This window comes from Thioclava sp. IC9 (assembly GCF_002213225.1).
GTDB lineage: Bacteria > Pseudomonadota > Alphaproteobacteria > Rhodobacterales > Rhodobacteraceae > Thioclava > Thioclava nitratireducens.
Map to the genome: position 1 here is coordinate 56,129 of NZ_NBNX01000004.1, position 54,788 is coordinate 110,916.

Genomic DNA, 54,788 nt, shown 5'->3' on the forward strand with positions numbered 1-54,788 from the left:
GTTATCCTCGATCAGCCCCGTCAGGTAAGAGCGGTCGCGCTGCGTCTGCTGTTCTGTCGCGGCCCCTGCCCCGTCCGCAGCTTGCGGCGAGTTGTCCTGCGCCGCAGCCATCAGAGGCGTCAGGCAGAAAGCGAGAAGGATGGCGAAACGTTTCATCAGAAGGCCTGCCCAATACCGATATAGAGTTGCGCCCCCGATCCGGTGCCGCCCGAGACCGGGAAGCCGACGTCGAGACGGATCGGGCCGATGCCCGTCTTGTAGCGCAGGCCGAGACCTGCGCCTGCCTGCGAGCCCGATTGCCCGCCGCCTGCGACATAGCCGTAGTCATAGAAGGCGACCGCGCCAATCTTGTCGGTGATGCCGATGCGCGCTTCACCCTGGAAACCCACGAATTCGGTGCCGCCGGTTTTCAGCGTACCGCCTTCGAGCACTTCAACGCCGAGCGACTGGTAGGGCTGGCCGCGCACGGTGCCGCCGCCGCCCGAGTAGAAAAGGTAGTCGCGCGGGGTGTTCTCGAGGTTCGAGCCGTAGACGCCGCCCAGTTGCACGCGGCCCGCCAACACGAAGCGATCGTTCTGCCCGAAGCCCTTATAGGCGCGCAGATCGCCCGTGACCTGTACCCCGGTGCCGGTATCGCCTCCGATCCCCACGAAAGGCGTCACCCCGGCCTGAATGTAATAGCCTTTGGTCGGGTCGAGCGCGTTGTCGCGATCGTCCCAGGTGAGTTTTGTCGGCAGATAGACCTGCCGGAAATAGGTCTCGCCGGAATCGTCGGTCACCTTGGACCAGCCGTAATTGATCGAGACGTCGCCAGTCAGCTTGTCGTTGAATATCCGTGTCAGACCGAATCCGATATCGAAGGCGTTCTCGGTGTAATCCTCTTCGTTCTTCTGGCTGATCTCGGTGGTGATGTAGGCGCTGGTTTCCGGGTTGAAGGTGGCCGGGCGGTCGATCCGCGCGCCGATCGAGTAATCCGTGCCGCCCGTCGCGCCGCCGATGCCCGAAATGCCCGCATCCACGCGAAAGCGCTCGCCGCCGCCGAAGAGGTTTCGATGCAGCCAGTAGCCGTTGAGGCCGAGCCCGTCGCTGGAGCTGAGTTCCGCGCCGAGGCCGATCTTGCGCTTCTTCTGCTCGACCACGGCGAGATTCACGTCGAGACTGTCATCGGGGTTGAGCGTCTTCGCCTCGGTAATCGCGACAGAGGAGAAAATCCCGGTGCGCTGCAGCCGCGACTGGACCTGATCGAGCTTCTTCGGATCATAGACCTCGCCCTTGGGGAAGCCCGCTATCTCGCGCAGGCGTTTCGTGCGCAGGCGCTTGTTGCCGGAGGTCTCGAGCCGGCCGAAGGTTACCAGCGGCCCCGGAGCCAGGCGCACATCGGAGGCCAACTGATTGGCACGGTGATCCGCGACGATGTTCTGATAGGAGACTTCGGCCTTCGCGTGACCCGCATCGCGCCAGCCGGTCGTGGCGGCGCTCGCGGCATCGACGATCACGCCCGATTTCGCGACCTTGCCGACCTTGTAGCCCTCGGGCAGATCGGTTTTCGGCGCGACCGGCGCGATATCGGCGCGCGAGAAGGTGAATTCGGGGCCGGGCGTCACGGTTACGACGACGTTGTTCACCGTCGAAGGCGCATCGAGCGGCGGGATCGAGGCCGCCTCGCGCCCGTCAAGCTTGATCGACACGGTGCCGGAATAGCGCCCCTCGCCGAACAGCGCCGAAACGATACGGTTGTAGTCGGCCCGCGCCTCGGCAAGCACGTCCTGCGCGTCCTTGCTCTTGTCGTCTGCGGATTGCGCCAGAAGCGACGCGCCCTGGATCGTGTTGCGCAGATCGTCGGATGCGCCGGGAGTATTGAACTTCAATGAATATGCGAGTGCCGGGGTCGCGAGGATCGCAAGCGCCGCCACGCTCAGATGAAATACTCGGATGGTCTTCGGTCCCATTACTCATGCCCCCGCCCAATCGGAAGCAGAGTTACAGGTAAGCGAAGTGAAAGCTAGGGCAAGCGCGGAATTCCGCGTAGCATCTGAAGGTGATCGGCAGAAATCCCCGCCGCTCAGCAGATCAGTGCGGGCAGAATGCGGGAGACATGTTCTTGCATGTAGAACCGCAGCCAGCGCGAGAACCGCTCGGGATAGCGTTTCACCTCCGCACCGAGATCGTAAAGGCTTAGCCAGCGAGTCTCCGAGACAAGCTCTGGATCGGGGGTCACGGTAAGGCCACGCTGCGCATAGGCGATGTAGATGTCGGTCACCTCGTGCTCGATCAGGCCGTCCCCGATATCCATGCGGTATTCGATACGATCTGCATGAGCGGGATAGAGCCCATCGATGCCCAATTCCTCGCGCAGCCGCCGCCGCGCGCAGGTTTCGGGGCGCTCCCCCCAATCGGGATGGCTGCAGCAGGTATTCGACCAGAGACCGGGGGCTTGCAGGCAATGCGTCGAGCGCTTCTGCAGAAGAAGCTTTTCGCCATCCATGACAAAAATGGAGACCGCCCGGTGGCGGAGCCCCTCGCGATGTGCGTCCATCGCGTCGACGGGGGCGAGCGCGCCCCCGATCCATGCCTGAATCTGGCCCATGAGTCCTCTTTTGCATCCGGTGATCCCGCCCGGCTTGCAGGCGGGTCACGCAGTGCAAAATGGAGCCGTGACCGGACAGAGTCACGGCGTCAGCTTGTCCCTGAGGCACGATGCCGCGCCCCAAGCCTGCTTGACGGATCAGGCCGTCGTTGGCGCCTCGGTCTGCTGACGGCGCGCCAGTTCGTTGCGATAAAGCGCGACGAAATCGACGATCTCGAGGTTGAAGGGCGGGAAGCCACCATCGCGCGTCACGTCCGAGACGATCCGGCGCACGAAGGGGAACAGCTGGCGCGGGCATTCGATCAGCAGGAAGGGATGCAACTGATCTTCCGGCACGCCCTCGACGTGGAAAATGCCGCCGTAATCAAGCTCGAGCAGGTAAAGCGTCGCCCCGTCGGATTTGTTGTTCGCCGTGATCTTGAACTTGGTGATCACCTCGTACTGGTTCTCGACGCTGCGCTTCTTGGCGTCGAGCGAAACCTGCACCTGCATCTCGGGCTGGATGTCGCTGGTTTGCACGCCCTTGGTGGCGACATTGTTCTCGAATGACAGGTCGCGCGTAAATTGCGCGAGGATGTTCATGCGGAGCCCTTGTTGCTCTTGCTGCGGATCCGCGGCGCCGTTGGTCTCGCCATTTGCTTCGTCAGTCATCGACCTCTCCCAAAATTAATTGTGCGAGGTTTAGCACCGGCTGGGAGAAGCCTCAATTCTCAATGACGCGTCCAGCCGGACGGCCCGTCGGAGGGCTTGCCGTTCGGGTGGTCGCGATGGGTCATTTCCTCGACCTCGTCAGCGTCGAGGATCTCCGGATCGCGCGGACGGCGCGGCGCATCTCGGCGGGGGTCGTACTGGTTTGACCGGTAGGCGCCGCCCATCTCGAAGCGCTGCACCTTCACCCGGCTGCCCACGGCCTTCATCAGCGCGTCGCGAATGCCAGGGATCAGCAGCAGGATACCGACCGTATCGGTGAAGAAGCCCGGCGTCAGCAGCAGCACCCCGGCAACGAGAATCATCGCACCATGCGCCAGCGGCCGCGAAGGATCGCGCAATTCATTGAGCGAGCTGCGCAGATCGTCGAGCGCCCGCGCGCCTTCCCGACGCACCAGCGACGTACCGACGATCGCGGTCAGCAACACGATCCCCAGCGTCGGCCAAAGGCCGATCAGCCCGCCCACTTGAATGAACAGACCGATCTCGATCAGCGGCACGGCCACAAAGGCCAGAAAGATCCACATGGCATCCTCTTTTATCGCGTCTTCCGGCAAGCTGCGCCGGTGGACTTGAACTGGTTGACGCCTTACATAAGTAGCGATTGACCTAGAAACAAACACGAAGCCAAACACAGGGGTCTCGATGTCCGGTGCCGTCATTCAGCTTATCGTCCTCGCGGCGATTGCGATCTTCCTGATTTTCAAGCTGAAAAGCGTGCTCGGGACCCGTGAAGGCTATGAAAAGCCGGTCGCGCCGGAAACGCCCGCGACGCCCGCACCGAAGCGTGACTTCGACGTGATCGAGGGCGGGCCGGATCACGACATCATCGATCATGTTCCCGAAGGCTCGACCTCCGCCGTGGCGCTGGCCGCGATGAAGCGCGTCGAGCCCAGCTTCTCGGTGTCGCAGTTCCTGCAAGGCGCACGTGGCGCCTATGAGATGATCCTGATGGCCTTCGAGACCGGCGATCTGGAAAAGGTGCGCCCCTTCCTGTCGCCCGAAGTCTACGAGGCCTTCGAAGGTGCCGTGGAAGCGCGCAAGGAGAAGGGCCTCGACGTTCAGGCGGAATTCCTCGGCCTGCGCGAACTGGTGCTGAGCAATGCCGATTTCGACCATTCCACGAACGAGGCAGAGGTGACCGTGCGCTTCGGCGCAGAAATCATTTCGGTGGCGCGCGATGCCTCGGGTGAGGTCGTCGAGGGCGATCCCAAGACGCCGCGCAAACAGCGCGACATCTGGACATTCGCACGCAAGATGGGTGCGAAAGACCCGAACTGGCAGCTCGTCGCCACGGGCGGCTGAGGCTAGTGCTGTCCTTCGAAGATATTCCCGGCTGGGCCCGGGACGATCACGCCGCCGCTTGGGCGGCGTTTTGCGTTACGGCCGATCTATACGGGATGGACACCGCCGGGCTGGACGACGCCCGAGCCGCTTTCGAGACCTATTTCGCCCCCTATGAAATAGCGCCAGAGGGCGCTGCCCATTTCACTGGGTATTACGAACCCGAACTGCCCGGCGCGCGCGAGAAATCCGCCCGCTTCGCCTGGCCGCTTTATGCGAAACCGGCTGAAATAGGGTCTAATTCGCCTTGGTACACCCGCGCCGAGATCGCCGCGGGCGATCTGCTGGCGGGGCGCGAGCTGGTCTGGCTCGAGAGCCCGATCGAGGCCTATCTCGCGCAGGTGCAAGGCTCGCTGCGGGTGCGGTTTGCGGATGGCGACAGCCTGCGGCTGGGCTTCGACGGCAAGAACGGGCATCCCTACCGCTCTATCGGCAAGGAGCTGATCGCGCGCGGCGCGGCCCCGGCCCAGGAGATGACGCCCGAGTTCATCCGACGCTGGGCCGCCGAGAACCCCGATCAGTTGCAGGAGCTGCTGAACCACAATCCGTCTTTCGTGTTCTTCCGGGTGCTGGATGTCCCGGGCGATACCGGCCCCCTGGGCGCGATGGGGCGTCCGGTGAGCGCAGGACGCAGCCTCGCCGTGGACCCCGAGGTCGTGCCGCTGGGCAGCCCGGTCTGGATCGACTGCCCCGGCTTCGGGCAGCGGTTGATGGTGGCGCAGGATGTGGGCTCTGCGATCAAGGGCGCGGGACGCGGTGATCTCTTCATCGGCACCGGCGCGGATGCCGGGCGCATCGCAGGCGCGATCAACACCAAGGGCCGGATGATCGGCTTGCGGAGGCGCGCATGAGCCGCAAACGCAAACTCAGCCCCGAGGAGCGCGCGCTTTGGGATCGCGTGGCGGCGACCACCGAGAATTACCGCCCCAAAAAGGCCGATCGAGCCGAATTAGAGTCTTTTCTTGCGCCCAAACCCAAGCCGAAACCGAAGGCCGAAGGTCTACGCAGCTTCGAGCTGGGTCAGCACGCAAAGCCTTCGTCCAGCCGTCACGATCTGGCCCCGGAGCCGGGCGAGCATCTTGCGCGCCAACCGGTCACGATGGACCGCAAGGCGCATAAGGCGATGACCCGCGGCAAGCTGAAACCCGAAGGGGTGCTCGACCTGCACGGGCTGACTCTGGCCGAAGCGCATCCCGAACTGATCCGCTTCATCCTGAATTCGCAAAGCCACGGCAAGCGGCTGGTGCTTGTGATCACGGGCAAGGGCAAGCGGGGCGACGATGACGGCCCGATCCCGCGGCGCGTCGGCGTTTTGCGCCATCAGGTGCCGCACTGGCTGCGGATGATGCCGCTCGCGCCCGCTGTCATGCAGATCAGCGAGGCGCATCTGAAACATGGCGGCGCGGGTGCCTATTACGTCTATCTGCGGCGAATGCGCTAACCGCCCGAAATCGGCGCGAGGATGATCTGCGTCGTGTTCTCGACCGTCAGCACCACCGCATCGCCCAGCCCCGTGCGCCCCAGCTGTTCCACCTCGAGCACCTGCGCCACCTGCTGCGCGCTGTCGAGCAGCCGGATCAGCGCGGGCGACGTGACGACGTTGAAATGGCCGTCCCCGGTATTGAAGGCCGAGACGTTGATCACCGTCACCCTGTAGCGTGCGATGCGGGAGACATCTTCTAGATTGCCAAGCCGGTCACGCTTACCCGTCAGCCGCGCCGACAGCTGCAGCGCTCTGTCCTTCGAGGAGGTGAAGATTATGAACGGCGTCGGCAACGTGCCGATCGCGTCGGCCTGCGTCTTGAACACATCCACCGCAATGTCGGGCGAGATCAGGACCACCCCGGAAATCGTCGAAAATCGACCCTGTTTATGCGCAATCGCCTCCTGACGCAGCACCTCCATCACCAATTCCGAGCCCAGAGAATGCGCCACGATCAGGATGCGTTTCGCCCCCGCCGCGTTCAGATCGTCGATCAATTCCTCCAGCCCGTCGCGCGCGAAGAGCACCGAGTCCCGGTCGTAGGCATAGCCCAGCACATTCGCCCGCGACGGCCAGGAGTAATGCACCATCACGCCGGGCAGATCGAAATCCGCGCCCATCTGCGCCATCCGGTACAGGCCTTCGGCGAAGGAGTTGTTGAAACCGTGGACGAACAGCACCGCCTGTCCGTCATGTTTGCGCAGCGCCGTGCGCAGCTCCGACTGGAAGGCGGATCGAGGCATGTCGATCTCGGATTGCGAGACGAGGAACTGCTTATGGGGATCGACCGGCGCAGTGTCGGTCAACGGATAAGAAATTTCGGCCACCTTGCGATCCGGCGGTGTGGCGACATCGAACCGCGCGAGCCGCAGATGCTGACTTCGCGCGGTGCCGAAGGGCTGGCCGGTCTGCGGGTCAGGCGCCCGTGTCGAGCCCACGAAAATAGACCGCGCATCGGCGACCGGGTGATCGAGATAGGCAAGCCGCCCGCGCGGTGCGCAGGCGGCCAAGCTCAGCATCAAGATTACGATCAGAAACCGCGCCATCGCCCGTGCCTTGCATCATCCCGCAGGAGGATACCAGAGCGCGCGCGGGGTGCCAGTGCCCTAGAGGACGTAGCGGCTCAGATCGGTGTCGCGGGTCAGATCGCCGAGCTCTTTCTCGACGAAACCCGCGTCGACGGTGACGCTTTGTCCGCCACGGTCGGGCGCGGTGAAGGACAGCTCCTCGAACACGCGTTCCATGACGGTATAGAGCCTTCTGGCGCCGATATTCTCGACCGAGCGATTGACCTCTGCCGCGATCCGGGCGAGCGCCGCGATACCGTCCTCCGTGAAGGCGACCTCGACCTCTTCGGTCTTCATCAGCGCCTGATACTGCCGGGTCAGCGCGTTGTCGGTCTCCGACAGGATGCGCGTGAAGTCCTGCTCGGTCAGCGCCTGCAACTCCACGCGGATCGGCAGACGACCCTGCAATTCAGGCAGCAGGTCGGACGGCTTTGCGATATGGAACGCGCCCGAGGCGATGAACAGGATATGGTCGGTCTTCACCGGGCCGAGCTTGGTCGAAACGGTCGTCCCTTCGATCAGCGGCAGCAGGTCGCGCTGCACGCCTTCGCGCGAGACGTCGGCCCCGCGCGCATCCGAGCGCGCCGTGACCTTGTCGATCTCGTCGATGAAGACCATGCCGGAATGCTGAACGGCTTCGAGTGCCGCGGTCTTCACCGTCTCGTCGTCCAGAAGCTTGTCGGCCTCTTCCGAGATCAGCACCTCGTAGCTTTCCGAGACGGTCATCTTGCGCCGCGTGGTGCGGTTGCCGCCGAAGGCTTTGAACAGGTCCTGAAGCCCCTGCATCTGCTGCTCCATGCCCGGCTGACCGCCCATCATCCCGAGCGGCATCCCGCCGGACTGATCGGCCACGTCCAGCTCGATGATCTTGTCGTCGAGCTCGCCGTCGCGCAGCTTCTTGCGGAACATCTCGCGGGTGCTCTCGCGCGCATCGGTGCCGGCAAGCGCGGCGATCACGCGATCCTCGGCGGCTTGATGCGCCTTCGCCTTCACCTCTTCGCGCATATATTCGCGGGTCTGCACCATCGCGACATCGGCCAGGTCGCGGATGATCTGCTCCACGTCACGGCCGACATAGCCCACTTCGGTGAACTTCGTCGCTTCGACCTTCAGGAACGGCGCGCGGGCCAGTTTCGCCAGACGGCGCGAGATCTCGGTCTTGCCGACACCGGTCGGGCCGATCATCAGGATGTTCTTCGGATAGACCTCTTCGCGCAGATCGTCGGGCAGTTGCTGACGGCGCCAACGGTTGCGCAGCGCAACGGCGACGGCGCGCTTGGCGTCTTTCTGGCCGATGATGAAACGGTCGAGTTCCGAGACGATTTCGCGGGGGGTCAGATCGGTCATGGATTACTCCGTGGCATAGGGCGGCAGGCGATGCTTGCCGGGGAAATTGGGAAGCGCGCGCATCAGGCGCGTGCGCAGCTCGGTCCAGAACGAGCCGAGCGCGGTGAGAAAGAGGCCGATCAGGATCAGCGTGATCCACCAGCTGCGCGGATCGGTGGCATTGCCGAAGGCATAGAAGCTGAGAAAGATCATGTAGCCGATCCCGGCCGTGAAGAAGGAGCGCCGGTCGATGATCAGCGCCAACGCGGCGAACACGACCAGCGTGGCGAGCAGCAGCACATAGCCCGTCCCCGGCCCCATCTTGTAGAAGGTCAGCGCGAGCGTGTTGACCAGCGCGGGGGCTGCCAGAACGTGCAGCCAGAAGCCCGAGGCCGATTGCCGACCCAGCCGATGCGGGTCGCGCATGTCGAACCAGATGCCACCTGCGAGCGCCAAGAGCCCGAAGACCAGCATCGCCAGCGACAGCGCCGAGCCGTTGGACAGATCGAACAGGTCGACCGTTTTTGAGATCGGCGCCTCGGGGTCGAAGCCCTTCGCGAAGGACAGCAGCAGGCCCAGCCCGCAAAGCCCCACAAGAAACATCGAGAACGGCACCCGGTAGCGTAGGAACCACGCGATCAGCGCCACGGCGGTCGCGACCAGTGCGAGATCGAAGTTCGGGTCTTGGGTGACAAAGCGCATCCCGAGGATTGGAATCCCGAGGAAGCTCGCCAGCACCGCCCCGCCCAGCGTGAGCGTCAGCAGGATCGAGGGCAGCACCATCCGGCGCTTGCGGGTGAAATATTCCCCCAGCAACGCAATCAACGGGATCAGCATCGCGTAACCCAGCTTGCCGCCCGCGAAGAGGAGGAAGCCGAACGACCCGAAGATCAGGATGCCGAGGCCGACGGTCACGAAGATTTCGGCAAAGCCTTTGAACAGCTCGAAGGGTTCGTCCTCTGCGGGAAGGGCCGCGCGACCGGCGAGGCGGTTGCTCGCCAGCGCCATCACCGAGGCGGCCTGCGCCTCGCTGATATGGCCAGCCGCGACCGCCGCACGCAGATCGTCGCGCGTCAGCTCAGCCACCGATGCTCTCCACCGTCAGGTTGCCATTGGTGTAGACGCAGATATCGGAGGCGATCTCCATCGCCTTGCGGGCCACCGCCTCGGCGTCGAGATCGGTTTCCATCAGCCCACGGGCCGCGGCGAGGGCGAAGTTGCCGCCCGAGCCGATCGCGGCGATGCCGTGTTCCGGCTCCAGCACATCACCCGCGCCGGTCAGGACGTAAAGATCCTTGCCATCGGTCACGATCAGCATCGCTTCGAGATTGCGCAGATATTTGTCCGTGCGCCAATCCTTCGCGAGTTCAACGCAGCCGCGCATCAGTTGACCGGGCGAAGCCTCGAGCTTCTTCTCGAGCCGCTCCAGCAGGGTGAACGCATCCGCGGTCGAGCCTGCGAAGCCCGCGACGATGTCGTGACCGCCGGGGCTCAGGCGGCGCACCTTGCGCGCCGAGCCCTTGATGACGGTCTGGCCAAGGCTGACCTGCCCGTCGCCCGCGACCACCACTTTACCACCCTTGCGGATGCCGATGATCGTCGTGCCGTGCCAGCCCGGGAATTTCTCTTCGGCCATAATAGTCCTCCGTTTGCGCCAAAGATATGTAACCCGCAGGCCGGGGCTGCAACCCCGCTTGCCGGTGCGGGAGCCTGCGGCTAGCGTCACCGCATGAGCGCGCAGCACCTTTCGATCTATCTCGATGACTGGATTCTGGAGCAGGTCCGGGCTGGCGAACACAATTTCTTCAAGCGGCTGATCGGGGCGGTGGAGGCGGCGGATTGGACCGTTAGCCTGCATCGGACCGGCCCCGAGGCGCGCGCGGCGGCCCCTGCCCGCGAAGGCTATGCGCTTTACCGGATGGAGCCGCCGACCGATGCGCGGGCGCTGACCTGCCGACGGACCTATGTGGGGGCGTTCTGGCATGTCGAGGCGGAGGCGGAGCGGTGGGATTGGCCGGTCGCTCAGGCGGCGTTCGATGCCGATGAGGTGGATGGAGACGCCGCCGCGCAATTCTTCTTTTCCACGCGAAACAGGCTCTATCCCGGCGTAAAACCGTCCGATGAGGAGGATCTGGCCTTCATTCCGCTGCAAGGGCGACTGCTGGACCACCGCTCGTTCCAGTCGGTGAGCCCGGTGCAGATGATCGAGGAGGTGCTGGCCCGTCATTCCGGCCCGGTCGTGGCCACGCTGCACCCGAACGAGGATTACACAGCGCGCGAAATCGAGGCGCTGGAGGCGATCGCGGCCCGTCACCCACGCTTTCGCTTCCAGTCCGGCGGTTCCCGCGAACTGCTCCGCCACTGCCGCTTCGTCGCCACACAAAACAGCGCGCTCGCGCTGGAGGGGTTCTTCCTGCGCAAACCGGCGATCCTGTTCGGCCTGTCGGATTTCCACCACATCGCCGGATCGGTGCCGCGCGACGGGATCGAGACCGCTTTCGAGAAACTGCGCGAGACGCCGCCGGTGGCGCGCTACCTCTACTGGTTCCTGCAACTCCAATCGCTCAACGCAGGCCGCCCCGAATTCGAGGACCGCCTCCGCGCAAGGCTGCGCCATTTCGGCTGGCCGATATGAAAAAAGGCGCCCGAGGGCGCCCTTTTCCGTCAAACCTGTCCGCAGATCAGATCGATTCGTTGATCCAGCTTTGCAGCGCCGCTTTCGGGGCTGCGCCGATCTTGTTCGAGACGACCTCGCCATCCTTGAACAGGAACAGGGCGGGGATGCCGCGAACACCCAGCGTCGCCGGGCTGTCGGGGTTCTCGTCGACGTTCACTTTCACGACCTTGATCTTGCCGGACATTTCCTCGGCAATCTCTTCGAGCGACGGGCCGATCATGCGGCAGGGGCCGCACCATTCAGCCCAGAAATCCACCACGACGGGAACGTCGGACTTACGCACTTCCTGATCGAAAGTGGCGTCGGTAACAGCAACGGTAGCCATGTCAGCCTCCTGAATATTGGGTCGGCAAGGAAGGTAAGTTCCGCCCCCGGCGGCGTCAAGATACAGTGGGCGTGCGCAAGCTCGAGTCTAGCTGTGCATCTGCGAGCGGCATGATCGTTCCGTCCTGTGTCCACAGGATCGCACAGGTGATCGTGCGTCCGGGGTGAATCTGGCGCAGTGCCGCGCGATAGGCGGCCATCTGTCGCACGATCCCTTCGGGCACCTGATCGGACGACGCGGGGACAACGCGGTTGGATTTGTAATCGAGAATGTGAACCCCTCCGGCATCAATCCGCAGACGGTCGATGAAGCCATGAATCCGCTGGCCGCCGAATTCCTCCAGCGCGGCGGTGATCTCGACCTCCGCCAGACAGTCCGGCCCCAGCCAGGCCGCCATGCCCGGCGCTTCGAGCACGCGAACAGCTTCGGCCAAAACAGGCTCTATTTCACCCGGAAGCAGCGCATCCTCGCCCTCGGACAGCAAGAGTTCGGCAAGATCTTCCCACTGGTCGCGCGGCCGTTCCGGCAGATGCTCGAGAAGCCGGTGCAGGTTGCGCCCGTGCCGCAGCGCCTCGTCTTCGTCCATCGTCTCGCCATCACCGAACAGAGCCTTGGCTCCGCCCAGATCGGAGGGCGAAAGCGGGCGCGGCGGGGGCTCGATGGCAGCTGCCGGCTTGAGGCTCCATGCGGGTAGATCCAGTCGCGTGACCTCCTCCGCGGCTGCTGGCGCCGCAGCGTTTTCGGGCCATGTGCCGGTCGCGTGGCGAGGGAACTCGCCCAGTTCTTGCAGCGGGTTGGAAAGGCCTGTGACGTCCTCGGTCCCGGCAGCTTCGAGGCCCGATTTCATCCGGCTATACCAGGTCTCGTCGCCCTCGCCGACCTCGCCCGCTGCGGCCACGATCAGCCATTTCTCCGCCCGCGTCATCGCGACGTAGAGAAGTCGCTGCGCCTCTTCCGCGCGGGCGGTCGTCTCTTTTCCCGCGGCGGAAAGCTGGGCCTCCGGCGCGTCCGGCGCTGGCTGCCGCAGCCCCGCGACACCATTGTCCAGACGCAGGATTTTAGGCGGATTAGGCTCCTTTTTCTTCGCCGTATCGGGCAATATCACGATTGGCGCCTCGAGCCCTTTCGAGCCGTGGACCGTCATCACCCGGATCGCGCGCCCTGCCCCGTCCAGCTGCCGCTTCACCTGCACGTCATCCGCATCGAGCCAGCCGAGGAAGCCGGTCAGGCTCGGCACTTCATTGCGCTCGAACGCCAGAGCCTGCGAGATCAGCTCGTCGATCCCGTCCTCCGCCTCGGGGCCAAGCCGCGCCAGAAGCCGCTCGCGCCCGCCATGCCGGGTCAGCAAGCGTTCGATCAGCTCGAATGGCCGCAGGAAATCCGAGTGATCGCGCAGATCTTTCAGCATCTCCTGCGTATCAGGGCGCATCTCGCCACGGCGGAGCGCCTCCCAGAGATAGCCCTTCCGAGGCTGCGCGAGTTGGTAAAGCTCCTGCTCGGACCAGTTCAGCAGCGGCGAGCGCAACGCCTCCGCCAGCGACAGATCGTCCTCCGGCGTCGCGAGGAAGCTCAGTAGCGAGCGGATGTCACGCACCGCAAGCTCCGCACCGAGCTTCAGGCGATCCGCCCCCGCGACCGCGAGCCCGATCGACTTGCAGGCGCGAATGATCTCGGAAAACAGTTCCGAGCGGCGCCGCACGAGGATCAGAAAATCGCCCTCATGCACCGGGCGGGCGCCGCCGGACGCCTCGTGATCCGGGATTTGCACACCTTGCGCGATCATCGCGGAAATCTCGGCGGCGATCATGCGCGACAGCTGCGAAATCGCAGATTCCGCGCTGGTCAGATCGACCGGACTCTCCCAATCGTCCTCGTCATCGGTCTTTACCGACTCGATCGCGGGCCACAGATCGACGCGGCCCGGAAGCGCCTCGTGGAAGGCGATATGCGAGGGCGCCCCGCCCAGGCCCTGCTCGGCCCCACGCGCGAATGCTAGGTCCACGGAACGCAGCACAGCGGCGGATGATCGGAAGGAATGCTCCAGCTCCAGCGGAGAGAGCGCGCGCCCGATATCCGCGAATTTTCGGGCGAAATGGGCGCGCATTTCCTCGAATTGCTGAAGGTCGGCGCCTTGGAAGGAATAGATCGACTGCTTGCGGTCGCCCACCACAAACAACGTGCGCTCGCCCTCATGCGCGCCTTCGCCGGAGGTGAATTCCTCGGCGATCCTCTCGATCACCCGCCACTGTCGGGGGCTGGTATCCTGCGCCTCGTCGACGAGGATATGGTCAATCCCGCCATCGAGGCGGAACAGCACCCATTGCGCCACCGACGGCTCATCCAGGAGCGCCGCCGCGCGGTCGATCAGATCGTCGAAATCGAGCCAGCCGCGCGCGGCCTTATAGGCGTCGAGCCGCGGCAGGAAAACCTGCGCGAACCGGTGCAACGCATGGGCGCGTTTCGCCGCGACGAAGGCGAGACGGCGGGGGCGGTTCTCGGAGACGCGCTCGGACAGATCGGACAGCGCCGCCATCGTGCCGTCGCCCAGCGCCTTGGCGAGCGCCTTGGTGGCGACCTTGTCGAGCTTGGGCTGATAGGGCGGGCCCTCCTTCGGTTTCTTGACGCAAAGAACGTCTTCCAGCGCCTGCACAGCGTCCAGATCGCGGGTACGCGCCGCCGCCAACCCCGCGCCGACGCGCTGATCGTTCTTTGAACTCGCGAGGAACGCGGGCGCGACGTCGCGGATCATCTTCAGATCGCCGTCGTCGAAGACCTCAGAGAGCAGCGCCTCTTCGGTCATATCCCGCGGCAGATCGTAGGCTTCCAGCAGATCGGGCAAGCCCAGATCGCCTGCAAAACCGACCCTATTCCGGCTTATTTCGGCTGCGAGGGTGGTCAGGTCCTCACCGGAATAGACGCCCAGCAACGCATCGAGCCGGTCGCAATCCGGACCGGTCGCGATCTCCTCGAGGATATCCTCGCGCATCAATTCCCCGGCGCGGTCGTCCATCTCCGAGAATCCGGGCGAGACTTTCGCCTCAAGCGGGAAGCGGCGAAGCAACCCAGCGCAGAAGGCGTGGATCGTCTGGATCTTCAGGCCGCCCGGCGTCTCGATCGCCTTGGCGAACAGCCGCCGCGCTTTCGCCAGATCCTCGGCCGACAGCGCCTCGTCGGCACCCAGCGCCCGCAGCTTCTCGCGCAGCTTCGCCTCGTCCATCATCGCCCAGCCGCCCAGCAAACCGAGCAGACGGTTCTGCATCTCCGCCGCGGCGGCCTTGGTGTAGGTCAGGCACAGGATGCGTTGAGGCTCTGTTCCGGCCAAAAGCATGCGCGCGACGCGGTCGGTCAGCACCTTGGTCTTGCCCGAGCCCGCATTCGCGGCAAGCCAGACCGAGCTGTCCGGTTGCGACGCCTGATGCTGTCTTAGGCTGGCCGGATGGGTCATGACACGTCCTCCCCCTCGGCCTCATCGGTGACATCCCATTCCCCGAAGCGCGAGACCTGATCGTAATCGGAGCGCGCCCGGGCCTTCTGCGGAGCGCGCCGCGCGGTGAAGCCCTGCGTCGGCTCGAAATAGCGCGCGATCAGCTTGCGGAATTTCTCCCAGCTCTCCTCGGGCGTCTCGCTGCGATCCCCGGATTTGCCCTTGATCTGCGTGGTGGCGCCGTCGCCGCCCAGCCGCACATAGGACATGCCTGCGACCTCGCGCGGTCCGATCGCCTCGAAGGCCCCGCGCCCGACCATCGCCGCCTCCAGAAGCATCTGTTTGTTGAAAGCCATCACCTCTCGCTCGGAAGGTGGCGTGCCGGTTTTGTAGTCGTAGATCCACGCGCGCCCGTCCTCGAGAATGTCGATCCGGTCGGGCTTCGCGGTCAGAGTGAAAATCGGCTTTTGCAGTGAAACAGAGCCTTTTTTCTCTATCACCATGGGCGCGCCTTGCGCGCGCCGCTCGGCCTCAGCCCGGCAAAATGTCTCTGCGATCCCCCGGACCCTTGCGAGCCAGATGCGCTGCGCACTGGGCCACGGAATGTCCCGGATCATAACCTCCTCGGCGATCTCCATCAAACGCGCCTGCGCCGCTTCGATCGTGGCCGCCTCGTCATAGGTCTTCACGAAGGTTTCGACGATCTGGTGCAGCACCTGTCCCCGCAGCAAGGCATCGGGCTCGGGGCGCAGCGGATCGAGCACTCGCAGCTTCAGGATGCGCTTCGCGTAAATGTCGTAGGGGTCGCGGATCAGGGTCTCGATCGCGGTGACAGGCAACTCGCGCGGGCGCACGTCGACCGGCGGACGTGGCGACGGGCGTTTGGCAGGCTGCAGCGTGATCCGCGGCGTCTCGAGCGCGTCCGCCAGGTCGAGCCAGCGCTTGCCGCGCCCGCGCATCTCGGCCAGCGCCTCGGTGCCGCCTTGATCGGGCAGGCCGTCGACTAGGTTCAAAAGTCGGTTGAGCCAGCGTGACGGGATCGTCTGCGCCTCCGCATCCCGCGCGCATCTCGACAGGATTACTTGCGGCCCGGCGACCGCTTGCTGGAAGTCGTGCGCGGACAGGCCGACCTGCCTTTCGGGCAGCAATAGACCCGATTCCAGCCGCATTTGCCGGCTGAACCATGGATCGGGAGCTGGCGCCTCCGGCCAGCTTCCCTCGTTCAGCCCGCCACAGATCACCAGTTCGGCCCCCTGCGCGCGCGCTTCCAGCGTCCCCCAGATCGCGATCAGCGGGTGCGCGGCGAGCGTCTGCCGCACGAGCCCGCTCTGGAGGTGCCGGTTGACAAGATCGGCGTAATCGAGCGCGCCGAGATGCCCGCCGAAGCCGGACTGGCTACGCAGGTCTTCCATCAGGCGGCGCGCCTCGCGCCCTGCGGCCTCGCGCCACAGCTCGCTGGTCTCGGTCGCGGCACTCGGTCCGGCGGCGACCCGTTCGGCGAGCCGGAAATGCTGCTCCACATGATCGGACAGCGCGGCCGCAGAAGGTGCGGCGAAATCCTCGAGAATATCGCAGAGCCAATGCGCCCAGGATTCCCGTGAGTTGGGGTCTTTTTCTGCCCATTTCGTGAGACTGTCCCGATCCGGAAAAGCGGGCCCGTAGCGGCGCAGGCGAAGCTCCAGTTCGCGCGTGTTGCGCAAGTGCGGCCCGCGTTCCGCGTCACCGGTCGCGGTCAACGGATGTTTCAGCAACGCGATCAGATCGGCGATCCCGACGGGACGCGCTCGCATCGCCGCGACCTGACGCAGGAAGCGCCCCGCCGCTGTCTGCTGCAGTGGCTGACCCGCACTGTCGTCGGGCACCAGGCCCCATCGGTCGAGCGCCGCCGCCACGCGGCGCGCCAGAAGACGGTCCGGCGTGATCAGGGCCGAACTGACACCACGCTCGACCGCATCTCGCAAGGCCAGCGCGATCGCCAGCGCCTCATGGCGCGGATCGCGCGCTTCGATCAGGGACAGGCCCTTGCAGGCTGGAACGAGCGGCCCCAGTCCGGCGCCCTCGCGCCGCCATTGGTCGGTAACCGGCGCCGGTCGCAGCGCCAGCGAAAGGAGGCGATTGCGGTCCGGGTCCGGCGCGAAGATCTCGTCCCAATCGACGACGTCCTCCGCCGAGAGCCCGAGCTTATCGAGCAAGCTGCGATAGCGGAACTGCGGGTGGTCCTCGAGCGGAAATGGGCCGGAATAGAGACTATCCCACGCCGCCTGCGTCATGTCGCGGTCGAAGCCGGGGAGCACGATCGACCCGTTTTCCAACCGCGCTACCGCCTGCATGAAGAGCGAGGTCGCCCCGTGCGAACCGGTCGAGCCCGCGACGATCACCGGATCGGCAGGCGGGCTTTCGCGCCAGCGCTCGATTACTGCCTCGACGACCATCCGCTGACGGCTCTCGCGGTCCAGTTCGACTTCGTTGTCGAAATAGCGCGCAATGATCCGGATGAAGCGCAGGCTCTCCTGCCAGTGCCTGGCATGGGTCTCGGTCAGTTCGAGCTGATCGAGATCGTCGATATGGACGCCCTCGCTCTTCATCTCTGCGAGGAGAGAATAGAGGCTCTCGGCCAGCGCGAACTGGCTCGCGCCGGCTTCGAATTCAGGCATGGCGCGGGTGAGTTGCTCGACGAACTGAGCCAGTTCCAACTTGCGGCGCAGCGGGGGCACGGGCAGCGGCAGACCCGCGAGCGGATCTGCCCCGAGATCGCTCACCAATAGCAGACGCGGCAGGTAGAGCGCGCCGCTTTCGAGGAAGACCTCCCGCACACGGCGGCGCATCCGTCCGGAGTTCAGATAGAGCGTGACACGCGCCAGTGCCTCGGGCGGCTTGTCGGCGAAGCGCGCTCGTAGGCCCGCTACCAGCGCACGGGGGAAATCGACGCCGGGCGGGAGAGCGTAGACGGAGGCAGCGCCGTCACTCATCGAGCATCGCCTCGGCCAGCGGAATAGACTCGGGTCGTCCGACATCGCACCACCCCCCGTCATGCACGAGCCCGAAGACACGCCCCGCCGCGATCATCTCATCCCAAAGGAGGTTCAGCGAGAATTTCTGCTCGGAGATCGACCCTATTCCAGCAGGATTCAGCATCTGCGCGCCGGTATAGACATAGCCCGGCCCGCGTCTCAGCCGGCCGGTTTCATCCATTGCGAAATCGCCCGCACCCGCATGGCCGCGGGCATTCTCTGGCCGCACCAGCATCAGAAGCGCCGACATGTCCTCTGGTTGCCAGGCTTCGCGCAGCCGGGCCACGGGGTTCTCGCCGGTCCAGACCGCATCTGTATTTAACGTCATCACCGGCCCTTCGCCCAGCAGCGGCAGCGCCTTGCGCAGCCCGCCGCCGGTTTCCAGAATCTCGTCGCGCTCATCCGAGATCGCGACGTCCTGACCGGCCAGATGCGCGATCACCTGATCAGCAAGGTAATGGACATTGGCCACGAGCCGCCGCGCCCCGCCTGCCCGCGCAAGGTCGAGCGCGTGATCGATCAAGGGCCGCCCCGCGACTTCGATCATCGGTTTCGGCCGGTTTTGCGTCAGCGCACCCATGCGCGTGCCGAAACCGGCGGCAAAGAGCATCAAGGCGTCTGGCTGGTGGGGCATTTTCGTCTCAAATCAGCAATCAAATTCGGGTCGGGCGCAGGATAGGCGGCGTGGAAGAGCTCTGCCAAATCCGCAAGAGCCGGACTGGAGAGGTTACGCGAGATATAGTCGTAGACGCGCGACATAAACTCAAGATATTGCGGCTTTCCATCCCGGACACAAAGCCGCGCGAAAACTCCAAGAATGCGCATGGCACGTTGAAGACCGAGCAGCCGGTAGGCGAGGTGAAACGCGCCAGTGTCGGCCTCGGTCAGCGCGCAGTAGTGGGCAACTTCGGCTTCCTCGACCTGCGGGCTCACATCGCGGCGCGCGTCCTGCAACGCGGAGACCAGATCATAGGCGGGATGGGCGCGCAGCGCGTCCTGATAGTCGAGAAGACCGAGGCGACGCAGGCCCGGACGATCCAGCAGAATGATGTTCTCCGCATGGAAATCTCGCAGGCACAAAACCGGCTTCCACGCTGGAATAGTGTCGAATTTCCGAGTGATCGCCTGTTGCAGCCTATCCGCGGCGGTGCGGTCGGTGCAGGGATAGAACTCCGGCACCAGATCCAGCAGTTCGGCCAGTGCCGACCCGTCCAGCAGCGGCAGGTCTGCGGGCGGCGCGTGGTGGCGCAATTCGGCGAGGAATTCTGTGATCAGGGCATAGAGCGCGGCCTCATCCTCGGGTGTCGCATCAAGGTGACGGGCCGCGAGCGCGTCGCCGAAATCTTCGAGCAACAGCAGACCCGCCGCATCGTCGCGCGCGAGCACCCGCGGAGTCGAAAACCCCGCCTCCGCAAGCCAATCACCGATCCGGGTGAAGCGCGCGATCTCGGAGCCGTCAGGGGCCTTCATCAAGACGGCGCGATCTGCGCCGCGGGTCAGGCGTTCGTAGCTGCGGGCGGAGGCATCTCCGGCGAGCGGGCTGCGCGCGGCCTCCCGCCATCCGGCGGCGGCGAGGAAGCGATGAACCTTGGCTTCGTCAGCCATTCCATGCCTCCAGAACTTCCTGCGCGAGAGGCGTAACGGTCTCGAAACAGACCCTTCGCGCCGCGCCGTCTTCGGTTTGCTCGAAGCGCAGCCGAAGCGCCCCTTTCGGAGCGGCGGAGCCCAGCCGGTCGGGCCATTCGATCAGGCAGATCGCGCTGTCGAACGCCGCATCCAGCCCGAGTTCGAGAACTTCGTCGGGGTCGGTGAGCCGATAGAGGTCAGCATGCCAGATTTCGCAATCGGCCTCGTAGGTCTGCACCAGCGTGAAGGTCGGCGAGGGCACGTCTTCGGCCACGCCGAGCCGCGTCTGGATCAGGGCCCGCGCGAAATGAGTTTTGCCGACGCCGATCTGGCCATCGAGGAGCAGCACATCGCCCGGCACGGCGAATTCGGCAAACAGCGCGCCAAGCCGCTCTGTCGCCTCGGGATCAGGGAGATCGAGACAGGGCATTTCGGTTGAAACGGGGGCGTGCGTCGGCGCGGGCATGGGTTGCTTCTAGCGCGCGCATCGCCCTTTTGCCAAGCGGCTAGCCTTACTGAGCGATGATGGCCTCGGCCTTACGTGGCGGCGGCGTGTCGGAAGTCTCAACAACAGCGAAACGCAGCAGGAACGCCCCGCCCGAGAGCGTCTCGAGTCGGCAGGTTACCCGCCGACCGTCGAGCAACGTAATCTCTTCGGTCAGGTTCTCGCGTGCGCCGATTTCGCGCGCGAGGTTTTGCAGCCACGACCAGAAAGCGCTGGGTTCGGCGCAGGCCTGCCATTGCTTCACCGCATCGAGTAACGTCACCCGGCCCAACGTCGCCTCGGGATCGACGCCCCAGAGCGCTCCATAGGCAGCATTCGATATCGCCAATTCGCCGGAAGGACGGAACACCGCGATCGCGTCCCCGATCCTGTCCAAGATCTCCTGAGACATTTCGATTTCACCGCGAAACTGCCGGGTTAGGGACGCTTCCGAGGAGATGTCTTCGAACAGGAACGCTACCGCCCCGTCCGGATGCGGGCGTCCGGTGACGCGATAGGTCTGCCCGCCCGGCAGGTTCCATGTTTCGGCGTGGAACCCCGAGGCGGCCGCCCGCTCCAGCTCGGCCATTTCCTGCCGCCAGCTTCGGTAGTCCTTCGGCTCGGGCACCATTTTAGTCTCGCGCAGCCTGTCGAGAAATGCGTAGAGCGTAGGGCGCGTAGCGAGGAATTCCGGGCCAAGCTGAAGCAAGTCGCTCAGTGCGGGATTGAACAGCCTCAGCTGGCGGTCCCGGTCGAAAATGGCGAGCCCGGTCGGGAGATCGGCAAAGGTCTTGGTCAGGGTCTGGACGAAATCGCGCAGCGCCTGCTCGGCCCGGACGGCAGCCTCGGCGGGGAGCGCGAAATGGAGCGTACCACCTTCGAGCACAACGGAATGACAGTCGAACCAGGTCGCGACATCCGAAGCGCCTGGCGCGGGCGAGGTCAGCTCGAGCCGGTGGGGCCCGCCGCCGCTGAACGCGTCCGGCGGCAGCGTGAACAGCTTCGGCAGCGGCCAGCCGAACCCCTCTTCATCCGCGTCGAAGGCGCCTGCGCGCAGGAGGTAGGCTCTGTTCGCCCAGGTCAGCTCGCCATTTTTCTCGATCCGCCAGATCAGAACTGGGGAACGGTCGAGCGTGTCGCGCATCATCTCCAACTCTTCCTCCATCGCCCGGAGCGAGAGGTTGTCGACGCGCTGGCCCTGCCCTTCGCCCTCCGGATCGATGAGGGTGATCCGCGCCAGGCCGCGCAGGTTTTCGGCAGTCAGGCGCAGTCGCCGTTTGTCGCCGCGGGTCGCGGTTTCTGTCATCTCGAGCCGCGCGAACTCAGAGAGCCGCGCGATCCGGGACTGAAACTCCGGAAACCGCGGCGCGGCGAAGGCGGTGAAACGGGCCCAATCGGTCACCCCGACGGGCATCGTTTCCAGCAAGCGCCGCGCCGGCGGTGTCGCATCCACAAGCGCCTCATCATCGAACAGCAAGGCCACCTCCTCGACGTCCTCCCGCGCGGCGGGGGTGAGCTTGCGCCTCGGCCCGCGCCCCACGGCAATCCATGTCAGCAGCAATCCGACCAAAGCCGCGCCCACCGAGGTAAGCGCGATCATCGCCGCCTCGAGCCATGCAGTCCTCATATCCTTCGGCCTTTCAAACCTGTCGCGAGGTCGAAGGTGCGGGAGAATCGTTAAGCCGACGTTAACTCACGTCGAGCATGCAGGCGTCGATGGGGATCAGACCGCGATCGGTTGGTTCAGGCCAAGCCCTGCCTCGTCCCGTGCCAGAAGGCGGGTAGCGGGCCAGACGACCTCCACAACCGCGCCGGAGCGCACAGGCGCTGCGGCGCGGGGCGCAAAGGGTACGTCCCCGTTGGAAAAGGTGAGCCGCCCGCCGGTCCTCTCGATCAGGGTTTTCGCGATGAACACGCCAAGCCCCATCCCCTCGTAACCTTTGCGTTCCGCCGCGTTTGCCCGCGGTTGCAGGAAGGGATCGCCGATCCGGTTGAGCACGCTCGCTGGATAGCCTTTGCCGTCGTCACTGATCCGCACGGTGATCTCTTCGTCATCCCATTCCGCCTCGACCCAGACGGTGGATTGGGCAAAATCGACGGCGTTCTGGATGAAATTGCGCAGCGCATGGATCAGTTCGGGATAGCGGTAGATCGTCGGCTGACGCTCCAGCCCCTCGACAATCGGATGGGCGTCGAAATGAATTTCGATCCCGCGCTCCATATGCGGGTCCGCCGCTTCGCGCAGAACGGCGACGATCGGCGCACTGCGCATATGCAGATCGTCCTTGCCGATCCGACCCATGGAATGGAGGATGTCGCGGCACCGATTGGCCTGCTCGCGGATCAGTAGCGCGTCGTCGCGCAAATCGGGGCTATCTTCGAGCTCGTCGGCCAGCTCCGAACTGACCAGCTTGATCGTCGCAAGCGGCGTGCCCAACTCATGCGCGGCGGCCGCGACGACGCCGCCGAGATCGGTCAGCTTCTGCTCGCGCGCCAAGGCGAGCTGCGTCGCGCGGAGCGCATCGCCCATGGAGCGCACTTCGCTCGCCACCTTATGGGCATAGGCCCCGAGGAAGGCGACGCCGATGATGATCGAAAGCCAGTAGCCGAATTCGAACACGTCCGGCACCGCGATCACCTCGCCGGTCTTGCTGACCAAAGGTAGGTAGACCACGGCGACGATCGAGATCATCACCATTGTCGCAAGGCCGAGAAGGATCGTGGCCGATCTCTCCAGTGCGGTCGCCGCTATGGTGACGGGCACTAGAATGAGCAACGCGAAGGGGTTGTTCATCCCGCCAGTAATCGACAGCAGCAGCGCGAGCTGCGCCATGTCGAACATTAGGGTCGCCGCCGCTTCGGGCTGGGTGAGGCGCTTGGTATCGGGAAACAGGAAAATCGCCACGAGATTGGCCGCGATCGCTGCCGCCACCGTGGCGAGGCACAGCGCTAGATCCAACGCGATATCATAAACGAAATAGGCCACGAAAATCGCGCCAAGCTGTCCCACGATCGCGGTCCAGCGCAGGAAGATCAGCGTCCGGAGGCGCACCCAGTCGTGGTGAATCTCGGCCGGGCCGGGTTGGGCCTCGAGGCGTTGAGCCATGTCGTCTCCCGCGTCCAAAGCGCACATCGCCGGAATTGGCGGCATGAAAGCATTGATAATCGCCGCCCGCCGCGCGATCAATGCAGCCGTAAGAGGAGTGACAATATGAACCGTATTGCGAAAATTTCCGCCATCGGCGCTTCGGCGATCGTGGTCATCGGCCTTGGCGTTACCTGGTTCGCAGCGACCCGCAGCCAGGACGACGATATTTTCGCGCAATGCCGCCAGAGTGTCGTCGCAGGCGGCGCGGGCGAGATTGGCGGTCCTTTCACGCTGACCGACGAGAACGGTAAGGAGGTGACCGATGCGGATGTCATCACCGAGCCGAGCATTCTCTATTTTGGCTATACCTACTGCCCCGATGTCTGCCCGCTCGATAGCGCACGCAACGCCGAGGCCGTGAGCCTCCTCGAAAAGCGCGGATATTCGGTGACGCCGGTCTTCATCTCGGTCGATTCCGCGCGCGACACGCCGGAGCTTATCAAGGAATTCACCGATTTCATGCATCCGAAAATGATCGGACTGACCGGCACGCCGGAGCAGATCAAGAAGGTCTCGCAGGAATATCGTACCTATTTCAAAGTGCAGGATCCGAACGACCCCTACACGCTGATCGACCACTCGACACAGAGCTACCTGGTCTTCCCCGATTCCGGTTTTGCGGAATACTACAACCGCGACACGACGCCGGAGCAGATGGCCGACAGCGTCGCCTGTTTCGTCGACGCATGGAAAAAGGCCAATCCCGACGGCGCAGCCGGAAATTGACCGAGTAGGCGCGCGCGTCTAAAACCAATCAAACGTTAAACTCGACGACAGGGAGTTACGATAATGGCTGAAGACATCAGCGCGGATATCGGTCCGGACAAATCGCTTCTGATCGTCGATGATGATGTGCCGTTTCTCACGCGGCTGGCGCGCGCGATGGAGAAGCGCGGCTTCGAGACCCAGACGGCCGAAACCGTGGCTGCAGGCCGCGCCATCGTGCAATCGAACCCGCCCGCCTATGCGGTGATCGACCTGCGGCTCGAGGACGGAAATGGGCTCGATGTGGTCGAGGCGCTTCGTGAAAAGCGTGCCGATGCCCGAATCGTGGTTCTGACCGGATACGGGGCGATTGCGACCGCTGTGGCCGCCGTGAAAATGGGGGCGACCGATTATATCGCGAAGCCTGCCGATGCCACTGACGTCACGAATGCGCTATTGGCGAAAGGCGAAGTCGCCCCGCCGCCGCCGGAAAACCCGATGAGCGCGGATCGCGTGCGTTGGGAACATATTCAACGTGTGTACGAACTTTGCGACCGGAATGTCTCGGAAACCGCGCGCCGTTTGAATATGCACCGCCGGACCCTTCAGCGGATTTTGGCCAAACGGAGCCCCCGCTGACGTTTTGGTCAGGTTGTTAATTAATTTACGTTTCTATTTAATGCTTCGGAATATGCAATTCGGAGCATTAAAATGAATCTAGATGATATGTCCCTCGACGAGCTCAAGGCTCTTCGCAAGCAAGTCGACAAGGCGATCTCCAGCTACGAGGATCGCAAGAAGAAAGAAGCGATCGATCAGCTTGAGCGCGCGGCACGCGATATGGGCTATTCGTTGGCGGAATTGACCGGTTCGGGCTCGGCCAAGCCGCGCCGCACCGTGCCGCCGAAATACGCCAATCCCGACAATCCCAGCGAAACCTGGACCGGCCGTGGCCGCAAGCCGCGTTGGGTGCAAGCCGCTCTCGATAATGGAAAATCGCTCGACGATCTGAAGATCTGAGTCTCGAATTGGATACCTTTATGCAAGGCCTGCCGAAATGGCAGGCTTTTCGCATTACAGCTCTGCCAGAAGCGCTTCGTGGCGTGCGGCATAATCAGCGCGCACTTCCGACGGTGGCCGCAGGTGTATTTTAAAGGTCTCGGCATATTCGGGCGCGAGTTTGCCGAAAACCTTGTCGGATTCCGCCTTGGAAAATCCGGCGATCTGTTCGGCCTCCAACCGCGCCGAAACGATATCCGCCTTTTTGATAGCGCGTTTGATTCGCACGGGAAGCGCTGCGGGTAGACCAAACCGTATATGCACCGCCGCAATCAGACGATTATCGAGCGCGCCGTAGCCTTCGCCGATCGCCGCTTTCACCGGGCTGATCATATCGCCCAGTACATATTCCGGCGCGTCGTGCAAAAGCGCCGCCAATTTCCATTTCGCCGCGATCTTAGGATTCTGGTGGCAGAAAATCTGCTCCACCAGCAGCGAATGCTCGGCCACCGAATAGGGCCAGTCGCCGAAGGTCTGCCCGTTCCAGCGCGCCACGAAAGCCAGACCATGCGCGATATCCTCGATCTCGATATCGACGGGCGTCGGGTCCAGCAGGTCGAGCCGGCGTCCCGAGAGCATCCTTTGCCAAGCGCGTTTCATGTGATCACCGTATAGTCGTCGGGAGAACGCGCGAGATAGCGCGCCATCTTGTTTCCGTTGATGAGACTGATGAGACGCCGAACGAGCATTTTCTTCATCAGCTTGCTGCCCGGCCAAAGCGTGGCTGTAGCGTCTCGGGTCGCGCTTTACACGGTTTCGTCGGGCCGGTGTCATCCGCAAAAATCTGCGGGAGCATCTGCCGCACATACATGCCCGAACCGCGTCCGCGATCCGTCGAAAAGCCCGCGAATATCGGCTCCGGATCGAAACTGCACAGCCGCAGACCCAACGCCTCAGGCGAATCCGGAAGCGTGACCGGCTCGGCGCTCACGATGCAGATGTCGAAATCCCGATCCGGATGGAGCGCGGCAATCTGGGCGGCCGCATGCGCCGCATAAGGCGGGTAAGCGCCGTCGCAGCAAAACGCGATCGCATTGCGGTGCTGCGCCGGTTTCGAGCAGGCCAGATCGATCTCCATTCGCTCCTCTCATGCAGCGCGTATCTGTGACTAGCCAAAGCCAATCCGGCTGTAAACGTCACAGAAAGAGGAACATTTCCGCGCATGGCGAGTTCTCGGGTTGACACGGAGAGAAAAAGGGGACGCGAAAATGCAAACCTCGAAAACCACGTTTCTTACCGCCGGGATCGCCATCATTTCGATCCCCGCGACCATCGCCATCGCCGCCGTGCGCAGCGACGAGGCTGTGACGCCTGCCCAGCATCCCCAAGCGGCGCGGCAGGTCATGCTCGACGGCTACGAGGGCAACGGGCGCCCGATGGAGGATATTCCCTCCGAAATTCCCTATGGCGATCTGTCCGCCTTCGACGACGTCACCGCGATCGGCGAGGCACAAAGCCCCAACCAACCATATTGCGACAAGCGCGCGAAGCTGGTGGATTCCCTCAATCACGATTTCGCGGAGAAGCCCGCGATGACGAAACAGCTCGGCGATCACCGCAAGGTCGAGCTTTACGCCTCGAGCCTCATGGGCACCTGGACTGCGGTCTATACCCGCGCCGACAACGTCTCCTGCATCGTATCCTCGGGCACCGACTGGAAGCGTGGCAAGAACCCGGTGGCGCTTCTGCATCGCGAGGGGATTCTGCCCGCCACCTGATCGTGATCGGCCTTCATTGCCGCTTTACGGTCCCGGTGCTACATAGCTCCCAAATTCAGATTGGGAGCCGCGCATGGCCGATTACGTAATCAAGGATATCTCTCTGGCCGAATATGGCCGCAAGGAGCTCGACATCGCCGAAACCGAAATGCCGGGCCTGATGGCCTGCCGCGCAGAATTCGGCGAGAGCAAACCGCTGAAAGGCGCGCGCATCGCGGGGTCGCTGCACATGACGGTGCAGACCGCGGTGCTGATCGAAACACTGAAGGCGCTTGGCGCCGATGTGCGTTGGGCCTCGTGCAACATCTTCTCGACGCAGGATCACGCGGCCGCGGCTATTGCTGCGGGCGGCACGCCTGTCTTCGCGATCAAGGGCGAGACGCTCGCGGAATACTGGTCCTATACCGACCAGATTTTCCAGTTCGAGGAAGGCACCTGCAACATGATCCTCGACGACGGCGGGGATGCGACGCTCTACATCCTGCTCGGCGCGCGGGTCGAGAACGGTGAGACCGACCTGATCGAAGTGCCCACCTCGGAAGAGGAAGAGGCGCTGTTCGCTCAGATCAAGAAGCGCATGAAGGAGAGCCCCGGCTGGTTCACCAAGCAGCGCGACGCGATCAAGGGCGTCTCGGAAGAGACCACGACCGGCGTGCATCGCCTTTATGATCTGCACAAGAAGGGACTGCTGCCCTTCCCGGCAATCAACGTGAACGACTCGGTCACCAAGTCGAAGTTCGACAACAAATACGGCTGCAAAGAGAGCCTCGTTGACGGCATCCGCCGCGCGACCGACGTGATGATGGCCGGCAAGGTCGCCGTCGTCTGCGGTTACGGCGATGTGGGCAAAGGCTCCGCCGCTTCGCTGCGCGGTGCAGGTGCTCGTGTGAAGGTCACCGAAGTCGATCCGATCTGCGCGCTGCAAGCTGCGATGGACGGGTTCGAGGTCGTCGTGCTGGAAGACGTGGTCGACAGCGCCGACATCTTCATCACCACCACCGGCAACAAGGACGTCATTCGGATCGAGCATATGCGCGAGATGAAGGACATGGCGATCGTCGGCAATATCGGTCATTTCGACAATGAAATTCAGGTCGCGAACCTGAAGAACCACAAATGGACGAACGTCAAAGAGCAAGTGGACATGATCGAGATGCCCTCGGGCTCGCGCATCATCCTGCTGTCAGAAGGCCGCCTGCTGAACCTGGGCAACGCCACCGGCCACCCGAGCTTCGTGATGTCGGCGTCGTTCACCAATCAGGTGCTGGCGCAGATCGAGCTGTGGACCAAGGGCGATGACTACGCGCCGGGCGTCTACATCCTGCCCAAGCACCTCGATGAAAAGGTCGCCCGCCTGCATCTGGACCGGATCGGCGTTAAGCTGACCCAGCTCAAGCCCGATCAGGCGGAATATATCGGCGTCACGGTCGAAGGCCCCTTCAAGCCCGAGCATTACCGCTACTGACCGGATCACATCGCGATTTCGAAGGCCGCGCGGCAAGGCGCGGCCTTTTTACGTGCAACGCGGGCGATGATCGGTTTTCCTTGGAACAGGAGGAGAGCGATGACACCCGAAGACCTTGCCGCGCGATTCAAACCGCGGTTGGAAGCGGAGCTGGCAGAGCTGCGCACCGCCTCGCAGGACACCGCGCAGACCCGCAAACCCGTCGAGCTGGACCAGCAAAGCGTCGGTCGGCTGTCGCGCATGGACGCGTTGCAGAATCAGGCGATGGCCAATGCGGTCGACGGTCGCCGCAAACATCGGATCACAGCGATAGAGGCCGCGCTCCAGCGTATCGAAGAGGACGAATTCGGCTATTGCGACAGCTGCGGCGAGCCGATCCCCGAGAAGCGCCTCGAACTCGACCCGACCTTCACACAATGCGTTTCCTGTCGCGGCGGAGGCTGAGGCGCGACAGGTCCGGGATTTACACTTTGTAATTTCCCTATCTGGGCTTAACCTGCGCCTGCCTTCATTTCTGGGCAAAGCAACCTGATAGGTGGGACAGATGGGTAAAAGAGACGAGCTGATTGAGAAATACGCCGAGGATCTGAAATCCAAATGCGGCATGGCCCCTGACATGGAGCTTCTGACCAAGGTGACGATCGGCTGCGGCCCCTCGATCTACGATGCGGATGCATCGACCGTCGCGGCCACGGACAGGGGGGAGCTGGAAACCGTGAAGGACAACTTCCTCGTCAAGAAACTCGGCCTCTCCGACGGCCCCGAACTGATGGATGCGATCGACAGCGTGATCGAGACCTACGGCCGGTCCGAGCGCAACAAGTATCGCGCCGTGATCTATTACATGCTCACCAAGCATTTCGGCAAAGAGAGCGTGTACGCCTGATCGCGACAGCCTCGCGTAGAATGTGACGCCCCGCGGCCCGGCCTGTCCGGGCCGTTCGCTTTAGCGGATCAGCGCCTTGATCCCCGCGACATGCGCAGCCCGCGCACTCAGCGCATCGGCAGCGAGCGTCGCGACCGTTTCGTCCAGCGTCTCGCGCGGCACGATCCGGTCGATCAACCCCCAGCTCAAGGCCTCTTCGGCCTCGATCTTCTGCCCCGCCATCAGGATCATCTTGGCCCGCGCGGGCCCGACCAAAGCGACCATGCGCGCCGGGTCCGAGGGCTGCGGCAGGAAGCCGAGCTTCATCACCGGGTAGAAGAATTTCGCGCCCGGGACGGCGATGCGCAGATCGCAAGCGAGCGCCATGCCCATCGCGCCCCCGGCCAAAGTGCCGTTCAGCGCCGCGATCGTCAGGCAGGGCAGCGAAGCGATCGCGCCGGAAAGCCGCTCCCAAACCGGGTCGGTCGCGAGCGTTCCCGTCTTCGCCTCTGCCAGATCGGCCCCGGCGGAGAACACCTTGCCGGTCCCGGTCAGCACGAAAGCCCGCGCCTCCTCGCGCCCCGCACGCTCGGCCAGATCGGCGATCTCGCCCAACATCGCGCCGGTCAGCGAGTTGGCTTTTTCAGGCCGGTCGATGGTCACGCGCCACAGCCCGTTCTCGATCTCGTGGCGGATCATTCCCAGCCTCCTCACAACTCCCGTGAAACCCCTCTAGCAGCCCCGCGAAGGCTTGACCATCGGCCTGACCCAAAGGAGGATGGCCGCGACTTGGTTCTCAGTGGAAAGGTACCCTCTTATGGCATGGCTCAAAACCGTCGGTTCCGGCGCCGTCGTGGTTTCGCTGCTGTCCACCACGGCCTCTTTCGCGGATGTAACCGCGGAGCAGGTCTGGCAGGCGTGGCAATCCGAATACCAGACCTACGGCTACGAGGTGATGGTCGGCGGTCAGAACCGAGAGGGCGACACGCTCATCGTCTCCGACGTGAAGATGGTGCGCAATGTCGACAATATGAGCCTCACGCTCGACGTGCCCGAACTGAAGCTGCGCGACCGCGGCGACGGCACGGTGGAGACCATTTTCCCCGAGAAGATGACCGGTGACATGACCGGAAAGCCGGGCACCGACACCTCGGACGTCGCCATGAAGATGACGATGACCCAGACCGACAGCAAGATCATCGTTTCCGGGTCGCCGGGCGATCTGACCTACGATATCGACGCGCCGAAACTGACCGTGGATCTCGACCAGACCGTCTCCGCCGAGGGGCAGGATGTTCCGATCAAGATGTATCTTGCGCTGAAGGACACCAAGGGCAATTACCACGTCGTCGACGGCGACATGCATTCGGTGGACTCGAAGATGGCGATCGGCACGCTCGACCTCACCGCCTCCGGGGCCGATCCCGAGGGCAGCGGCACGTTCAACATGAACGGCCAGATGAACGATCTCTCCTACGAGGGGAGTTTCGCGATGCCCAAGGACGTCTCCTCCGAAAAGCTCGACGAAGCGCTCAATGCCGGTGCAAACCTCGATCTGTCGATGACCTATGCCAGCTCGAACTGGGCGACCACCGCCGACGGACCCAACGGCAAGGTCGATCAGAAGACCACCGACGAGGGCGGGAAATTCGACGTCACGATGTCGAAGGACGGTCTGTCCTTCGGCGGTCAGAGCAACAACGGCCACATCGAGATCGCCACGCCCGACCTGCCTTTCCCGATCACCGCGGATATCCAGTCGGCGGACATGACATTCGCGATGCCGGTCGCAAAAGCGGATACGGCGCAGGACTACAAGGCGAAGCTCGGCTTCAACGGCGTCTCGGTCTCCGACAACATTTGGGCGATGTTCGATCCGAACGGCGATCTGCCGCATGCCCCGGCGACGCTGCAGGTCGATCTCTCGGGCAAGATGAAGCTCACCGAGGATCTGTTCAGCCCCGCCGCCGCCGCGATGGACTCGCCCCCGATGGAGGTCCAGACCGTCGACATCAACAACATCAAGCTGTCGATGGTCGGCGCCGATCTGAACGGCAAGGGCGCGCTGGAGCTGAAGAATGGCGGGCCGATGCCGATGCCCACGGGCAAGATCGATCTGACGCTGACCGGGGCGAACGCGCTGATGGACAAGCTGGTCTCGATGGGCCTCGTGCCGCAGGATCAGATCATGTTCGGGCGGATGATGCTGGGCCTCTACGCCAAGCCCACGGGCGACGACGCCTACGCGTCGCAGGTCGAGTTCAAGGATGGTGGGGAAATCCTCGTCAACGGCCAACGCGTCCAGTAAACACTGAAACCCACGGCGCGAAGCCGTCCGGATCTCCGGGCGGCTTCGCGTTTTTCTCACGAGGTGGAAATGACCAAGCCCTCCCTCTCCGATCTGACCCAGTCGCTGCTCGAGGCCGCGAAGCGCGCAGGCGCCCCGGCCGCCGATGCCATTGCTGTCGATGGGCGCTCGGTTGCGATCGATGTCCGCGAAGGCCGTCTCGAACAGGCCGAGCGGTCCGAGGGCGTCGAGATGGGGCTGCGTGTCCTCCTCGGTGGCAAGCAAGCCTGCGTTTCCGCCTCCGATATTTCCGCGCGCACCTTCGAGGAAATGGCCCAGCGCGCGATTGCGATGGCCCGCGAAGCGCCGGAAGATCCGTTCATCGGCCTCGCCGATCCCTCTCAGCTGACCGACCGTCGCGATGCCGACGGAATGGAACTGGCCGATCCGAGCGCCGAACCCTCCGCCGAGGCGCTGCAAAGCGACGCGCTCGAAGCCGAAGCAGCCGCGCTCGGTGTCGAAGGCGTCACGCAGGTTCAATCCGCCTCCGCCGCCTATTCCTATCGGCGTGTCCATGTCGCCGCCTCCAACGGTTTCGCGGGCGGCTACGACCGCAGTTCGCGCGTTGTCTCCTCCGTCGCGATTTCCGGCGAGGGGCTGGGGATGGAGCGCGATTGGGCCGCCGAGAGCCGTGTTTTCCAGTCCGACCTGCCAACTGCGCAAGAAATCGGGCGCCTGGCGGGCGAACGCGCTGCGGCCCGTGCCAATCCGCGCCGCCCGAAAACCGGTGCCTATCCGGTGCTGATCGACGAGCGCGTCTCGGGCAGCCTGATCGGGCATCTGCTGTCCGCGGTGAACGGGCAGGCAATCTGCCGCGGAGCCTCGTGGCTGCGCGACGCTCTGGACGACCAAGTGCTGCCCGACGGCCTGTCGCTGATTGAGGAGCCGCATCGTAAACGGGTCTCCGGGTCGCGCCCCTTCGACGCGGAAGGGCTCGCTACCGCGCGCCGCGCCATCGTCGAGAACGGCGTGCTGAAAAGCTGGACGCTCGACCTCGCCTGCGCGCGCAAGCTGGGGCTGCAATCGACCGCAAATGCCAGCCGCGGCACCTCTTCGCCGCCCTCGCCCGGCATCGGGAACGTGACCCTGACCCAAGGCGACAAGACCCGCGAGGAACTGATGGCCGAAATGGGCACCGGACTTCTGGTAACCTCCTTCATCGGGGCGACGATCAACCCCAATACCGGTGATTACTCGCGCGGGGCCTCGGGCTTCTGGGTCGAAAACGGCGAGCCGGTCTATCCCGTCAACGAGTGCACTATCGCGGGCAACCTGCGCGACATGCTCCGCAGCATCCGGCCCGCGAATGACGCGCGGATACATCTGAGCCATATCGTGCCCTCGCTTCTCCTCGAAGGGATGACGCTTGCCGGAGACTGATCTTCCCCTGCTCATCGAGACCGCCAAAGAGGCCGGTGCGCTCGCGCTCACATACTGGAAAAAAGCGCCCGAAGCCTGGGACAAAGGCGACGGGGCCGGTCCGGTGTCCGAGGCCGATCTAGCGGTGAACGCGCTGCTGGAAGAGCGCCTGCGCGGCGCCCGGCCCGATTACGGCTGGCTGTCCGAGGAAAGCACCGACGATCCGGCCCGTCTTGAGGCGCGCTCGACCTTCATCGTCGATCCGATCGACGGCACGCGCGCCTTTCTCGCCCATGATGGCGGCTTCGCACATGCGCTGGCCGTGGTGCGTGATGGCGCGGTCGTGGCGGGCGTGGTGCATCTGCCGGTGCACGATCTCACCTATTCGGCATCGATCGACGGTCCGGCTTGCCTGAACGGGGAGCCGCTGCGGCCCGGTGCACAAGAAGTGCTGTCCGGCGCGACGGTTCTGACCTCGAAACTCTCCGACAATCCAAGCTTCTGGCGGCACGGTCAGCCGGATTATCAGCGCCATTTCCGCTCGTCACTGGCGTGGCGGCTGTGTCTGGTGGCCGAAGGGAGGTTCGACGCGACGATCTCGCTGCGTCCGGCGTGGGAGTGGGACATCGCCGCCGCGAGCCTGATCGCCCAACGCGCCGGGCTTCTGGCAACGGATCGCAATGGACGCGCGCTGCGGTTCAACCGCTCCCCGCCCCAATCGAGCGGGCTTGTCGTCGCCAACCCGGTCCTCCATGAGAAATTCATCGAGAATCTGGCGTTTTGGCCTGATTAGGGTCTACCAGCGCAGCACGCGCTTCCCGAGCAAAGCACCCACAAGCATCACGACGACGATCCCCGCGCCATACCACGTGACGTAGAACAACGGGCTGTCCTCGGTGCAGTGCAAGGCGTAGATCGCGGTACCCATTCCTCCGGCGGCGAGGCCCGCGAGCGCCCCGGCCCGCGCCGGGCGCGTCACCGCCCCTTTACGCAGGCTCACGAGAAGCGCGGCCAAGGCCGGGAAGGATAGCATCGGCACGGAGATAAGGCAGGGCAGGATCGTCTCACCCTTGAAATCCGCCATCCGCTGCCCGTCGGGCGTGGTCAGGTAGGCATAGACCAGAAGCGCGGCCCCGAGTGCCGGGAAGATCCAGAGCCACCCGGTCGACACCTTCGTCGTGGGCCGTCCCAAGCGCACTGCCATCGGCGTCACGAGCACGGCCAAGACCAGCGGCAGGTAAAATTTCGGGGCGATTTCCGGCGTCATAAGGGTCTGTTGCAGCGGAAACCGCAAACCATAGACCGAAATCACGAACAGCGCTGACAGGAAAAGCGCCGGCACAAGCCAGCGGCCCAGCACCTGTTTCGGGCGGGGTTCGTGCAACGTGTCCTGTTGCAATACGAATATCAGGTCTTCGGTCTTCATATCTCGATCAGCCTCTCGCGAAGCGCGGCCAGTTTTTTCAACGAACGATGCAGCATGACCCGCACCGCTCCCTCACTCATATCTAACGCATCGCCAGTTTCCGCGATGCTTTTCCCTTCGAGCCAGATGGCGCGCACCAATTGTGCTGCGCGGGGCTCCAGATGGGTCAAAAACGTCTCTATATCAGCCTTTTCTGTAGGATCCGCCTCAGGCGCGGCGGGCAGCACCTCGGCGAAGTCCTCGACCGGAAGATGGATACGTCGCCCGCGTTTGCGAAAGGCGTCGACCACCTTGTGCCGGGCGATTGCGTAACACCACGGCGCAGCAGGCTCATCTTCGCGCCAAGTGTGACGCTTCAGATGGATGGCGAGCAAAACCTCCTGCACAACGTCCTCGCAATCAGCCTCTGACAACCCTCCGCCACGCGACCGCACCACCGAGCGAAGCACGGGGGTAACGGCTTGCAGGAACAAGCCATAGGCGCGCTTGTCGCCCGCATTCGCAGCCCGCAGGAGCTGCGACCAATCTGCCCGCCGATCATGCATCATCGCCGTCCCTTCGTTCGCGATCATGCCTTCGTTACAGCCGGAGCGAAAAACTTTTTTTCGTTCACGCTGGCGTGAGCACCGTAACGACGCCGTGACCTCTCGCGAACGGTGATCAGGGCCGCAAGAGGCCCCAACCAATCAGGGAGACTACCATGAAGACCGAAACTACCCTTGGCTTTGCCGCTGCTCTGACATGCGCGATGGGGCTGGCCAGCGCCGCCCATGCCGAAGATCAGGCGATGGAGAAATGCTACGGCGTCGCGATGGCCGGGCAGAACGATTGCGCCGCCGGCCCCGGCACCACCTGCGCCGGCACCGCGACTATGGATTATCAGGGCAACGCCTGGAAACTCGTCCCGGCAGGCACCTGCACCTCGATCGAGACGCCGCACGGCATGGGCTCGCTCGAACCGAAAGAGATGTGACGCCAAGCGGGGCGTGCGGTCGGCGTGCGCCCCGTTTTCTCATCCATGGAGGCTGCCATGACACTGCCACGCAAAGCGGGCCTCGGCTTCAAGCCAGAGCACTTTCCCGCCATATCAGAGACGAAACCGGACCTCGGGTTCTTCGAAATCCACGCGGAAAACTATATGGGCGCGGGCGGGATGCCGCATGCGATGCTGGAGCGGCTGCGCGCGGACTACGCGCTTTCGGTGCATGGCGTGGGCCTCTCGATCGGCGGGCCCGATCCGCTGGATCGCGACCACCTCGCGCGGCTCAAGGCGCTCTGCGACCGATACGACCCCGAGAGCTTCTCGGAACACCTCGCCTGGGCAAGCCATGGTGGCGTCTGGATGCACGATCTGCTGCCCCTGCCCTACACTGCGGAAACGCTGGCGCTGATCTGCGATCACGTCGATGAGGTGCAGGAGCATCTCGGCCGCCGGATGCTGCTCGAAAATCCGGCGACCTATGTACTCTTCGACAATTCCGAGATTCCCGAGACCGAGTTTCTGACCGAGATCAGCCAGCGGACCGGCTGCGGATTGCTGTTGGATGTGAACAATGTCTTCGTGTCCTGCGTGAACCACCGACAGGATCCGCGCGCCTATCTCGAGGCGTTCCCGCTGAACCGTGTCGGCGAGGTCCATCTGGCAGGCCATGAAGAGGAAGAGCTGCCCTCCGGGCCCCTGCTCATCGACAGCCACGGGCGCGAAGTCACGGAGCCGGTTTGGTCACTTTACGCTGAAACAGTCTCTAAAACCGGACCGCTACCGAGCCTTATCGAATGGGACAACGACGTGCCGGATTACGCCACCTTGATGGCAGAGGCCAAGCGCGCGTCGATGATCCTGTCGGGAGACCACCATGCCCTCGCATCGTGACTTCGCCCGCGGTTTCCGCGAGGGCCTGACCGGAGGGCCCGCGCCGCAAAACGCAACCGCCCAAGATCCAGCCGAGATCGAGCGCCGCTTCGACGTTTACCGCAACAACGTGGCGCATGGGCTGACACAGGCCCTCGCGCGGCATTTCCCGGCGATCGAGCGGCTTCTTGGCGCGGATTGCTTCAGGGGGCTCGCCCGGGCCTATATCGCCGAGCACCCGCCGCACACGCCCGTTCTGACCGAATGGGGCGACGCGTTTCCGGCCTATCTGGCAGATGAACCTTCGCTGCAATCGCTAAGCTATCTGCCCGATGTCGCCCGCATCGAATGGGCGCGCAGCCGGGCCTATCACGCAGCCGATTCAGAGCCTATTGCGCGGGAACGCCTGCAAGAGACAGCCAAACGCGCGGGCACTCATCTATGTCTCGATCTGCATCCGTCGGTGCAGGTTCTTCAGCTCCTGACGCCTGCGGGTTCGATCTGGGCCTCGCAACAACCAGGTGGCCCCGCTCCACCGCGGGCGACCGAATGGAGGCCGGAGACACTGCTGATTGCGCGGCGCGGGATCGCTCATGTGATCACTTCCGTCGTTCGTAGCTCGACGGGTCGCTTCGTCTCGACCCTCTGTGCAGGCGAAACCGTCGCCCGCGCACAAGACCGGGCGGGAGCGGATTTTGACCTCAACGCAGCGCTTCTGCTGCTGCTGGAGAATGCGCTGATCGTCGGCGCGGGCATCGAAACAGGAGACGCCTCATGACCGATGCGATCGAGATGAAAACGTCAAAACAGGGCCTATTCAAGCTGTATCATCGGTTTTCCGATCTAGCCCAGCGCCTACCGGAGGAGATTGTTCTGATCGGAGCGCGGCTCTTTCCAGCGATGGTGTTCTGGATGTCCGGGCGGACGAAGGTAGAAGGGTTCATGATCAAGGATTCCACCTTCACCCTCTTTCAATACGAATACGACCTGCCCCTCATTCCGCATCAATGGGCGGCGGTGCTCGCGACATTCTCGGAGCATTTCTTCCCACTTCTGCTGATCCTCGGCCTTGGCAGCCGACTTGCAGCGCTCGCGCTTCTGGCAATGACGCTGGTGATCCAGATCTTCGTCTATCCCAGCGCATGGGTGACGCATGGGCTTTGGGCAATCGCGCTTCTGACGGTTCTGATGAAGGGCCCCGGGCGGCTTTCTTTCGACAAGCTCCTTGGATTGGAACGCTGAGCCTTGCTCTCCCCGCCTGCACGATTATGTGTGAGCGCAAAGGAGAGCGGATGCGCGAGAGCGACGATATCGAAGCGGCCATGAACCATGCCGAAAGCGACGGTCGCGGCCACCAGCCCGACCCGGCGAATACGCGGTTGTTGCGCGATGCGCTCGCGCAGTTCGCGACCGGTGTGACCGTCGTCACCGCCTGCGCGCATGACGATGCGCCGGTGCCAGTCGGGATGACGGTGAACAGCTTCGCCTCGGTTTCGCTCGATCCGGCGCTGATCCTTTGGTCGGCTGCGCGCTCCTCGTTCAGGCATGCGCATTTCACTGCAACCGATGCCTTCGCGGTGCATGTGTTGCGCCACGATCAGGAAGCGCTGGCAAAGCGGTTCACGAAGCGCGGCGAGGGATTCGAGGGGCTATCCTACAGGCTGAACGCGGACGGTGTACCGCTGATCGACGACACGCTCGCCCGGTTCGAATGTGTCACCGAGGCGCGCCACGACGGCGGCGATCACACGATCATCATCGGCCGCGTCACCCGCTTCGTTAAAGGCGCAGGGACTGATCCGCTGCTCTTTGCGGGCGGCCAGTTCGGGCGGTTCCTTCCCGATCAGCGTAGCTGAGCGATCTGCCGCGCAAGCTGCGTCACCGCCGCGCTGTTCGCTTTTGCGATGGCCTGCGGTTCCTGAGAGCCGACCGGCACCGTGAAATCGAACCGACGCACCGTTTCGCCGCTGCGCTCATAGCCGTTCGCCGAGACAAAATAGACGCCCGAGACATGCAGCAGACCATCGGCGCCCGGCAGCATCTGCTCGATCCGGACCTCGATCTTGCGCGTGGGCGGATCGGCGAGCGGCCACGGCTCGGAGATCACCGTCGCGCCGGAGAGAGACGAAATCTGCCGCGCCAGCGCCAGCGTCACCGAACGCGCGGGATCATCCGCCCAAAGGTTGTCCGGGTTCGAGCGCAGCGCCCCGTCGGGGGTCTGGTAGGCGATCTCCTGTCCGCCCGCGTAGTCCGGCAGCGACACCTCGCGCAGTTCGGCCCGGCCAAGCCGGTTCGGCAGCGCCTTTTCCGCGGTGGGCGGGTCGATCGGATAGCGTGCGATCTTCTCGGGATCGGAACAGGCCGCAAGGCCCAGGAGGCATAGCGGGATCAGGCTCAGAGCTTTCATCGTCATCTCCTGTTAGCGGCCCAGAATGAAGGACTGCGGATTTCGTTCGATCATACGCGCGAGCGAGCCGATGTTCGAGATCGCCCGACGCAGCTCACGTAGTGTGCTGAGGGTTTCGTTCGAGAAGTTGGATCCACGGCCATAGGTCGCGACGAGCGCCTGCGCCTGATCGACCAGCGATTGCAGCTTCTGCGTCAGTTCCGGCAGGCGGTCCGAGGCTTTCGACACCGAATTCGCGGCGTTCTGCGCCGCATCGAGGGTCTGGTTCAGCTTGTCGGCGGCATTGGCCTCCTTCAGCTGGTTCAGGATCGCCGCCGTCTGCGTCAGCGTATCGTTGAGCGATTGCGGCAGGTCCTGCGTGCCGGGCTTGTTCAGCAGCGCGTCGATACTGGCGAGGATCGTGTCGAGCTTGTCGCCCACGTCCTTGAGCGGCATATCCGCGATCGCGGAAGCCGCGCGATCCGCGGAAGCGAGCGTCTTGTCGAGACCCGAGATTTCTTCAAGCACCGAGGAAGCAGCCTCTGTCACCCTGTCGAGCGCGGATACCGTCTTGTCTGCGGCGTCCTTGTTGTTCAGATCGGTCGCGAAGGTCTTGAGCTGCTCCAGCAGGCCGGACAATTCGCGCGGCACCTTACGGGTGTCTTCGCTCTCGGCCACGGCGGAGATCGAGTCGAGTGTGCGGATGGCGGAGTTCATCACTTCCTCGATCGGCAGGCCTTCGATGCGTTTGAACACACCTTTCGCCGATTTCGCCAGATCGTTCTCGGCCGCAGGCGCGGTCGGGATCGTCGGATAGGGATCGGCATCCAGATTCATCTCGGCATTCGGTAGATCCGGCACATCGGTCAATTCGATCACCATGGTGCCGCCCAGAAGGCCGGTATTCGCGATACGCGCCCGCAGGCCGTTCTGGATTTCGCCCTGCAGGAACTGGGTCACAGCCTCTTCGCCGGCGTCGCGCGACAGCCCGAGCCGGTCCGGCGACAGGGCGATCGTCAGCTGTTGCTGCGCGTAGCGCTGACCGGTGCTGTCCTTGCGGATTTTGATCGCGAGCGCGGTGACCTCGCCCGCCTCAACGCCCCGGAACTGCACTTTCGAGCCGACTTCGAGCCCTTGCACAGGGTCGTCGAAGAGCAGCGTGTATTTTGGCGGATCGACCACATCGGACTGGAAGACAGAGTTTTCCGCAGTGTCCTTGCTGTCATAGAGCCGGAACGCTTGTTGATCTTCGACGATCCCGCCGCCGCTGGTGAAGGTGTCGAACTCCACCCCACCCTGTACCAGCGTCGCAAGCGAGCGCACGTCGAGGCTGAGACCCGAGGTGTCGAATTTCACGGAGAAGCCCGACGTGTCCCAGAACCGGGTCTGGGTGGTGAGCAGCTTGTTATGCGGCGCTTCGATGAATGCGTCCACGATCACGCCGGAGCCGTCGTCGTCGAGTCGCAGGTTCTGAAGATGGCCCACGGTCAGCCCGTGATAGAGAACCGGCGCCCCATCTACGATCCCGCCCGCGTCCTTCGCACGCAACTCGATGATGGTGCCCTTGCTCGGATCGGGAGAGACCGGCGGCTTGTCCAGTCCCTGAAACAGGGTCTGCGAACCGTTGGGCTTGTTGTTCCAGAAGCCCTCGATATAGGTGCCCGACAGCACCGTCCCGAGGTTCTGAATACCTCGCGCCGACACTTCAGGGCGGACCAGCCAAAATTTCGCATCCTGATCGACGTAAGGTGCGACCTCGTTGTCGAGGCGCACGCCCAGCCGCACTTGCTCCAGATCGTGGGTGAACGAGACGCTCTCGACCTTGCCGACCTCGACCTCGCGGAACTTCAGAGGCGTGCCCACCTCGACCCCGGTCGCGTCCTTGAAATCGATATGGATCAGCTCCCCGCGATCCGAGACCGTCTTCCAGGCGACACCAAGCGTGATCAGCAATGCGATCAGCGGCACGATCCAGACCACGGAAAGCCGCGTCCAGATCGGGCGCGGGGCGTTGGAGGTTTCCAGTTCTGCCGGGCCGGTCTCGGGGGTGTCGTTCATGAACTCACTCTGTCAGGGCCGCGCCAGATCAGGCGCGGGTCGAAGCTTTGTGCGGATAGCATGGTGAATGCAACCGAGAGGGCGAAAGACGCGGCGGCAGGGCCGGGATGGATCGAGGCCACGAAGCCAAGCTGCACCAGCGCGGAGAGGATCGCCACAACGAAGACGTCGATCATCGACCATCGACCGATGAACTCCACCACCTCGTAGAGGTGCAGATGCGGATGGCCGCCCTTGCGGCGCTCGTTTCCGACCGCGATGGCGAGATAGGCGATGGCGATGAATTTCCCGATCGGGATCATCACAGAGGCCCCGAAGACGATCAGCGCCACGCCGTAATTGTGATGGCGCCATAGCTCGATCGCGCCGCCGACGATGGTGTTTTTCTGCTCGTGACCGAGCGTCGCCGTAACGAGCATCGGGTAGAGGTTGGCCGGGATGTAGAAGATCAGCCCCGCGAACCACCATGCCCAGACCCGCTGCAGCCCGGTCTTGTCGACCTTGTGCAGCGTCGCGCCGCAGCGCTCGCAATGCGCATGATCAGGCGTCCAGACCCGACCGCAGCGGGTGCAGCCGATCAATCCGGCATCGGTGGCGGTCAGCACCTTCATTTTCGCTCGATCGCGTCCCATATCGTCCATTTGCTGACAAAGGAGTTCTTGAGCGCGATCACGATGATGAGCACGCAGAAGGCCCAGAAGGCGGGCCCGAGCGATACCTTTGCGAGACCCCCGAGTTTCACCAGCGCCACCGCTGTCCCGATGATGAAGATCTCCGCCATCGCCCAGGGCTGGCTCTCTTCGGCGAGGCGAAACATGGTCGCGGCGTGTTTCCATGCGGGCTTGCCATTGGCGAGCGGCCAGAGCGTGTAGATCAGCGCGACGAAGCGGAAGATCGGCAGCGCCACGATCATCGACAGCACGAAGAAAGCCAGAGGCGCGATCCAGCCGTCGGAAAACGCCATCGCGACGCCGAAGATCGAGCTTTCGTGACTCAACCCGCGGGTGGAGATTTCGAGGAAGGGGAAGAAGATCGCCCCGATCATCAGGATCATCCCGGTGAAGGAGAATGCGACGACGTGCAGAAAGGACCTCTCGCGCGGCGAGATCAGAACAGTTCCGCAGCGCACACAGGTCGCCCGCTTGCCGTCGGGCAGATGCGTGGCGCGGTACAGCGCGTCGCATTGCGGACAGGCAATCAGATCGGCCGGGTCAACGTTCATTGTGTTCGGGTCCCCATCCATCCGCCAAATCTAGCGACTGCCAGCGCCACGACAAGGGAAGACGCCGATAGCGCGCTTTTTATCCATCAATCACCTGTTAACACGCGACCACTATAGCGGACGCGGGTGAAAAGAGGTGGTGGAATGAGCAACCGCGAAAACGCCGCGCCAATTATCATCAAGCGCAAGAAGGTCACCGGCGGCGACGGACATCATGGCGGGGCGTGGAAAGTCGCCTACGCTGATTTCGTCACTGCGATGATGGCGTTTTTCATGCTGATGTGGTTGCTGAACGCGACGACCGAGAAACAACGCAAGGGCATCGCGGATTACTTCAATCCGACGATCCCGATCAACCGGATCTCCGGTGGCGGCGAAGGGGCTTTCGGCGGCGATTCCGTCTTCTCCGAGGATCAGATCGCGCAGACCGGCACTGGCGCCATCTCGCAGCGCCCGACCGAAGAGCGTCAGGCCCGCGGCGAGAAATCCGCCGAGGACAAGCAGAACAACGACAAGGCCGCTTTCAAGGAGGTGGCCCGGGCCATCGAACAGGCGCTGATGGGCGTCGGCGGAGAGTCGATGGTCAGCGAGCAGCTCGCCCGCCACATCGTGACCCGGGTGACCGACGAAGGGCTGATCATCGAGATTTCCGATTTACCCGACGCGCCGCTGTTCGTCGGTGACACGGCCAAGCCGCAGCCGGTGCTCACCGATCTGGCGAAGATCCTTACGCGGGTCTTCTCGATCGTCGCGAATAACGTGGCGATAAACGGCTACACGAAATCCTATCCGAAAATGTTGGCCAAGGACCCGGTCTGGGAGCTTTCGGCCGCGCGTGCGCAAGCGATGCGTGAATTGCTGAACGGGGCCGGGTTCCCTCCCGAGCGCATGCAGCGCGTAAGCGGCTTCGCCGATCGCAAACCGAAGGTCGCGCGCGCGATGGATCTGCGCAACAACCGTCTCGAAGTGATCGTTCTGCGCAATGGCCGGTAAGGCGCCCTTAGCGAAGAGGTAACCACAGAGGTAAAAGGACGGACTCGTTAGGGCGATCTTAAATACCCGCGCGCAAAGGTAAGGGGAATTTCGGACTTAGCAGCAGAAAGGCGCATCCATGTCCATTTCTTCCTCGCTCAATGCGGGCGTGGCCGGCTTGGCCGCGAATGCCACCCGCCTTGCAACGATCTCGGACAATATCGCCAATTCGGGCACCTACGGCTACAAGCGCGCCGTCACCGAATTCGAGAGTATCGTCATCAATCAGGCCGCGAAGACCGGCTCCTATTCCGCCGGTGGCGTCCGCGCAGCCACGAGCCGCTTGATCGAGGAGCGTGGCTCGCTCGTCTCGACATCGAACGCGCTCGATATAGCGGTGTCCGGCCGCGGCATGCTTCCCGTGATGACTGCGGTCGCGCTCGACAATTCGACGGGAGACGAGCCGCTGAAGATGACGACGACCGGCGCCTTCCGCAGCGATGTGAACGGGACGTTGATGACGGAATCCGGGCTCGTTCTCCTCGGTTGGCCCGCCAGCGCGGACGGGACGATCCCGACCTTCGCGCGCGACACGATGTCGGGCCTGGAACCCGTCGTGATCAATGCCAACCAGACCGCCGGCGACCCGACCACGACACTCAATCTCGGCGTCAACCTTCCCGCCACCGACACGGAGGCCGGGGCGAGCGGCGATACGCTGCCGCTCTCGGTCGAATATTTCGGTAATCTCGGAACCTCCGAAACGCTCGATATCACCTTCCATCCGACGGTCCCCGCAACTGGCTCCTCCAACGAATGGGCGATGGTCATTCGGGACAGCGCGACGGTCGATGATCCCGGCACCGCCGGAATCGATGAAAGCGTCATCGGGCGCTACGTGCTGACCTTCGACGACAGCCGCAGCAGCGGCGGCACCCTCGCCTCCGTCAATGTCATCGATGGTGGCTCCTACGATTCCGCAACCGGCACGCTCGATCTCACCGTGGCAGGCGGACCGCTCAGCGTCACGATCGGCAAGATCGGTGATACCAACGGGCTGACCCAGCTATCCGACAGCTTCTCGCCCACATCGATCACGAAGGATGGCTCGCCAGTCGGTAATCTCACTGCGGTCGAGATCGACAAGGACGGCTATATCAAGGCGACCTATGACACCGGCTTCATCCGCACCGTCTACCAGATTCCGCTCGTCGACGTGCCCAATCAGAACGGCTTGATCGCGCTCGACAACCAGACGTTCGAAGTGTCGTCGAAGTCGGGCTCCTTCTTTCTCTGGAATGCTGGCGACGGTCCCACAGGCTCGATCGAGGGATATGCCCGCGAAGGATCGACAGTCGACGTCGCAGAGGAGTTGACCAATCTGATCCAGACGCAGCGCGCCTATTCCTCCAACGCCAAGGTGATCCAGACGGTCGACGAAATGCTGCAGGAAACCACCAATATCAAACGCTGATCCTGATCGGACCGGCTAAAGGAGGTCAAAATGGGAATCTCGCAAACGCTGTCCAATGCCTTGTCGGGGCTCACCGCGGCTTCGCGTATGGCAGAGGTCGTCGCCTCCAACACCGCGAATGCGCTTACCGAAGGTTACGCCAGGCGCGAGGTTTCACTTGGCGCCCAGATGGTCGGCCGGCAAGGCGCCGGAGTCCGCGTTCTGAGCGTGGATCGTATCGTCAACGAGACTCTTCGAAGCGATCTTCGCCTCTCCGAGGCCGCAACACAAAACGCGTCGTTCCGCTACGATTTCCTGTCGACCTTCGAAGCCCGTATCGGCACACCAGAGGACGCGAGTTCCCTGTCGTCCAAATTTGCGCAGTTTGAAGCTTCACTCGTTGAGGCTGGCAGCCGCCCAGAAAGCGAAGCCCGCCTAGCCACTGTGCTGGACTCCGCCCGGGCCGTCACGGATCACTTGAATGCGCTTTCGGCACATCTGCAGGACAGCCGAATGACTGCAGACCGGCAAATCGCGGCACAGGTCGACACCCTGAATACCGCCCTCTCGCAGGTCGACGAACTCAACGCTACGATACTGGCTGGAAAGGCCGCGGGCCACGACACGAATGCGCTCAAGGATCAACGCCAAACATTGGTCGACCAGATCTCCAGCATCGTCCCCATCCGGCAAGCCACCCGCGAAAACGACCAAATCGCCCTCTTTACCACGGGCGGCGCCGTTCTTCTCGAAGGGAACCCCGTAGAAATCGGTTTCACATCAACCGGCATTATCACACCGGATATGACCTACGTCGGAGGCACCCTCTCCGGCTTGACCCTCAACGGAAACGCCGTCTCGATCGACGAGGGCGGCTTCCTCGGCGGCGGATCACTGGGTGCTCTCTTCACGATCCGTGATACGCTCGCCCCAAACCAGCAAATCCAGATAGATGCACTCTCTCGCGACCTCATTGAGAGGGTCAGCGATCCGGCGATCGACCCGACACTCAGCGGCGGCACAGCAGGGCTTTTCACCGATGATGGAGGCCCGCTCGATCCGCTCGATGAAACCGGCCTCGCCGGCCGGATCGCTATCAACCCGCTTGCGGACCCTGAACAAGGCGGCGCGCTCTCCCTGCTGCGCGACGGGTTCGGTGCCGCCTCCCCCGGCCCTGTGAGCAACGCGGAAAATCTTTTTGCCCTCGCCTCCGCCTTCACGACCCCATCCGCGCCCAGCTCTGGCAATTTCGGTTCCTCGCGTCATTCGAGCGCGGAACTTTTCGCGAGCTTTCTCTCCCAAGTGACGAGCGACCGACAGCGCAATGAAGCGACACAAACCTACGCAAAGACCCGCTACGATACATTGAAAGAACAGGCGCTCGCGGATGGCGTCGATACAGATCATGAAATGCAGAAACTTCTGCAAATTGAAGAGCTTTATAGCGCCAACGCGCGGGTCATCCAAACCGCGGACGCGCTGATCAAACAGCTTCTGGAGATTTGAGATGAATTATCTCTCGGTCGGAGACATGGCGCTGAATTTCCAGATGCGACGCCACAGCGCCGCGCTCGATACGAGACTGGCAAGCCTTACCCGAGAAGTGACGTCAGGCGTAAAATCCGACCTCGGCACCGCCGTTGCGGGCGATTTCAGCGCGCTCACTGCGATCAATCGAAGCCTCAGACTGTTAGATGCATTCGCTCTCGCTACCAGCGAGGCGCGCCAATACACCGAAGCGATGCAAAGCAGCCTCGAGCGTGTTGCCAACCTCGACGATGGCGTCAGCATGGCACTCATGTCCGCGGCGACAACCGCCAGCAAGACAATGATCGACACAACCGTAGCGTCTGCTGCCGAAAAGTTTGACGCCTTGATCGCAACTCTCAACACGAATTCAGTCGGGCGATACATATTCGCGGGCGACAGCGGCGACACGCCTCCGCTGCCCGGTTCAGAAACGATTCTCGCCTCCCTTTCCACGGAGATCGCGGGAGCGACCAGCGCGACGGACGTGCTCATGACGCTCGATGTTTGGTTCGACGATCCCGCCGGATTTAGCGCAACCTTCTATCAAGGCGGCGAAGCGCGAAGTAAATTTCACATCGCAGAAAGCGAGACCGCGGCAATTGACGTCACCGCGGACGATCCACGCATCAAAGATACGATCAAAGGCTACGCCATAGGCGCGCTTCTGGACCGCGGGTTGTTTGACGGAAATCTAATCCAGCGAAGTGCGCTCGCAAAGGGGGCGGGCGAGAGAATTCACTCGGGATCTCTCTCGACTGTCGAACTGGCAGCGAAAGTCGGCTCTGTCGAAGGCAAGATCGCCTCGGCCGCTACGCGAAACGATGCCGAACGCGCCAGTCTCGAAATCGCACGAACGACACTCATCGGGGCCGACCCCTACGAGTCCGCGACCGCGCTCGAAGCGGTACGGTCTCAGATCGAGACGCTCTACCTACTGACCAGCCGGCTCTCTAACCTCTCGATGACGGGTTACATGTGATGTGGCGCTGTTTTCTTATTGCGCTTTTGATCATTCCGCAGCTCGTCCTAAGCGCACCGATCCGGATCAAGGATCTCGTCGAGTTCGATGGCGTGCGCGGAAATGACCTCGTCGGCTATGGGCTCGTCGTTGGGCTGAACGGAACGGGCGATGGGTTGCGCAACGCTCCCTTTACCGAAGAAATCATGTCAAACATGCTCGAACGACTGGGCGTTAACGTTACCGGGGAGCAGCTTCGGCCGAAAAACGTCGCTGCCGTCATGATCACGGCGAGCCTGCCGCCCTTTGCCCGCGCAGGAAGTAAAATCGACATCACGGTCTCAGCAATTGGCGATGCGAAGAGTCTCCTCGGCGGCACCCTCGTCATGACCCCCCTGAAGGCGGCGGATGGAGAGATTTACGCGGTGGCGCAGGGCGCCATCATTGCCGGCGGAGCGGTAGCACAAGGGAACGGCGCTTCGGTGACTCAAGGGGTGCCGACCGCGGGAAACATTCCTTCCGGCGCGCGCGTCGAACGTGAAATCGCGTTTGAGATAAATGATCTGGAGACGGTGCGCCTCGCGCTACGCACGCCAGACTTCACCACCGCAGCCCGGATAGAAAACGCGATCAACCGCGAATACGGCCGACGCGTCGCGGAAATGCTCGATGGCGGCACAGTCGCATTGCACATCCGCGAGACGCGCGCGCGCTCGGTCGCACATGCAATCGGGCGAGTGGAGAATCTCAGCGTCGAACCGGAGCAGCGCGCCCGGGTGGTGGTCGACCAGCGTTCGGGCACGATCGTCATGGGCCGCGACGTGCGGATATCGCGGGTCGCCGTCAGCCAGGGAAACCTGACCCTCAAAGTGGAAGAAAGTCCCCTCGTGGTGCAGCCCAATCCGTTTTCACAAGGTGATACGGTCGTGGTGCCCAGATCGCAGGCAACGCTGACGCAAGAGCCCGGCATTCGTATGGCTGAGGTCGCGCAGGGCAGCTCGCTATCGGAAGTGGTGGCGGGACTGAACGCGCTCGGCGTCAGTCCGCGCGATATGATCGACATCCTCAAAAGCATCAATGCCGCGGGGGCATTGCATGCTGAGTTTGTGGTAAATTGATCGAAAGACACTCGAAAAACGAGGCGGAAACAAGCGAGGCGGAACCTTGCGGTTCCGCCTTTGCGCCTGAACTTTCAGGAAGTGGTGCCGGTGATAGGACTCGAACCTACGACCCCATCATTACGAATGACGTGCTCTACCAGCTGAGCTACACCGGCACTCTGGCGGGCGATTACCATGCTCTTTCGGGGATGTGTAGCCCCAAAATGATCAAGCTGTCGCAGTTCGGCTTTGTGCCTCCTTCGATGCGCCTGCAGCGTCGCCCTCATCCTTCGGCGGATCGACGATTTCAGCGTCCTGAATGGCAGCGTCCTCCGACTGATCCTCCTCCTTCGACGCGGGCTCCGCAGCCGGTTTGCCGACGATCAAGGGCAGCATCTCCGCCCCATGCGGCAGCGGCGATTGCGCCTGTTGCGGCTCGCGCCAGCTGAGCGTGTCGAAACCGTTGCAGTTATCACAGATCGGTGTCCATTCGGATTGGATGTTCTGACACTTGTCGCAACACCATTGCGGACCGCGCGGCGCGGTCAGGGCGCGGGCCAACCAGCCGCGCACGACGACATCTTCCGCCCCTTCGCCACGCTCGACCGCGGCCATGATCGTCAGCGACCGCGCCGTCGGATGCGTCTCGACGAGATCGCCCAGCGCCCGGCGCGCCGCCGGGAAGTCCTCGGCCGCGATGTTCAGTTCGGCTTTCAGAAGCCGCGTTTCCTCATGGTCGGGACGACTCGAAAGCAACTTCGAGAATCGCTTCAACCGTGCATCGGGCGACTCGTCCGGGGCGATCTCGGCGAAGGCGGTGGCAAGATCGGGATGCGGCTGAACTTCCCACGCCTTGCGCAGGATCCGCTCCGCCGCGCCCTTCTTACCCTTGTCGATATAGGCGCGCGCCGCCATCACCACGGCCGGCACCAGATCGGGCGACGCCTTGGCGGCCGAAATCGCGGCCTCACGCGCCTCGACGCTCGCTCCTTCTTCCCAAACACCCTTCGCCTCTTGCAGCGCGAGCACCGCGTCGCGGCGTTTATGCACATCACGCGGCAATTCGCCCTGACGCATCTTCGCCTGAAGGATCTCGCGCGCACCTTTCCAGTCGCCCGTTTCGGTCTGCAGGCTCAGAAGCGTATCCTGAACCTCGCGATGGCGCGGTTTGATCGCATAGGCTTTCTGCGCGAGCTTCAGCGCGGTTTCGGTGTCACCCGCTTCGAGCTTCTGCCGCAGCAGCCCCCTAATCCCGACGAACCGCGTGCGATCATCCGCCAGAAGCCGCTTGTAGACTTCGGTCGCTTTCTTCGAGTCGCCCGAGGCTTCGGCAGCCTGCGCGGTGAGAAGGTTGGTCAGCTCCGGGCGTTGCAGATAGCGTTCGGCCTTCGCCGCTTTCGACATCGCGAGCTTGCCCTCGCCGGACGCCGCCGCGAGCAACCCTTCGGACAGCGCCTGATAGCCTTTGCGTTCGCGATGGCGGTCGAAGTAGCGGGTAATCGCGGTTTCGTCGCCCGCCAGGAAGCGCAAGAACGCCACCACCAGACCGACGATACGGATCACGATCCAGATCGCGATGAACAGGACAATCGCCGCGATCACCGCCTGAAGCGGGCCGAGGGTGAATTCCATGCCGAGCGTGGTGATCCGAAGACCGCCCGTCATCTCGGCGAGATGCGCGAGGCCCAGCGTCGCGGCGGCGACGACAATCAGAAACAGCGCGATTTTGATGAATGACCAGATCATGTCTGTCTCCTTATTGCGTCGCGCCAAGCTGGTTGGCCGCGTCGATCGCCGCCATCCGCGTTTTCGCCCGGTTCACCCAGTCGGACATCGCCTCCTGCGCCGGGTCGGGCAGCTTCGCGATCTCGTCGAGCGCATCGGAGAGCGCGCCGCGATCGACATCGGCCTGCGCCCGCGACAGCACCGCATCCGCCCCGTCGCCCTCTCTAGGCGCTACCGACCGGGCCCCGGTCTGCGCCAGAAGGAAGGCGCCAACTCGATCGCTGATCGAGCCACCCGTTTCGGTCCGGCGCGCCGCCTGAAGCGCGGCTCGCGCGGCATCCGGGAAACTCGATTGCAACGACTGAAGGCTCGGGATGTCGCCGTTGAGCGCCGCCGGAATGTCGGCACCCGCGTCGCGCAGATCGGCCAGCGGCGCGTCGAGCGACGTTCCCGCATCGAGCGCCGCTTTCACGCGCGCCGCCGCGGCCTGCATCATCGCCGCCTTGGCCGCCGCCTCGCTTTGCGATTTCAGACTCTGGGCCTGCGCTTCGGCCTCTTTGATCCGAGCCTCGGCGGCTTTCGCTGCCGCCTCGATTTCGGCCTGAGCCGCGCTGCCTCCATTGTCGCTTTGCAGGGACGCGATCTGCGATTTCAAGTCCTCGAGCGCCGATTTATTCGTCCGGATATCCGCGTTGACCTGATCGAGCGCGCTCTGCACACCGGACAGATCCGGCGCCGGCGGTTGCGACGATTTCAGGGTCGCGAGCTCTTCCGAGAGCTGGCTGATCTGTTTCGATTGATCGTCTTGCTGGCTTTGAATGGCGGCCCCATCGACCGGGGTCGGCGCGTTCGGAAGCCATCCCGAAAGCTGCGGCGGCAGGTTCGGGATCGCCCAGATCGCGACGCCGGCCCCAATCACGGCAGCAATCACGCCTCCGAGGAAAGCAGAGCCGAACCCGCCCCGCTTTTCGATCACAGGCTGAGACGACGCACCGGACGTTGCCGTATCGCTTTTCGGCGAGGTCTTGTCGGCGTTCGAGCTGCTCGTCGAGCTCGTCGCAGTCGCCGGCTTCGTGGTCTGCGACTTATTCTCCGAGCCGCTCGCTGTCTCGCTTTTCTTCGGCTCGATCTCCGCCTTGGCGCTGCTCGTAGCCGGAGTCGAAGTCGTCTCAGCCTTCGCAGGTGTAGAGCTGGACTTCGACGCGGCATCCGATTTTGCGGGGGTGTCGGATTTGGTCGCTGGCGCTGAGGTCGGAGTGGAGGTCGACTTGGCGGCCTCATTCGCGGTCTTGGATGTATCCGTTTTGGACGAAGACGTAGAGGTGGAGGTCGGCTTCGCCGACGCGCTCGATTTCGCAGCGGTGTCCGTTTTACTGGCGGCAGCCGTGCTCGGCTTATCTTTCGCCTCGGGCGACGCCGCCGCCTTGGTGTCCTTCGACGAGGTTTGAGAAGTGGCGGCGTCGGTTTTGGCCTCGGACTCGGCGGTCGATTTCGCGTCTTCCGGCTTGCTCGTCTCGGAAGATTTTCCGGTTGTCCGTTTCGCCATCGTCTAAGCCCTCCGCTGCCGCACCAAATTGCGCGTTCATATCAACTTAGAAGTCCGCCCGCGCCTGCTCAACCCGCCTTTTGCCTTTGCAGCAAGACGGCAAGCGCATCGAGCATCCCTTGCGCGTCAGGATGCCGAGCGACTTCCAGATGGCACAAGCTAGCGCTTTTTAGGCGAGACGCCACTGCCTCGCTCATGGCTGCGACAAAGAGCGGCGGGTGCGGCGCCTGCGGCAGCGCATCAAGGAAGCGGTCCGCCGCATTCGGCGAGAAAATCGGTGCCAAAACAGGGCGCGATGCGCGCAGAACCGCCTTCGCCTCGGCGCTCAACGGACGCGGAAGCTGGCGGTAGAGGATCGTCGATTCAGTCTCTATTCCGGCGGAATTCAGCCGTTCCTCAAGGTCGTAGGCAATCTGCTCCCCTCTCAGGAAGAGCAGTTTTCCGCCGAGTTGCTGCCGGGCGATCAATTCGCTCAGAGCCTCGGCATCGCCCGGCCCGGCGATCGCGTCGAACCCGGCCTCGCGCGCCGCTCGTGCCGTGCGCAGCCCCACGCAATAGGCTTGACGGCCCCTTCCCTGCGCCATCCGATGAAACGCGGCCACCGCATGTTGCGATGTGAAGATCGCTGTCTGGAACTCGGGGATCGGCGTGTCCAGCAACTCGATCTCGGTCAGTGGCGAGATTACAGCCGGCCAATCGGTGCCAAACCTGTCGCGAAAGGCCCGAACGAATCCCTCTGCCGCAACAGCGGGTCGCGTAACGAGGAGAATCGGTCTCTCAGACTGGCTGTCCATGCACCGCCCCGGGATTGTGCGAACGCTTCCCCGGTGTTACCTGCGTTGGATAACCCACGCAACAGGCACCCGGATGACCGACACGCTGACCTTTCTCGGGCTTGAATCGAGCTGCGACGATACGGCGGCGGCGATCGTGCGCCTCACGAATGGTAAGCCGGAAATCCTCTCGAGCGTCGTCGCCGGGCAGACCGATCTGCATGCCGCCTTCGGTGGCGTGGTCCCCGAAATCGCCGCGCGCGCCCATGCGGAGAAGCTCGATCTCTGCGTCGAAGAGGCGCTGGAGCAAGCCGGGCTTGGGCTCGGCGCATTGGATGGCATCGCCGTGACGGCGGGTCCGGGGCTGATCGGCGGGGTGATGTCGGGGGTAATGTGCGCCAAGGGGCTCGCAGTTGGGGCAGGTCTGCCGTTGGTTGGCGTCAACCATTTGGCGGGCCATGCGCTAACCCCGCGCCTGACCGACGGGTTGGAGTTTCCCTATCTGATGCTGCTCGTCTCCGGCGGGCACTGCCAGTTCCTGATCGCGAAGGGGCCGGAAGATTTTTCGCGGCTCGGCGGCACGATCGACGACGCGCCAGGCGAGGCCTTCGACAAGGCAGCGAAACTGATGGCACTGCCCCAACCCGGCGGCCCCTCCGTCGAGGCCGAGGCGCGCAAGGGCGATCCCAAGGCTTTCGCCTTCCCGCGGCCCCTTCTGGATCGGCCCGGCTGCGATATGTCCTTTTCCGGGCTGAAGACGGCACTGCTGCGCGCCCGCGATCAGGTGGTCGCGGAGCATGACGGGCTGCCGCGCCAGATCCGCGCCGATCTTTGCGCCGGTTTTCAGCAGGCAATCGCGGATGTTCTCGTCGAGAAATCGCGTCGTGCCTTGGCAGAATATCTAAAGCTTTCGCCCGCCAATCCCGGTTTCGCGGTCGCAGGCGGCGTCGCGGCCAATCAGGCCATTCGGGCCGGATTAGAGACTGCTTCACAAGAAATGGGCGCCGAATTCGTGGCCCCTCCTTTAAAGCTTTGCACCGATAACGCGGCGATGATCGCGTGGGCCGGGATCGAGCGGTTCCGCAGCGGCGCGCAGGACGGGATGGATCTGGTCGCCCGCCCGCGCTGGCCGCTGGACCGCAGCGCCGCGCCGCTTCTCGGATCGGGAAAGAAGGGGGCAAAGGCATGACGATTTCGGTCTTGGGCGCGGGCGCTTTCGGCACCGCGATGGCGGTGAGCCTCTCTCAAAACGGACCGGTGACCCTCTGGGCGCGCGATGCCGAGCAGGTTCGGACCATGCAGGCAAGCCGGGAGAACTCGCGCCGCCTTCCGGGTGTGAAGCTGCCCGAAGACATCACTGTTTCGGCAGACATCGAGGACGCACTCGCCGCCAAGACGCTGCTTCTCGCGATGCCAATGCAGAAGATGGCCGGGTTTCTCGATGCCCATTCCGAGACGCTCGCGGGCAAAACCCTGGTCTCCTGCTCCAAAGGAATCGACCTCTCCACTGGCCAAGGGCCGACGGCCCTGATCCGCGCCAAGGTGCCCGGCGCCCGCGCCGCCGTGCTGACGGGGCCGAGTTTCGCAGCCGATATCGCGCGCGGTCTGCCGACCGCCCTGACGCTTGCCTGCGCCGATCATTCCGAGGAATTGCAGGCCGAGCTGTCGACGCCGACGCTGCGGCTTTACCGCACGACCGATACGACCGGGGCGGAACTCGGCGGTGCGTTGAAAAACGTCTACGCGATCGCCGCGGGCACCGTGATCGGCGCGGGGCTCGGGGACTCCGCGCGCGCCGCGCTGATGACCCGCGGCTTCGCCGAAATGTTGCGGATCGCGACGGAACTGGGTGCGCGGGCCGAGACGCTGTCGGGTCTGTCGGGCTTCGGCGATCTGGTGTTGACCTGCACCTCGACGCAATCGCGCAATTTCCGGTTGGGCTGCTCGATCGGGTCCGGCGAAGGCTTCGATCCATCGATCACCGTCGAAGGCGTCGCGACCGCCGGGGCCCTGAACAAGCTGGCGCATCGGCGCGGGCTGGAAATTCCCGTCGCCGCGATGGTTCTTGCGCTTACCGAACGAACAATCAGCGTGGACGAGGCGATGCAGGCCCTGCTCGCCCGCCCCTTGAAGGAGGAATGAGATGTATTTTGCCGTGATCTGCCGCGACAAACCCGGCGCCCTGCAAACCCGGTTGGACAATCGCGAGGCGCATCTCGCCTATATCGAAGAGACCGGCGCGGTCTTCATGGCGGGCCCGTTTATCGAGAATGAACAGATGGTGGGTTCACTCGTGATCCTCGAAGTCGACAGCCTCAAAGCCGCGCAGGATTGGGCGGCGAACGATCCCTATGCCAAGGCGGGCCTGTTCGAGGATGTGCAGGTCAAGGCGTGGAAAAAGGTGATCGGCTGATGCGGTACTGGCTGTTCAAATCGGAACCAAACAAGTTTTCCTGGGACGATCTGGTCGCCAAGGGCGATGCGGGCGAGGAATGGGACGGCATCCGCAACTATCTCGCGCGCAACAACATGCGCGAGATGAAGATCGGCGATCGCGGCCTGTTCTATCATTCGAATATCGGCAAGGAGGTCGTCGGCATCTGCGAAGTCGTCGCCGAGAGCCATCCGGATTCGACGACCGACGATCCGCGCTGGGATTGCGTGGATCTCAAGGCGGTGCGGCCGTTCACCAAGCCTGTCACGCTGGCCGATGTGAAAGGCGAGCCGCGCCTGTCGGAGATGTCGCTCGTCACCTCGATGCGGTTGTCGGTTCAGCCCGTCACGGAAGAAGAATGGGAGATCGTCTGCGACATGGGCGAGACCGATCCGAACTGAGCCGGAAAAACTGGAGGGTTCCGGCAACTCGGCCAGAACCCTCCGTCACCCCGCGCGCACCCCTGCGCACCACGTGAAACAAAATCTCGGGTCTGGCCGTCCTAGCCTCTCTGATCTCCGTATATCCAAAGAAATGCTCGTGCAAATGGCATCTGCGGACAATACTCTTAAAATTCATAGCGTTAATGCAGAATTCACGCGGAAATCGGGCAGTTGCCAAGGGA

Annotated in this window: 58 protein-coding genes and 1 tRNA gene (1 of these 59 cut by a window edge); 29 read left to right on the forward strand and 30 right to left on the reverse strand. The window is 63.4% G+C overall.

Features of this window, described 5'->3' with window-relative positions; genetic code table 11:
* From B6V76_RS11590 to B6V76_RS11610, 5 genes are all read right to left on the reverse strand, one after another.
* Window positions 1-156 carry the 5' end (the start) of a translocation/assembly module TamB domain-containing protein gene (locus B6V76_RS11590; RefSeq protein WP_088727503.1) on the reverse strand. The gene continues 3,459 nt to the left of window position 1, outside the view, so the window shows 156 of its 3,615 coding nt (coding positions 1-156); the start codon lies at window positions 154-156; the stop codon falls past the left edge of the window.
* Entirely contained in the window at window positions 156-1,949 is a 1,794-nt protein-coding gene (locus B6V76_RS11595) for an autotransporter assembly complex family protein (protein WP_088727504.1), read from the reverse strand. The genes B6V76_RS11590 and B6V76_RS11595 overlap by 1 nt, the downstream gene beginning before the upstream one ends.
* 113 nt (window positions 1,950-2,062) lie before the next feature.
* Complete coding sequence (locus B6V76_RS11600; RefSeq protein ID WP_075776662.1) at window positions 2,063-2,587, reverse strand: NUDIX domain-containing protein; 525 nt, start codon at window positions 2,585-2,587, stop codon at window positions 2,063-2,065.
* A 138-nt stretch (window positions 2,588-2,725) separates the two neighbouring features.
* A complete protein-coding gene (gene secB / locus B6V76_RS11605) occupies window positions 2,726-3,238 on the reverse strand; it encodes a protein-export chaperone SecB (RefSeq protein WP_075776663.1) in 513 nt (170 codons plus the stop codon).
* A gap of 59 nt (window positions 3,239-3,297) precedes the next feature.
* Window positions 3,298-3,822, reverse strand: a complete 525-nt coding sequence (locus B6V76_RS11610) for an FxsA family protein (protein ID WP_075776664.1) — start codon at window positions 3,820-3,822, stop codon at window positions 3,298-3,300.
* A gap of 118 nt (window positions 3,823-3,940) precedes the next feature.
* On the opposite strand from B6V76_RS11610, the gene B6V76_RS11615 reads away from it, so the two are divergent.
* The 3 genes from B6V76_RS11615 to B6V76_RS11625 are packed head-to-tail and all read left to right on the forward strand — an operon-like array spanning window position 3,941 to window position 6,080.
* Window positions 3,941-4,600: a Tim44/TimA family putative adaptor protein gene (locus tag B6V76_RS11615; RefSeq protein ID WP_075776665.1), complete on the forward strand. Its 660-nt coding sequence runs from the start codon at window positions 3,941-3,943 to the stop codon at window positions 4,598-4,600.
* 5 nt (window positions 4,601-4,605) lie between these two features.
* Window positions 4,606-5,490, forward strand: coding sequence for an MltA domain-containing protein (locus tag B6V76_RS11620; RefSeq protein WP_240497851.1), 885 nt, complete (start codon window positions 4,606-4,608; stop codon window positions 5,488-5,490).
* The gene (locus B6V76_RS11625; RefSeq protein WP_075776667.1) at window positions 5,487-6,080 is read left to right on the forward strand and encodes a Smr/MutS family protein; all 594 of its coding nucleotides are present in this window, start codon (window positions 5,487-5,489) and stop codon (window positions 6,078-6,080) included. Before B6V76_RS11620 ends, B6V76_RS11625 begins: the two co-directional genes overlap by 4 nt.
* Here B6V76_RS11625 and B6V76_RS11630 read toward each other — a convergent pair.
* Genes B6V76_RS11630 through hslV form a run of 4 tightly spaced genes read right to left on the reverse strand, consistent with a single transcriptional unit; the run spans window position 6,077 to window position 10,151 of the window.
* The gene (locus tag B6V76_RS11630; protein ID WP_088725333.1) at window positions 6,077-7,168 is read right to left on the reverse strand and encodes an alpha/beta fold hydrolase; all 1,092 of its coding nucleotides are present in this window, start codon (window positions 7,166-7,168) and stop codon (window positions 6,077-6,079) included. The genes B6V76_RS11625 and B6V76_RS11630 overlap by 4 nt on opposite strands.
* 60 nt (window positions 7,169-7,228) lie before the next feature.
* On the reverse strand, window positions 7,229-8,536 hold the full coding sequence (gene hslU / locus B6V76_RS11635) for an ATP-dependent protease ATPase subunit HslU (RefSeq protein WP_075776669.1): 1,308 nt from the start codon (window positions 8,534-8,536) through the stop codon (window positions 7,229-7,231).
* A gap of 3 nt (window positions 8,537-8,539) precedes the next feature.
* A complete protein-coding gene (locus tag B6V76_RS11640) occupies window positions 8,540-9,601 on the reverse strand; it encodes a hypothetical protein (protein ID WP_088727505.1) in 1,062 nt (353 codons plus the stop codon).
* Complete coding sequence (hslV, locus tag B6V76_RS11645; RefSeq protein WP_075776671.1) at window positions 9,594-10,151, reverse strand: ATP-dependent protease subunit HslV; 558 nt, start codon at window positions 10,149-10,151, stop codon at window positions 9,594-9,596. Before hslV ends, B6V76_RS11640 begins: the two co-directional genes overlap by 8 nt.
* Window positions 10,152-10,244: 93 nt before the next feature.
* Between hslV and B6V76_RS11650 the strand changes: the two genes are divergently transcribed.
* Window positions 10,245-11,150, forward strand: a complete 906-nt coding sequence (locus tag B6V76_RS11650) for a hypothetical protein (RefSeq protein WP_088727506.1) — start codon at window positions 10,245-10,247, stop codon at window positions 11,148-11,150.
* Window positions 11,151-11,196: 46 nt separating this feature from the next.
* Here B6V76_RS11650 and trxA read toward each other — a convergent pair whose 3' ends face one another.
* The 8 genes from trxA to B6V76_RS11690 form a co-directional block, all read right to left on the reverse strand.
* On the reverse strand, window positions 11,197-11,517 hold the full coding sequence (trxA, locus tag B6V76_RS11655) for a thioredoxin (protein ID WP_075776673.1): 321 nt from the start codon (window positions 11,515-11,517) through the stop codon (window positions 11,197-11,199).
* 55 nt (window positions 11,518-11,572) lie between these two features.
* Complete coding sequence (addA, locus tag B6V76_RS11660) at window positions 11,573-14,962, reverse strand: double-strand break repair helicase AddA (protein WP_088727507.1); 3,390 nt, start codon at window positions 14,960-14,962, stop codon at window positions 11,573-11,575.
* Window positions 14,959-17,910, reverse strand: coding sequence for a double-strand break repair protein AddB (addB, locus tag B6V76_RS11665; protein WP_088727508.1), 2,952 nt, complete (start codon window positions 17,908-17,910; stop codon window positions 14,959-14,961). The genes addA and addB overlap by 4 nt, the downstream gene beginning before the upstream one ends.
* Window positions 17,903-18,586, reverse strand: coding sequence for a nucleotidyltransferase family protein (locus tag B6V76_RS11670; RefSeq protein ID WP_088727509.1), 684 nt, complete (start codon window positions 18,584-18,586; stop codon window positions 17,903-17,905). Before B6V76_RS11670 ends, addB begins: the two co-directional genes overlap by 8 nt.
* Window positions 18,562-19,557, reverse strand: coding sequence for a phosphotransferase (locus tag B6V76_RS11675; RefSeq protein ID WP_088727510.1), 996 nt, complete (start codon window positions 19,555-19,557; stop codon window positions 18,562-18,564). Before B6V76_RS11675 ends, B6V76_RS11670 begins: the two co-directional genes overlap by 25 nt.
* A complete protein-coding gene (gene tsaE / locus B6V76_RS11680; RefSeq protein ID WP_088727511.1) occupies window positions 19,550-20,044 on the reverse strand; it encodes a tRNA (adenosine(37)-N6)-threonylcarbamoyltransferase complex ATPase subunit type 1 TsaE in 495 nt (164 codons plus the stop codon). Before tsaE ends, B6V76_RS11675 begins: the two co-directional genes overlap by 8 nt.
* A gap of 46 nt (window positions 20,045-20,090) precedes the next feature.
* Window positions 20,091-21,689 (reverse strand): PAS-domain containing protein, encoded by a 1,599-nt coding sequence (locus B6V76_RS11685; RefSeq protein WP_088727512.1) that lies wholly within the window; start codon window positions 21,687-21,689, stop codon window positions 20,091-20,093.
* 96 nt (window positions 21,690-21,785) lie between these two features.
* Complete coding sequence (locus B6V76_RS11690; RefSeq protein WP_088719983.1) at window positions 21,786-23,168, reverse strand: ActS/PrrB/RegB family redox-sensitive histidine kinase; 1,383 nt, start codon at window positions 23,166-23,168, stop codon at window positions 21,786-21,788.
* 105 nt (window positions 23,169-23,273) lie between these two features.
* Here B6V76_RS11690 and B6V76_RS11695 point away from each other — a divergent pair, with 105 nt between their 5' ends.
* The 3 genes from B6V76_RS11695 (at window position 23,274) to B6V76_RS11705 (ending at window position 24,935) form a co-directional block, all read left to right on the forward strand.
* Window positions 23,274-23,936 carry an SCO family protein gene (locus B6V76_RS11695; protein ID WP_088719982.1) on the forward strand — a complete coding sequence of 221 codons (663 nt, stop codon included), beginning with the start codon at window positions 23,274-23,276 and terminating at the stop codon, window positions 23,934-23,936.
* Window positions 23,937-23,999: 63 nt separating this feature from the next.
* Window positions 24,000-24,554 (forward strand): ActR/PrrA/RegA family redox response regulator transcription factor, encoded by a 555-nt coding sequence (locus B6V76_RS11700; RefSeq protein ID WP_075776681.1) that lies wholly within the window; start codon window positions 24,000-24,002, stop codon window positions 24,552-24,554.
* A gap of 66 nt (window positions 24,555-24,620) precedes the next feature.
* Window positions 24,621-24,935, forward strand: a complete 315-nt coding sequence (locus tag B6V76_RS11705; protein WP_075776682.1) for an H-NS histone family protein — start codon at window positions 24,621-24,623, stop codon at window positions 24,933-24,935.
* A gap of 54 nt (window positions 24,936-24,989) precedes the next feature.
* On the opposite strand, the gene B6V76_RS11710 is transcribed toward B6V76_RS11705, so the two are convergent.
* Entirely contained in the window at window positions 24,990-25,574 is a 585-nt protein-coding gene (locus tag B6V76_RS11710; RefSeq protein ID WP_088719980.1) for a hypothetical protein, read from the reverse strand.
* Window positions 25,575-25,671: 97 nt separating this feature from the next.
* Window positions 25,672-26,052, reverse strand: a complete 381-nt coding sequence (locus tag B6V76_RS11715; protein ID WP_088727513.1) for a hypothetical protein — start codon at window positions 26,050-26,052, stop codon at window positions 25,672-25,674.
* Between the two features lie 130 nt (window positions 26,053-26,182).
* On the opposite strand from B6V76_RS11715, the gene B6V76_RS11720 reads away from it, so the two are divergent.
* From B6V76_RS11720 to B6V76_RS11735, 4 genes are all read left to right on the forward strand, one after another.
* A complete protein-coding gene (locus B6V76_RS11720; RefSeq protein ID WP_075776685.1) occupies window positions 26,183-26,692 on the forward strand; it encodes a hypothetical protein in 510 nt (169 codons plus the stop codon).
* Between the two features lie 73 nt (window positions 26,693-26,765).
* Window positions 26,766-28,157 carry an adenosylhomocysteinase gene (ahcY, locus tag B6V76_RS11725; RefSeq protein ID WP_088727514.1) on the forward strand — a complete coding sequence of 464 codons (1,392 nt, stop codon included), beginning with the start codon at window positions 26,766-26,768 and terminating at the stop codon, window positions 28,155-28,157.
* A gap of 99 nt (window positions 28,158-28,256) precedes the next feature.
* The gene (locus B6V76_RS11730) at window positions 28,257-28,601 is read left to right on the forward strand and encodes a TraR/DksA family transcriptional regulator (RefSeq protein WP_088727515.1); all 345 of its coding nucleotides are present in this window, start codon (window positions 28,257-28,259) and stop codon (window positions 28,599-28,601) included.
* A gap of 100 nt (window positions 28,602-28,701) precedes the next feature.
* Window positions 28,702-29,043, forward strand: a complete 342-nt coding sequence (locus B6V76_RS11735) for a DUF2853 family protein (protein ID WP_088727516.1) — start codon at window positions 28,702-28,704, stop codon at window positions 29,041-29,043.
* Window positions 29,044-29,103: 60 nt separating this feature from the next.
* On the opposite strand, the gene B6V76_RS11740 is transcribed toward B6V76_RS11735, so the two are convergent.
* The gene (locus B6V76_RS11740; RefSeq protein ID WP_088727517.1) at window positions 29,104-29,721 is read right to left on the reverse strand and encodes an enoyl-CoA hydratase/isomerase family protein; all 618 of its coding nucleotides are present in this window, start codon (window positions 29,719-29,721) and stop codon (window positions 29,104-29,106) included.
* Window positions 29,722-29,839: 118 nt separating this feature from the next.
* Here B6V76_RS11740 and B6V76_RS11745 point away from each other — a divergent pair, with 118 nt between their 5' ends.
* The 3 genes from B6V76_RS11745 (at window position 29,840) to B6V76_RS11755 (ending at window position 33,521) form a co-directional block, all read left to right on the forward strand.
* The gene (locus tag B6V76_RS11745; RefSeq protein ID WP_166504589.1) at window positions 29,840-31,330 is read left to right on the forward strand and encodes a DUF2125 domain-containing protein; all 1,491 of its coding nucleotides are present in this window, start codon (window positions 29,840-29,842) and stop codon (window positions 31,328-31,330) included.
* Window positions 31,331-31,399: 69 nt separating this feature from the next.
* On the forward strand, window positions 31,400-32,749 hold the full coding sequence (locus B6V76_RS11750; protein ID WP_088727519.1) for a metallopeptidase TldD-related protein: 1,350 nt from the start codon (window positions 31,400-31,402) through the stop codon (window positions 32,747-32,749).
* A complete protein-coding gene (locus B6V76_RS11755; protein WP_075776692.1) occupies window positions 32,736-33,521 on the forward strand; it encodes a 3'(2'),5'-bisphosphate nucleotidase CysQ in 786 nt (261 codons plus the stop codon). Before B6V76_RS11750 ends, B6V76_RS11755 begins: the two co-directional genes overlap by 14 nt.
* 3 nt (window positions 33,522-33,524) lie before the next feature.
* Here B6V76_RS11755 and B6V76_RS11760 read toward each other — a convergent pair whose 3' ends face one another.
* The gene (locus tag B6V76_RS11760) at window positions 33,525-34,154 is read right to left on the reverse strand and encodes a DUF1109 domain-containing protein (RefSeq protein ID WP_088719975.1); all 630 of its coding nucleotides are present in this window, start codon (window positions 34,152-34,154) and stop codon (window positions 33,525-33,527) included.
* Window positions 34,151-34,726: a sigma-70 family RNA polymerase sigma factor gene (locus B6V76_RS11765; protein WP_240497852.1), complete on the reverse strand. Its 576-nt coding sequence runs from the start codon at window positions 34,724-34,726 to the stop codon at window positions 34,151-34,153. Before B6V76_RS11765 ends, B6V76_RS11760 begins: the two co-directional genes overlap by 4 nt.
* Before the next feature lie 128 nt (window positions 34,727-34,854).
* Between B6V76_RS11765 and B6V76_RS11770 the strand changes: the two genes are divergently transcribed.
* The 5 genes from B6V76_RS11770 (at window position 34,855) to B6V76_RS11790 (ending at window position 37,862) form a co-directional block, all read left to right on the forward strand.
* Window positions 34,855-35,127, forward strand: coding sequence for a DUF2282 domain-containing protein (locus B6V76_RS11770; RefSeq protein WP_075776694.1), 273 nt, complete (start codon window positions 34,855-34,857; stop codon window positions 35,125-35,127).
* Between the two features lie 57 nt (window positions 35,128-35,184).
* Entirely contained in the window at window positions 35,185-36,027 is an 843-nt protein-coding gene (locus B6V76_RS11775) for a DUF692 domain-containing protein (protein ID WP_088727520.1), read from the forward strand.
* On the forward strand, window positions 36,011-36,784 hold the full coding sequence (locus B6V76_RS11780) for a DNA-binding domain-containing protein (RefSeq protein WP_088727521.1): 774 nt from the start codon (window positions 36,011-36,013) through the stop codon (window positions 36,782-36,784). The genes B6V76_RS11775 and B6V76_RS11780 overlap by 17 nt, the downstream gene beginning before the upstream one ends.
* Window positions 36,781-37,248, forward strand: a complete 468-nt coding sequence (locus B6V76_RS11785; protein WP_206184212.1) for a DoxX family protein — start codon at window positions 36,781-36,783, stop codon at window positions 37,246-37,248. The genes B6V76_RS11780 and B6V76_RS11785 overlap by 4 nt, the downstream gene beginning before the upstream one ends.
* Window positions 37,249-37,328: 80 nt before the next feature.
* Window positions 37,329-37,862: a flavin reductase family protein gene (locus B6V76_RS11790; protein WP_240497862.1), complete on the forward strand. Its 534-nt coding sequence runs from the start codon at window positions 37,329-37,331 to the stop codon at window positions 37,860-37,862.
* Here B6V76_RS11790 and B6V76_RS11795 read toward each other — a convergent pair.
* The 4 genes from B6V76_RS11795 to B6V76_RS11810 are packed head-to-tail and all read right to left on the reverse strand — an operon-like array spanning window position 37,850 to window position 41,672.
* Complete coding sequence (locus B6V76_RS11795; RefSeq protein WP_166504590.1) at window positions 37,850-38,413, reverse strand: PqiC family protein; 564 nt, start codon at window positions 38,411-38,413, stop codon at window positions 37,850-37,852. The two genes, B6V76_RS11790 and B6V76_RS11795, sit on opposite strands and share 13 nt — an antisense overlap.
* A gap of 12 nt (window positions 38,414-38,425) precedes the next feature.
* The gene (locus B6V76_RS11800; RefSeq protein ID WP_088719970.1) at window positions 38,426-40,450 is read right to left on the reverse strand and encodes an MlaD family protein; all 2,025 of its coding nucleotides are present in this window, start codon (window positions 40,448-40,450) and stop codon (window positions 38,426-38,428) included.
* On the reverse strand, window positions 40,447-41,061 hold the full coding sequence (locus B6V76_RS11805; protein WP_240497853.1) for a paraquat-inducible protein A: 615 nt from the start codon (window positions 41,059-41,061) through the stop codon (window positions 40,447-40,449). Before B6V76_RS11805 ends, B6V76_RS11800 begins: the two co-directional genes overlap by 4 nt.
* Window positions 41,058-41,672 (reverse strand): paraquat-inducible protein A, encoded by a 615-nt coding sequence (locus B6V76_RS11810; RefSeq protein WP_075776767.1) that lies wholly within the window; start codon window positions 41,670-41,672, stop codon window positions 41,058-41,060. Before B6V76_RS11810 ends, B6V76_RS11805 begins: the two co-directional genes overlap by 4 nt.
* A 144-nt stretch (window positions 41,673-41,816) precedes the next feature.
* On the opposite strand from B6V76_RS11810, the gene B6V76_RS11815 reads away from it, so the two are divergent.
* From B6V76_RS11815 to B6V76_RS11835, 5 genes are all read left to right on the forward strand, one after another.
* A complete protein-coding gene (locus B6V76_RS11815) occupies window positions 41,817-42,665 on the forward strand; it encodes a flagellar motor protein MotB (RefSeq protein WP_088727525.1) in 849 nt (282 codons plus the stop codon).
* A 118-nt stretch (window positions 42,666-42,783) separates the two neighbouring features.
* Window positions 42,784-44,118, forward strand: a complete 1,335-nt coding sequence (locus tag B6V76_RS11820; RefSeq protein WP_075776701.1) for a flagellar hook-basal body complex protein — start codon at window positions 42,784-42,786, stop codon at window positions 44,116-44,118.
* A gap of 30 nt (window positions 44,119-44,148) precedes the next feature.
* On the forward strand, window positions 44,149-45,603 hold the full coding sequence (flgK, locus tag B6V76_RS11825) for a flagellar hook-associated protein FlgK (protein WP_088727526.1): 1,455 nt from the start codon (window positions 44,149-44,151) through the stop codon (window positions 45,601-45,603).
* A 1-nt stretch (window position 45,604) separates the two neighbouring features.
* Window positions 45,605-46,606 (forward strand): flagellin, encoded by a 1,002-nt coding sequence (locus B6V76_RS11830; protein ID WP_088727527.1) that lies wholly within the window; start codon window positions 45,605-45,607, stop codon window positions 46,604-46,606.
* Window positions 46,606-47,703, forward strand: a complete 1,098-nt coding sequence (locus B6V76_RS11835) for a flagellar basal body P-ring protein FlgI (RefSeq protein WP_075776704.1) — start codon at window positions 46,606-46,608, stop codon at window positions 47,701-47,703. Before B6V76_RS11830 ends, B6V76_RS11835 begins: the two co-directional genes overlap by 1 nt.
* A gap of 82 nt (window positions 47,704-47,785) precedes the next feature.
* On the opposite strand, the gene B6V76_RS11840 is transcribed toward B6V76_RS11835, so the two are convergent.
* The 3 genes from B6V76_RS11840 to B6V76_RS11850 all read right to left on the reverse strand — a co-directional run bounded on the left by B6V76_RS11840 (window position 47,786) and on the right by B6V76_RS11850 (window position 50,341).
* Window positions 47,786-47,861, reverse strand: a tRNA-Thr gene (locus B6V76_RS11840).
* 52 nt (window positions 47,862-47,913) lie between these two features.
* A complete protein-coding gene (locus tag B6V76_RS11845) occupies window positions 47,914-49,431 on the reverse strand; it encodes a heme biosynthesis HemY N-terminal domain-containing protein (RefSeq protein WP_075776705.1) in 1,518 nt (505 codons plus the stop codon).
* A gap of 10 nt (window positions 49,432-49,441) precedes the next feature.
* Entirely contained in the window at window positions 49,442-50,341 is a 900-nt protein-coding gene (locus B6V76_RS11850; protein ID WP_141104915.1) for a hypothetical protein, read from the reverse strand.
* 94 nt (window positions 50,342-50,435) lie between these two features.
* On the opposite strand from B6V76_RS11850, the gene B6V76_RS11855 reads away from it, so the two are divergent.
* Window positions 50,436-50,858, forward strand: a complete 423-nt coding sequence (locus B6V76_RS11855; RefSeq protein ID WP_088727529.1) for a hypothetical protein — start codon at window positions 50,436-50,438, stop codon at window positions 50,856-50,858.
* Between the two features lie 166 nt (window positions 50,859-51,024).
* Here B6V76_RS11855 and B6V76_RS11860 read toward each other — a convergent pair whose 3' ends face one another.
* Window positions 51,025-51,750: a uroporphyrinogen-III synthase gene (locus B6V76_RS11860; RefSeq protein WP_088727530.1), complete on the reverse strand. Its 726-nt coding sequence runs from the start codon at window positions 51,748-51,750 to the stop codon at window positions 51,025-51,027.
* Window positions 51,751-51,823: 73 nt separating this feature from the next.
* On the opposite strand from B6V76_RS11860, the gene tsaD reads away from it, so the two are divergent.
* Genes tsaD through B6V76_RS11880 form a run of 4 tightly spaced genes read left to right on the forward strand, consistent with a single transcriptional unit; the run spans window position 51,824 to window position 54,564 of the window.
* On the forward strand, window positions 51,824-52,918 hold the full coding sequence (gene tsaD, locus B6V76_RS11865; RefSeq protein ID WP_088727531.1) for a tRNA (adenosine(37)-N6)-threonylcarbamoyltransferase complex transferase subunit TsaD: 1,095 nt from the start codon (window positions 51,824-51,826) through the stop codon (window positions 52,916-52,918).
* Complete coding sequence (locus B6V76_RS11870; protein ID WP_075776710.1) at window positions 52,915-53,871, forward strand: NAD(P)H-dependent glycerol-3-phosphate dehydrogenase; 957 nt, start codon at window positions 52,915-52,917, stop codon at window positions 53,869-53,871. Before tsaD ends, B6V76_RS11870 begins: the two co-directional genes overlap by 4 nt.
* 1 nt (window position 53,872) lies before the next feature.
* A complete protein-coding gene (locus B6V76_RS11875) occupies window positions 53,873-54,142 on the forward strand; it encodes a YciI family protein (RefSeq protein ID WP_088727532.1) in 270 nt (89 codons plus the stop codon).
* Window positions 54,142-54,564: an EVE domain-containing protein gene (locus B6V76_RS11880; protein ID WP_088727533.1), complete on the forward strand. Its 423-nt coding sequence runs from the start codon at window positions 54,142-54,144 to the stop codon at window positions 54,562-54,564. Before B6V76_RS11875 ends, B6V76_RS11880 begins: the two co-directional genes overlap by 1 nt.
* Window positions 54,565-54,788 lie beyond the last annotated feature (224 nt).

Bases quoted from the DNA above. Each gene is read 5' to 3' on its own strand.
- B6V76_RS11615 (WP_075776665.1), top strand. From the start codon at position 3,941: ATGTCCGGTGCCGTCATTCAGCTTATCGTCCTCGCGGCGATTGCGATC.
- tsaE (WP_088727511.1), bottom strand. From the start codon at position 20,044: ATGCCCGCGCCGACGCACGCCCCCGTTTCAACCGAAATGCCCTGTCTC.
- B6V76_RS11630 (WP_088725333.1), bottom strand. From the start codon at position 7,168: ATGGCGCGGTTTCTGATCGTAATCTTGATGCTGAGCTTGGCCGCCTGC.
- B6V76_RS11700 (WP_075776681.1), top strand. From the start codon at position 24,000: ATGGCTGAAGACATCAGCGCGGATATCGGTCCGGACAAATCGCTTCTG.
- B6V76_RS11820 (WP_075776701.1), top strand. From the start codon at position 42,784: ATGTCCATTTCTTCCTCGCTCAATGCGGGCGTGGCCGGCTTGGCCGCG.
- B6V76_RS11695 (WP_088719982.1), top strand. From the start codon at position 23,274: ATGAACCGTATTGCGAAAATTTCCGCCATCGGCGCTTCGGCGATCGTG.
- B6V76_RS11815 (WP_088727525.1), top strand. From the start codon at position 41,817: ATGAGCAACCGCGAAAACGCCGCGCCAATTATCATCAAGCGCAAGAAG.
- B6V76_RS11835 (WP_075776704.1), top strand. From the start codon at position 46,606: ATGTGGCGCTGTTTTCTTATTGCGCTTTTGATCATTCCGCAGCTCGTC.
- B6V76_RS11880 (WP_088727533.1), top strand. From the start codon at position 54,142: ATGCGGTACTGGCTGTTCAAATCGGAACCAAACAAGTTTTCCTGGGAC.
- B6V76_RS11760 (WP_088719975.1), bottom strand. From the start codon at position 34,154: ATGAAGACCGAAGACCTGATATTCGTATTGCAACAGGACACGTTGCAC.
- B6V76_RS11745 (WP_166504589.1), top strand. From the start codon at position 29,840: ATGGCATGGCTCAAAACCGTCGGTTCCGGCGCCGTCGTGGTTTCGCTG.
- B6V76_RS11800 (WP_088719970.1), bottom strand. From the start codon at position 40,450: ATGAACGACACCCCCGAGACCGGCCCGGCAGAACTGGAAACCTCCAAC.
- B6V76_RS11720 (WP_075776685.1), top strand. From the start codon at position 26,183: ATGCAAACCTCGAAAACCACGTTTCTTACCGCCGGGATCGCCATCATT.
- B6V76_RS11765 (WP_240497852.1), bottom strand. From the start codon at position 34,726: ATGATCGCGAACGAAGGGACGGCGATGATGCATGATCGGCGGGCAGAT.
- tsaD (WP_088727531.1), top strand. From the start codon at position 51,824: ATGACCGACACGCTGACCTTTCTCGGGCTTGAATCGAGCTGCGACGAT.
- B6V76_RS11845 (WP_075776705.1), bottom strand. From the start codon at position 49,431: ATGATCTGGTCATTCATCAAAATCGCGCTGTTTCTGATTGTCGTCGCC.
- B6V76_RS11870 (WP_075776710.1), top strand. From the start codon at position 52,915: ATGACGATTTCGGTCTTGGGCGCGGGCGCTTTCGGCACCGCGATGGCG.
- B6V76_RS11610 (WP_075776664.1), bottom strand. From the start codon at position 3,822: ATGTGGATCTTTCTGGCCTTTGTGGCCGTGCCGCTGATCGAGATCGGT.
- ahcY (WP_088727514.1), top strand. From the start codon at position 26,766: ATGGCCGATTACGTAATCAAGGATATCTCTCTGGCCGAATATGGCCGC.
- B6V76_RS11715 (WP_088727513.1), bottom strand. From the start codon at position 26,052: ATGGAGATCGATCTGGCCTGCTCGAAACCGGCGCAGCACCGCAATGCG.
- trxA (WP_075776673.1), bottom strand. From the start codon at position 11,517: ATGGCTACCGTTGCTGTTACCGACGCCACTTTCGATCAGGAAGTGCGT.
- B6V76_RS11625 (WP_075776667.1), top strand. From the start codon at position 5,487: ATGAGCCGCAAACGCAAACTCAGCCCCGAGGAGCGCGCGCTTTGGGAT.
- B6V76_RS11750 (WP_088727519.1), top strand. From the start codon at position 31,400: ATGACCAAGCCCTCCCTCTCCGATCTGACCCAGTCGCTGCTCGAGGCC.
- B6V76_RS11650 (WP_088727506.1), top strand. From the start codon at position 10,245: ATGAGCGCGCAGCACCTTTCGATCTATCTCGATGACTGGATTCTGGAG.
- B6V76_RS11785 (WP_206184212.1), top strand. From the start codon at position 36,781: ATGACCGATGCGATCGAGATGAAAACGTCAAAACAGGGCCTATTCAAG.
- B6V76_RS11770 (WP_075776694.1), top strand. From the start codon at position 34,855: ATGAAGACCGAAACTACCCTTGGCTTTGCCGCTGCTCTGACATGCGCG.
- B6V76_RS11875 (WP_088727532.1), top strand. From the start codon at position 53,873: ATGTATTTTGCCGTGATCTGCCGCGACAAACCCGGCGCCCTGCAAACC.
- B6V76_RS11595 (WP_088727504.1), bottom strand. From the start codon at position 1,949: ATGGGACCGAAGACCATCCGAGTATTTCATCTGAGCGTGGCGGCGCTT.
- B6V76_RS11780 (WP_088727521.1), top strand. From the start codon at position 36,011: ATGCCCTCGCATCGTGACTTCGCCCGCGGTTTCCGCGAGGGCCTGACC.
- B6V76_RS11805 (WP_240497853.1), bottom strand. From the start codon at position 41,061: ATGAAGGTGCTGACCGCCACCGATGCCGGATTGATCGGCTGCACCCGC.
- hslU (WP_075776669.1), bottom strand. From the start codon at position 8,536: ATGACCGATCTGACCCCCCGCGAAATCGTCTCGGAACTCGACCGTTTC.
- B6V76_RS11860 (WP_088727530.1), bottom strand. From the start codon at position 51,750: ATGGACAGCCAGTCTGAGAGACCGATTCTCCTCGTTACGCGACCCGCT.
- B6V76_RS11600 (WP_075776662.1), bottom strand. From the start codon at position 2,587: ATGGGCCAGATTCAGGCATGGATCGGGGGCGCGCTCGCCCCCGTCGAC.
- B6V76_RS11685 (WP_088727512.1), bottom strand. From the start codon at position 21,689: ATGAGGACTGCATGGCTCGAGGCGGCGATGATCGCGCTTACCTCGGTG.
- B6V76_RS11810 (WP_075776767.1), bottom strand. From the start codon at position 41,672: ATGAACGTTGACCCGGCCGATCTGATTGCCTGTCCGCAATGCGACGCG.
- addA (WP_088727507.1), bottom strand. From the start codon at position 14,962: ATGACCCATCCGGCCAGCCTAAGACAGCATCAGGCGTCGCAACCGGAC.
- B6V76_RS11775 (WP_088727520.1), top strand. From the start codon at position 35,185: ATGACACTGCCACGCAAAGCGGGCCTCGGCTTCAAGCCAGAGCACTTT.
- B6V76_RS11735 (WP_088727516.1), top strand. From the start codon at position 28,702: ATGGGTAAAAGAGACGAGCTGATTGAGAAATACGCCGAGGATCTGAAA.
- B6V76_RS11690 (WP_088719983.1), bottom strand. From the start codon at position 23,168: ATGGCTCAACGCCTCGAGGCCCAACCCGGCCCGGCCGAGATTCACCAC.
- B6V76_RS11830 (WP_088727527.1), top strand. From the start codon at position 45,605: ATGAATTATCTCTCGGTCGGAGACATGGCGCTGAATTTCCAGATGCGA.
- secB (WP_075776663.1), bottom strand. From the start codon at position 3,238: ATGACTGACGAAGCAAATGGCGAGACCAACGGCGCCGCGGATCCGCAG.
- B6V76_RS11710 (WP_088719980.1), bottom strand. From the start codon at position 25,574: ATGAAACGCGCTTGGCAAAGGATGCTCTCGGGACGCCGGCTCGACCTG.
- B6V76_RS11670 (WP_088727509.1), bottom strand. From the start codon at position 18,586: ATGCCCCACCAGCCAGACGCCTTGATGCTCTTTGCCGCCGGTTTCGGC.
- B6V76_RS11730 (WP_088727515.1), top strand. From the start codon at position 28,257: ATGACACCCGAAGACCTTGCCGCGCGATTCAAACCGCGGTTGGAAGCG.
- B6V76_RS11740 (WP_088727517.1), bottom strand. From the start codon at position 29,721: ATGATCCGCCACGAGATCGAGAACGGGCTGTGGCGCGTGACCATCGAC.
- flgK (WP_088727526.1), top strand. From the start codon at position 44,149: ATGGGAATCTCGCAAACGCTGTCCAATGCCTTGTCGGGGCTCACCGCG.
- B6V76_RS11795 (WP_166504590.1), bottom strand. From the start codon at position 38,413: ATGAAAGCTCTGAGCCTGATCCCGCTATGCCTCCTGGGCCTTGCGGCC.
- hslV (WP_075776671.1), bottom strand. From the start codon at position 10,151: ATGGCCGAAGAGAAATTCCCGGGCTGGCACGGCACGACGATCATCGGC.
- B6V76_RS11675 (WP_088727510.1), bottom strand. From the start codon at position 19,557: ATGGCTGACGAAGCCAAGGTTCATCGCTTCCTCGCCGCCGCCGGATGG.
- B6V76_RS11790 (WP_240497862.1), top strand. From the start codon at position 37,329: ATGAACCATGCCGAAAGCGACGGTCGCGGCCACCAGCCCGACCCGGCG.
- addB (WP_088727508.1), bottom strand. From the start codon at position 17,910: ATGAGTGACGGCGCTGCCTCCGTCTACGCTCTCCCGCCCGGCGTCGAT.